Here is a 57,671-nt window from a genome sequence, read left to right as displayed (position 1 = left end):
AAAATGAGCAAGGAGTTTTTGAGCGGTACAACTATGGAAGTTCTGTGGAGGAGTTTGCCACCAAAGTGGCAGTGGAAGAGTATGAACTCCTCAAACACGAGTGTTTAGAGCGTATCAAAAGGGGTGAGGATTCGCCCATTGCGTTTTACATGTACGAAAATCGAATGGATTTGCCAACCTTAGCGAGTGCGGTGGGCATGTTTCAATTTCGGGTGAAGCGTCATCTTAAGATGGGCGTTTTTAAACGCATGAGTGATGGGCTTTTAAAACGCTACGCCGATGCTTTTTCGATTTCACTGAGTGCATTAAAGGAGTTTCATTGACCCAAATTCCTTTTAAACATGCCCAATTTGCCCACTGTGAAAGTGGTGTGATGGCAACGCTTTTTTCGGCGTATGGATTTCCTTTAAGTGAGCCGATGGCGTTTGGACTAGCCCATGCTTTAAGTTTTGTCTATTTGCCTTTTGTCAAGGTCAATAATCTGCCTTTAATTGCCTATCGAAGCTTGCCCAAAAGTATTATTAAAACGCTTTCCAAATTTTTACATGTAACGATGAAAACCCACACCTTTAAGAATGAAGAGCAGGCAAATGAAGCCTTGAAAAATTTGGTGCAAGAGGGAAAAATCGTGGGGCTTCAAACCTCGGTCTATTATCTGCCGTACTTTCCCAAAGATATGCGTTTTCATTTTAACGCCCATAATCTTTTGGTCTATGGCATGGAAGATGAGAAGTATCTGATTTCTGATCCTGTGTTTGAAGAAGCTGTTGTGTGTACACAGGAGGGCTTAAGTAAGGCTCGTTTTGCTAAAGGTGTTTTTGCGCCTAAAGGCTTTATGTATTATCCTGAAAATATACCCAAACAGGTGGATATGCCTGCTCTTTTAAAAAACGCCATCGTGAAAAACGCTAAAGCGATGCTGACACCTTTCCCCTTTGCGGGTGTTAAGGGGATGCGAAAATTGGCGCAAAAGATTGTAAGTCTGCAAGAAGAGACGAACCAGCGCTATGTGAAAAATTACCTCACGCACATTGTACGCATGCAAGAAGAGATTGGCACAGGAGGCGGTGGATTTCGGTTTGTGTATGCAGCGTTTTTGAAAGAGGCAAAAGCGTATGGCTTGAACGAAGCTCTTTTAGAGGAGGCTTCAGCCTTGATGGTAAACTCAGGCAATGCCTTGCGAGAGTTTGCGCTTTACTGTGTTGAGGGAAGCAAAAAGATAGAGAGTCTTAATACCCAAAAAATCGCCGCTAAACTCATTGAGGCTTCCACGTACGAAGAGAAGGCATTTAGGCTTTTAAAAGAGCTGAAATAAGCTTTACATGTAAAAGGAAAACACATGAATATAAAAAAGATAAATAGGGTAGGTTTTTCACCTACTGGTACAACCAAAACGGTCTTAGAGAGTATTGCTTCTGGGATGGATAGTAAAGCATCAACGTTTATAGATATGACGCTTCCCACGCACGATGAAGCGATCTGTTTTGGCTCTGAGGACGTTGTGATTATAGGCGCACCTGTGTATGCGGGGCGTTTACCTGTTCATGCGGTGGAGCGATTTAGAAAGCTTAAGGGTGAGCATACGCCAGTGGTTATCGTGGTGGTTTATGGTAACCGTGAATTTGAGGATGCGCTTTTGGAGCTGAAACATTTGGTCATTGAACAGGGGTTTGTTCCTGTCTCAGGTGCAGCGTTTATAGGAGAGCACTCCTTTTCAACGGTGGAATTTCCAGTCGCACAGGGAAGACCTGATAGTTCTGATATAGCCTGTGCAAAGGCATTTGGAGAAGCAGTAGCGCGTAAAATTGCTACGTTAGAGAGTTTGGTGGGTGTGGAGATTGACGTGCCTGGAAATTTTCCTTATAAAAACGGGATGCCAGCCAATAGCGTTGCGCCTGTGAGTATGGCGCCTTGTACCTTGTGCGGAGTGTGTGCGAGTGTCTGTCCGACTGGAGCGATTGAGGTGGGAGATGACGTGGTGACAGAAGCCTCACTTTGTATTCGTTGTTGTGCGTGTGTGAGATCGTGTCCTCATGAGGTAAGGGTTATTGAAGATGAGGCGTGGAAAGCCATTGGGGTGAGGTTGCATACGAATTGTGCTACCCCTAAAATGCCACAGCTTTTTTGTTAAATTGCGTTATCATATTTGTTATAAAGGGTTTTAAATGTCTACACATCCTACGTTTTTAGAGCAATTTCGCTCATTTTACCTTCAAAATAAACTGAGTGACCTTGATGTTGCCATTGACTATTTTAGTGTGTTTGGGGGTACGCAGTGGAATGTAGATACCACAAAACCACTTTTTGAGTTGATTTGCCAGAAAATCTTAAAGAATTACACCTATATTCATGCCGATATGACCAAGCTGACGCACAGCAATAAACTAAGTCACGCCCTTTTAAGTGCGTGCGCCACAGGAGATGGACGTCTTTTTTCTTCTTACAAACGGGCACGTTTAAGCAGAGAAGAGGGCAATGAAGCCTTGCATGCGCTTTTACGCAGTGGTTTGGTGGAGCGTGAGTATTCGCTAGAGCGTCCTTTACGAGAAGAGGATGATAACTCTGAGAAACTTCGTTTTCAAACACCGTTTATGCGCTTTTGGTTTGCCTTTGTTTCGCCCTATTATAAGACGATTAAAGAGAATGATTTTAGAGAGGTTGAAAAAGCGTTTGGTAACCGTGAACAAGGCTTGAGTGATACGGTTTTTCAAAACCTTGCACGGAGCTTTTTGCAACACGTTTTTCAGGACGATAAGATTGTCGAGATAGGCGGTTATTGGGATAAAAATTCAGAGATTGATATTTTAGCCAAGAGCCAATCTGGAAAGCTCATTGCCGCAAGTTGTCGCTATACGAACAGTAAAGTGAAAAAGAGTGAACTTGCTAAACTCAAAGAGCAGTGTGCTTTGGCTGAACTTGAGCCTGATATGTATATTATTTTTGGCAAAAGCGGATTTAGCTCGGAACTTAAAGCACTTAAAAGTGAGAGTCTGAAACTTTTTACACTGAAGAGTTTAAAACCTTTAGTGGAAGAGATTAACGAAAAAGAGTTGCTTCCTTGTGTAGGAAAAAAATATTAAGAGGCACGATAGGTGTTACATGTAAAGATATACTCTTTACATGTAAACGTATGGATTTAAGGGTAAAGTTGCCCAACAAGCTCTTTAATTTTAGTCTCACCGTTAATAAATTTGCCCATATTAGCACTTCCACTCAGCGAATCATACGTAGCCTCACCACTTAAAACCCCATTTTTATAGACTTTAATGTTAGCGTACGCCATGTACAGTGCCATATCCCAACGCCAATTTGCGGTGTAGGTTGAGGTAATAGGACAAACATTCACGTTATCTGGGGATTGCTTGAGGATAGGCTTATACCCTTTTTCAATCAGTGCTTGTTGATAGACGGGTAAAAAGTTATTGAGTACCGCTGGATTTTGGATGATACACACCTCTTTGCTCTCTAGCATCCCCACAGGTTTAATCTCCTGTTTAATGGAACATCCTGTTAATAAAAGCAGACTCAGTACACTTGTGATAAGCCATGTTGTTTTCATATCTATTCCTTTTAATAGAGTGGTTTTATTTTTTAAAAATCGTATCAAAATTCTCATTTTTATTTTGAGAACACTCTTTTCTTTGTATCTCATTTTTCTCTTTTTGTGTTTCTATGTGTGCGTATTTTTCATCGTCCATTATTTCCTGAGGGACACTTAACTCATGGATACTGTATGAGCCGCTAAAGCCACTTATTTTTTGAGCATTGGGTGCAAAAATGAATGATTTGGGTGAAAAAATGCCATCTTCACAATGAAAGTGCCCTGAGATACAACTGCATTTTTGGAGGAGTTTGTAACCTGTTGCGAGTCTATTTTGGCTGTATAAAATAGGTGTATTTTTATCGATTTCCCCTTCGATACTACTTTGTGGTGTACTCGAGTGAATCAAAATAGCTTCTACTTTTGTCTGAAGAGGATTGTTAATTTTCCATGTACTCGCACGGTGTGATTCTAGGAGTAATACCACAGGTTTATCTGATTTTTTAAGCGTAATGTTAATGCTATTGTCTTTGTTTTTACTCTCATAGGCGCCAACATACCAAAATGTTAACGCTTTATTCTCAAAAAGATTGAGACGTTCTTTGAGTTCTTGTTGTGTGTATTTTGTGATTTCGGGTAAAATTTTGATGGCTAAGCTCGTGGTGTGCCAGCCGTTGAGATATTCAACTTCTACTTTATGTGAACCTTTGGTGAAGGTATAAGGAATTTCAGCATTACTTTGACCTTCATATACAATATAACCATCGATAATCAGGCGTAATTTAGAATTACTAAAAGAGATATAAAAGACTTTTTTCTCATCAATTTTGGATTCAATATTGCCAACCCAGTAACCACCAAAATGTCCCGAATCAATGTTATGAAAATCTTTATAGGGGTAATTGACATTAATCTCGCTAACGGTTTCAGACGCAACAATTCTTTTGGGATTCGTTGTGTCAATGTAGTATGCCCTAAAGGCGTTTTTTGGAATATCACGTGAGATATTCAGTTGGTCTGCCCACGTGCTTTGTGCTTTTTTAAGACCACCATGTTTGACAAACTCTTGAATATCTTTATCGATTTTTTGTTTTTCTTTGGTAGCAAATTCGATGTAGCGTTTATAGGATTCTAGTGCAGCATCTCTCATTTTTGGGATAGTGTGTTTTTCAAACTCTTTTTGATAAAAATTGCCAAGTAATTTATGAAACAGTGCACTCTCAGGGTACATTTTCATAAGGGGTTCAAGGTATCTAGGGGTGTGATAATCCCCTGTTTTTGAGAGATAGAGGGCGTATTGCTCCAAGTAGTGCAGATGAACTTTTTCGTCCATGCACGAAGGTTTTGTATTAAGGATTCGTCGAAACTCTGTGTTGTTTAAAAGAATTAAAGCATTTTTGGTATCATCAAATTTCTCATAGATGAGTTTAGATTCTTGCGAAATTTTTTCTACTTCTTTGCAAACATCCGCATCAGAAATAGCGTACAAAGAGAGTGTCGCAACCAAAAGCATAAGCCCAACAGAAAATAGTTTCATATCAACTCCTTTAATTATGAGGTTTAATCAGTGTTATAACCATACATTTTCCACATTCATCGCTTTTTACATGTAAAGATGTTTCTTTCTCTTTTAAACGCTTCAGTTGTTCCCAAAATGAGGTGAGAGTGAGTGTGGTAGAGTAGTGTTCTTCTGCTTTTTCTATGCTCTCAAAGCTCTCAATACGCTCAATTTTAGCAAGGGCATTTGTAGGGTTTTGATTGGCGTAAATCCAACAGCTTTTATCCAAACAGACCTCTTCGCCACAAGGTCGGTGCTGGGGGTTTAAAAACTCCAAAGAGGTTTCAACGTGCCCAATTAAAGCATCTTTCACATCAGCGTAGATCACATCAAAATAGGCTAGCTCAAGGGCTTTTTCAAAACTCTGGTGGTGTGCGCTTAGTACCATATGTTTCCCTTTTGCCTTGAGTGCTTGAGCGATGTAAAAACTGGCATTGGTATTGATGCCTAAAAAATCAAAGGGCATAATGATGCCATCACCTTTGCTTACCTGCTCTAAAACGCTCACCAAGCTCTCCACCGCACCATGTTCAGTCGCAACGTAAATTCCTATGTTGGAAGAGAAGCTTTTGTTTTGAAGGCATGAAAGTGCGCCATAAACGGCTAAAAGATTAAATTTATTGGCACGTCTGAGATTGATTTTGCACAGAGCTAAGAGGTGTTGTTTGTAAAGGCTCAGCTCTTGCGTGGGTTCTAAAAGTTCATAAGTATGGTGAATATACATCCTCTCTCCTAGTCTCGAGCCAAAATAAGCGAGGTGGTATTGCCTCCGAAGGCGACAAAATTGAAAAGTATGCTAAGCGGTTTATCTTTACATGTAAAAGGAGTGCGAAGCGGTTCAAACCTCACGCCTTCTGCGGGTGTTTCAAAGCCATACGCAGGAGGGATAAATCCCTCTTTCGCACAGAGCAAACTCAGTGCAATTTCATTGCTTCCACTAGCTCCTAGGGTATGCCCTAGAAGGGGTTTAAGGGCGGTAATGGGTTTTTGGATGGCGTATTTTTCAAAGAGAAGATGTAAGGCGTTGGCTTCAGAGGTGTTGTTGTTTTCGCTTCCTGTGGCATGTGCTTTAATAATGTCAATGGCATGCAGGTCAAGTTTCGCATTTTCTAAAGCTCCATTCATTGTTTCAAAGATAGGTACTCCTGAGGGATTGCTGGTGGTTTCGCTGTATATGTCACATTGGTTTTTGGAGCCTTTGTAGTAAAAATCGTGTGCAGTTCGGGGTTGATTTTCTAAAAGGAGCGCAGAACAACTTTCCCCTAAGATAATCCCATCACTTCGTTCATCAAAGGGGCGGTAAAGATTGTTTTTTGAAAGAAGCATCAAAGAGGAGAAGCCATTGTAGGTGGTGCGATTGAAGAGTTCGATTCCCACAACCAGCGCTTTTTGAATCACTCCACGCTCAATCATTTTGGAAGCGTAGGCAAGGGCATTGACGCTAGACGTACAGGCGGTGGAAAAGAGAAGTGCTTTGTGTTTTGAGCCTAGGCGTTTTTCAAGATAAGTTCCCAAATAGCCATAGCCTAGATGGTTAAAAGGAGTGGTTTTGGTGTGCTCTAAAAAATGAGCGTAATGCGCTTCATTCAACGAAATGCCCATCGCCGTTGAACCAATAAAAATAGCCACCTCACGGCACTCCTCTTCGCTTAATCCTGTTTGATTTATCACCTGTTGAACAATCGTATCCAGAGTCGTGTAGAGTTTTTCTTCTTCGGAATCAAAGTTTTCTTGAAAATGATAGTAAGGCTTTTCTGCTAAATGTTCCTTGACATACGTTTCGTATGCTAAAGGGGTTAATGTGCGTAAGCTATCGCCTAGTGCCTGTGCATCATTTCCAAAATGACACCAGAGAGATGAGGCGGTAATATACGCCTTGTGTAAACTCATCGTGCCTCAATAAAGTGTGTTAAAGTGGTGATACTACTCATAATGGAGCGAATTTTTTTACTATCGGTAATCTCAACACCGTACTTCTCTTTGAGTGCCATAGAGATTTGCAGCGCATCCATCGAATCGAGTTGTAAAGGTGCATCTGAGCCAAAAAGAGGTGCGTCATCGTCGATATCCTCAGGGCTAAATTCCTCTTTGTCGCACTCTTTTAGGATGAGGGCTTTGAGTTCGTATTTGAGTACATCAAAATGAGCGTTGGGCATTTAATTTCTCCTATATTTCAACATAAAGTAAGCGGTGATTAAAAAGAAAAGCGCACATAAAAGCAGTTTTCCCATCGCAGGATAGATATCGCTAAAATGCCCACCATTGACAATAATTTCTAAAAAACTATCCAGTGCCCATGACATCGGGGAGAGAGAGGAGAGCTCTTGCATCATTTTTGGCATAACAATTTTAGGCACCATGATGCCTCCAAGAGCTGCTAAAATAATGTTCGATGTGCCTCCAAGGATCGTTGCCATTTCACTGCTGTTACTCAGCGTTGCGATAAAAAGAGCAAAGGAGATAGCGGCTATGGAAACCACCGCAGAGATGAGAAGGAGCATAAAAAAACTTCCTTGAATCACAAGGGAATCTCCTCCCAAAAGCGGTAAAAGGTAGATACCTACAAGAATCATCAGCAGTACTTGCAGTTGGTTCATGACAAAATAGGGGATAAATTTTCCGACAATCACCCCACTAAGAGGGATATTCATACTGCGTATTTTATCAATCGTTCCAAAATTTTTCTCGTTAATAAAAGTGTTTGAGATAGGAATCAAAATAAAAAACATCGAAAAAATCAGCCATGAGGGAACGCTGTGTTGTACAGAAGTAATTTGGGTGGGTTTGTTGTCTTTGAGCAGATAGGTATGCGTGATTTTTTTCTCAAAATCCGTTTTAGTAAGGGCGTTAATGTTAAGAATGACTGAAAAATTTTCTATGACAAGTTCCGCCATTTTGAGGCTTAACAACTGTTTTAAAAAAGCGACCTGCTGATAGGCAATGTCAGAGCGAGAGGTGATTTGCATGGAAGCCTCTTCGTTTTTGACACTATTTTCAATGAAATTAGGAGAGAGTGAGAGTACAAAATCGTAGGTTTTATGGGATAAGGCTTCTTCAAGTCCCACGTTTTCTTCCAGACGGTTAAAGGTAAAAAAACGGTTGTCATTGAGTTTGTCCATAAAAAAACCTAACGCCGATGCGTTACTCTCACTTTGCACGCCAACGCTGAGCTTGACATCGTATTTGTTGGCATAGGTGTTTTGCAGAGCCAAAGACATGATAATAATAAACAGGGTTGGCATCACAAAAAGCACAATCAATGCATGATGGTTGCGTAAAATAAGTAAAAACTCTTTTTTTAAAGTATGGCGTAGCATTAGTCCCTCAACTCTTTTTTTGTTAATGATAAAAAGAGGTTTTCTAAACTGCTTTTAGGCAGTGTAATCTCTTTTACATGTAACGATTTTTCTTTGATTTCGCAAAACGTATCGACCAATGCGTCATAATCTTCGTAAAGATTAATCTCTTTTTGACTCTCATCGCTTAAATGCAATGTGGCGATGTGGTCACTCTTTATCAGCTCCTCTTTGCTTTGATGGAGCATGATTTTGCCATGGTCTAAAATGGCGATATCATCGCAAAGGTATTCTATCTCATCCATGTAGTGTGAGGTATAAATAACGGTGGTTCCCTCGCTTTGGTTGAGCTTTTTTATCACGTTTAAAATGTAGTGGCGAGATTGGGGGTCAATGCCCACGGTTGGCTCATCAAGGTAGAGAATTTTGGGATTATTTAAAAGCCCAATGGCAATATTTAGCCGTCTTTTAAGTCCTCCTGAAAAACTCTCTGCACGTTTGTAACGGTACTTTTCCAGCGCAGTCATCTCTAAAGCATAGTGAATTTGACGGGTCAAATCTTTGTGTTTAAGCCCATGCAGTGCGCCAAAAAACTCTAAGTTTTCGTAGGCACTCAGGCTGGGGTAAAAGGCGTAGGATTGGGGGACGAGGCTACAAAGTGACTTAATCTCTTTTTGGTTTTTATCCCAATCGTGTCCTAAAATGGTAATCTTTCCTGCGTCTTTGGGAATGAGAAAATTTAAAATGGAAACAAGCGTTGTTTTTCCCGCACCATTTGGACCTAAAAGCCCAAAAATAGAGCCTTGCTTGATGTCTAAATCCAAATGGTCTAAGACAACATTTTTATCGTAGCGTTTTAACAAGTGGGTAATCTGAATCGCCATAAACTCTCTTTTGCGGTGTAGTATTTATAGTGTAATTAATTTTTAATTATAGATTGCTTTGAATGTTCCAAATCATGAGGATTCATGGGGTTTAGCTCAGTTATTTTTAATCAATCACTCAATACAATAAGCTTAATTTTTTTTAAAGGATGGGCATGAAAAAGTTTACAATGGTTTTGGTGGCGACGCTTGCGACGCTTTTCTTTGTAGGATGTACCGCAGCTCCTGTGTACAATGTAAATAACAATACAGTATCTGTAAATCGTACAAGTAAAGCAACAATCAAAGATGTTGAAAAGGCAATTATTCAAGCAGGTGGTAGTTTGGGTTGGGTGATGAAAAAGACAGCTGAGGGAAAAATTCAAGGTGTGTTAACTTTGCGTAAACACGTAGCAACGGTTTTGGTAACGTATAATGCGAATGAGTATAGCATCACTTACTTAGATAGCTCAAATCTCGATTATAATCCAGCAGAAAACACCATTCATAAAAATTACAACGGATGGGTTCAAAATCTTAACAAATCGATTCAAGTACAGCTAAGTATGTTGTAATCCAAAGAGGTTCTAGCGTGATGCTAGAGCCTCTTTTTTTTAAAGAATAGGCATCATTTTTTTGCCCATCAGCGAGGTTTCTATTTTTTCTACCCTGTAAAGTTTAAGAGGAATGTTAAGACTCCCTAAATTCTCTTTGAGTGTGTGTTGAATATCTCTTAGGTTTACCTCTTTTGTACTTTCAATAAACAACTCCACCACTTCGTCTTTGAGCTCGTTCTCCATATGTTTGACATTGGCAAGGACTTTTTTCACTCCTTCCATGCGCTCTAAAATCTCTTCAATGTGCGTGGTTGCGTAGCGTTTACCCGCAATTTTGACAATGGTATTGCTTCGTCCTAAGAGTTGAAATTTTCCATTTTCAATGAGCGCATAATCAAAACTCTGAACCTGCCCTCCTGTTTCAATAAGCCCCTCTTGCCATAGCTGGTGTGAAATAAAAGGAGACTTTACATGTAAAAGCTCTTTGGCGTTTAAAGAGACTTCCACCCCATGAAAAGGTGTCCAAAACGTGTCATCTTGTTTTTTAAAAGCGATGCTTCCTGTCTCGGTTGAGCCAAAAAGTTGGATGAGTGTGGTGTTAAAGGTGTCACAAAAGGCTTTGGCAATCTTGCTACTTAAAGGACCTGTGGAGCTAATAAAAATGGTCTGGCTCAAATCTTTAGGCTCATTGAGGCGTAAAAGGGATTTGATGTAAAGCGGTGTGGTGACAATAAGCGTGTTCTCTTTGGCTAAAGAGAGTAAATCGTGCGGTAAAAAATGCTCTTTAAACAAAAGCGGTTTATTTAGTTTTAAAGGCAGAAGCAAAGCGGCTAAAAAGCCATAAATATGAATAAACGGAACGGTAGCTACGACATTTTCAACACTAAAATTTCCAAATTCTCTTAGCAAAGCTTCCATGTCCGTCTCAATATTTTCTTTGGTTTTAAAGGCTCCTGTGGGAGAACCTGTACTGCCTGAGGTAAAAAACATAGCGGCAAAATCAATTAAGCTCAGTACGGAGGTATCAAACGAAGCTACTTTTTGTGCAAGAGCGGTGTTATCTTGGTCATAAAGAATCGGCTTTGCCCCTGAGAGATAGGCTTTTAAAATAGCAATCGCACTCTTCTCTTTACTCTGTGAGTCAATGGGAATAATGGAGCCTCTAAGGCTCTCATCAAAGAGTGTTTCACTCTCGTAAACGCTTTGGGTTTGGTCATCATGGATTATGGTAATTTTCACTGTTTTTCTCTTCCTATCAATAAAAATAAAATGGCAATCGTTGCGAGGGTTGAAACCATGCCAATATCATGAAGTGCTCCAATATGACTAAAGATGAGAACCCCAAATCCTGCAAAGGTGTCAATAATGGAGAAGAAAATCGCACTTCTTGTCCCATCTTGCGGATTCGTTTCATGACGCATGTAAATGCCATAATCAATTCCAAAGAGCATCATAATGAAGAGCATAAAAAGGTGTGCAATCGAGATATCCGTAAAGGTACAGAGACTTAAAATGAGTGCGCTAGGCAATAAAACAAAACTCGCACTTAGGCTTAGGGTGTGGTAGCAAAGAAGCAAAAGTGTTAAGGCGACAAATCCTAAAGCCAAACCTCCACCTAGGAGTAGTTGATGTTTGATAGTCTGTAAAGCGTTGAAAAAAATCTCTTTGGCATCAATAATCAGCGCAAAATCAAAGGCTTTAAGTAAAGCTCTCTGCTCCGTGTGAATCATACCATGGGTGTAAAATACGCCATCATGCTCAATGACGTCAAAACCCAAGGCGTTGAGCGATTCAAGGCTTTGTTGTGGATAGGGTGGATAGAGCATTTGGGGGGTATAGGCGTTGTAAAAAAATGCTTTACGAAATCCAAGGGAAGTGGCTTTGGTTTCAATTTCGAGGCGTTTTTCTTCTAGTTTTAAAGCGCTTAACTCTTTTTTTCGTACGAAAAAGCTCTCTTCATCCAGCGATGAGGCAAGAGGAATAAAGGCATGTGGAAGTTTTTTTGAGAGCTCTTTGCTTCGCTCAATCAACCCTTCAATCGAAGGCGCTTGAAGTAAAATGGGAGTGAGGCTCTCTTTGCCAATCGCTCCTTTAAAAAAGGCTTCTTCTTGCATTAAAGCGGTGTTTTGGTAGTCAAGATTTTTAAGCGACGTATCAAAACGCACAAAAGGAATCGTCCCTAAAATAATGAGCAATGAGAGGAGCGAAATCAGACGATAGGGCAGAGGAATCGAAAAGGTAAAACGCACAGGAGAAGGGATTTTTTTAAATCCAATGCGAGGAAATAAAAAGACAAATTGAAGGTAAGAAAAGAGCAAGGATGCCATAGCAAAGAAACAGACTTGCTGAATGAGCGGAAAATCGACCCATGAAAAAATTAAAAAACCGCCAAAGGTGGTTAAAAAACCATAAAATACCGAACGGTTAAATGGTTGTGTGCTCTCATAATGTCCATAAAAATAGTAATGAAACATGTAGTCAATCGCCAGTGTTCCAATGGCGTTACCAAAGGCTAAAACAAAGATGGAGACCTCTTGCCACATTAGGTTTGTGAGCATTAATGCCAGTAGCGCAGAGCTGATGAGTGTGAGGATGGTATTAAGAAGCAGGGCAATATTTTTAATAATAAAAAGATACAAGAGCAAGAGCAATGTGGTGGAGAGAAAGATAAGAAACGTGACATCGCTTTCAATTTTTTTTGCATTTTCCACAAAATAGAAAAAAGGGCTAAAGAGGCGTACATTTTCTATGTTATCGAGATTTTTGTGCAAAAAGGTATAGAGCGTTTGATAGGATTCAAGGGTAGGGTGTGTTTCACTGAGGCTAAAAATACTCAAGTAGCCATAATCTTCCAATGCAGCATGCCCCTCTTTAAGGGTGAGTGGAAGTTCTTTTTTAGGGCTTTGAAAATAGCCTAAAGGGTCTTGCGTGTCGATGCTAAGATAATAGGGTGAGTGCAAAAGATCTTCATATAAACGCTTAAGCCTTGCGTCAATACGCTCGTTGGGTGTTTGAAGAGTGCTTAGATAATAGGCGTAGGTTTTGGTGTACTCTAGCAACTTTGGATTGGGTGCAATGGCGCTTTCGTGTTTGAACATCCCTGATTGCACCAGTGTTTGCTCAATGCTTTTAATGGTGGCAAGTGCATCTTGATCGAATCCTTTGATGGCGATGAAAATATGGTTGGCTTGTTTAAAATCTCCATAGCGTTCAAACGTCTGTTTCTCTTTTCCATCCGGTACAAAGGAGAGTAGATTGGTGGAGAGTGTGAGTTTGGGGTAGAAGAGAAAGAAAAGCGTTCCAATCAGCCCGAAAAGAAAGAAATTAAGGGATTTAGTTGCTAACTTCAATGTCAATCCTATCGCCGTTTTTCATAGCTACATGTAAAGAGTGAAGTGTGTCTCCCACATAGTGAATTTCGACTTTTTCTAACACTTCTGCGGCAACACCTTTGGGGATCAGTATGCCATTTTGGGTCTCAAAAAACATCTCAAGTGCGGGAGTATTTTGCGTATGCACCGCTTGAATAATCATAAAAAAATAGTGCAAGGATGGCATCTGCTGGGTATCAATCATCTGATAGCCATTTTCATCTTGAATGGAGAGTTTATCTTCAAAATAGGTCAACACTTTGGTGTTGGGCTTTGTATACTCAATGACAATATTCTCTTCGCCAAAGGTAATAAATCCCTCAAGAGTTAGCGTTTTATCGAGGGCATAGAGGTAACGGGTCTCTTTAAACGTAGAAGCGCCTAAAAGCAGGTTAAGCGCTAATGCACACAGCAGAAAAACTCGCATAAACTTAGCCTCGTTTTAAAAAGACAAAGTGACGGTGTAGAAACTGCACAATGCCCCCAAAAATAAAAACCATATACCAGCCAAACGAGGAGTAGATAATCCAATAAGCATCATTTTTAAGCAACAACATCGTTACATGTAAAAGAATATTCACAAACGCTAAGCCAATCCAAAAGAGGGTGGAGCGGTTAATGTACGCCTCTTCATTGCTACTTAAAGAGCGTTTATGCAGTTTTTTTGCAAAGTGTAAGATAATAGAATCGTTGTCAAAATAGCTTGCAATCAGGAAAAAAAGAAAGGCTAAAGAGATGAGCAAAGGGAGAAATTTGAGGGCTAAAAAGTCATCTAAAATCAAAGCACTAATCGCAACGACAATATAAAAAAAGGGAAAAATAAGCGTTTTGAGTTTCCGCTCTTTTAAGAGCAACAGCCAAAGCACTCCAAAGATCCAAAGTCCTAAAGCAACGGCTCTGACGTTGAAATAACCCAGTAAAATGACCATGATGGGAGCGTATAAAAAAGAGAAAAGAATGTGCATTATCTCACCATCCCACCGCTGATATTAATCACTTCGCCATTGACGTAAGTGGCTTTGTCGCCTAAGAAAAAGACCACTTCAGCCACTTCTTCGGGACGTCCAAGGCGTTTGCAGGGAATGATTTGGGTAATGGATTTATCCACATGTTCAATCATCTCTGATTCAATCACCCCTGGGGCTACCGCATTGACACGAATGTTATAGCGTCCAACTTCGATGCACAAAGCTTTAGTAAAGGCGTTAATGCCCCCTTTGCTCGCAGAGTAGTTCACCTGTCCGCCATTGCCCACCAGTCCTGAGACAGAAGAGACATTGACAATGGAGCCCTCTTTGGCTTTCATCATCTGCGGTAAAATCGCTTTGGTGACATAAAAAAGGCTGTTCAGATTGGCGTTTATCACATCGCTCCACTCGCTCTCCTCCATAAAAAAGAAGAGTTTATCACGGGTGATGCCTGCATTATTGACTAAGACGTTTACATGTAACGATTCAAAAGCCCTTTTGACGGCTTCTTGATTGGTTAAATCGCATTGGATGATTTCGCCCTGCTCAATGCTCTCTAACAGGCTTTGAGCCTTCTCTTTTTGGGTGTTGTAGTGAATGTAGACAAAATAGCCCTCGTTAGCAAAGTAGCGCACCATGGCTTCGCCAAGGCTTCCTGTAGCACCTGTGATTAAAACTTTTTTCATGCGAAAATGCCTCGGTGAAGCTTTTTTTGAACCTGAGCAATATCCACATCCATACGTCTATCTTCCATAAGTGCGGGTATTTTTTTGCGAAGGGCGGTGTAGTTTTTAAGCAAGAAGGGTGAAACACTCTCTTTGCCTCGAATATCCACCGCTTGCGCTAAGCCAATGAAAGCAATGCTCAGCATTAACTCCAAAGGCTCCATCATCTTTTTAAAATCCAGTGCTGCCGTTGTGCCCATGCTCACTTTATCTTGATTGAGCGATTCGGTAGGGCGTGAGTGAATGGAGGCTGCGGTGGTGTTTTTAATGACATCAGCACTCAAAGAACTGAGCGTAATTTGCATCGCTTTAAAGCCGTGAAAATAGGGCTCTTTTGAGAGTTTAAGGTTTTCGCCAATGCCACGATTAAACTTATGATCCACCAAAAGGGCAAACTCTTTATCGAGTAAATCAGCAAGGTTAGCGGCACAAATTTTCAGTGTGTCCATCGCATGGGCGACGTAACCACCGTAAAAATTGCCTGAGGTGTAGATTTTTTCATTCACGCCATCAATGAGCGGGTTGTCATTGACTGAGTTAATCTCCTCCTCTACCCACTTTTTAGAAATTTCTAAATTATCACGAATGACCCCTAAAACTTGAGGCGCACAACGCATGGAGTAGGTATCTTGAATGTTCAGCTCATTGTCCTCAAAAAACTTATCGTACCTGTCATCTCTTCCATGGGTAAGCTTTGAGCCTTCAATTTTAGAGCGAATGTGAGAAGCACTCTGGATTTGTCCACTAAAAGGTTTGGCTTCATGCACAAAGCTGTCCAGTGGCGTGGTATCGCCCAAAAGTACCTCAAACATGCCTGCTACAAAAGACTCCATGCTAGAAAGTACCACTTCAAAACGCTCCAGTGCACTAAGAGCAATCGCACTCATAATGGTCGTGCCATTCATAATCGCAAGGGCTTCTTTAGGCTTAAAAATATAAGGGGTAATGCCTAGTTTTTCATACACCTCTTTGGTGCTTTGAATTTTCCCCTCAAACCACACCTCTCTCTCGCCTGCAATAACTGCGGCAATGTAGGAAAGGGGTGTTAAATCTCCACTAGCCCCTACTGAACCTAAAGAGGGAATGATCGGGATTATCTCTTTTTCAAGCAGCATTTCCATACGTTTAAGAAGCTCATACGAGATACCTGATTTGCCTTTTGCAAGGGAGATAAGACGGCAGATAAGCGCATATCGAGAGGTTTTAAGTGTTAAAAATGCGCCCACCCCACAGCCGTGAAAACGGTAGAGATTTTGTTGCAAAATGGAACTTTGCTCGTATGTAAGGTAGTTTTTACCACTCGCACCATACCCTGTGGTCACGCCGTAAATAGGCTTTCCCTCTTTAATTTGATTCATTAAAAAGGTGTGCCCTTTGGTAAATTCTCTTTCAAATTTTGGGTGTGCGCAGACGTCTATTTGCGTTGCGCATTGTATTTCTTTTAGGGTGATGTAACGGTTTTCTACGATAAGTTTCATGCTTTTTTCTCTTTCCAAAAATGATAAAAATTAAACCACTGCTTCGGGTAGCGTTTCACGATATTCGCTAAGAAATCAGCGTAGCGTTGCATAGAGGTTTCAATTTCTTCGGCTTGATGATGGTCTTTATTCATGGTTAAATTCATACATTCAATACGATACGTGCGGGCTTTTTCATAAATGACGACAAGGGCAATTAAAGGTTTTTGTGTTTTGTAGGCAATGGCAAAAGGGTTTTGATTGAAAAGGGCAGGCTTGCCAAAAAAGAGAATCTCTTTGGCATGTTTAGGCTCTGTCGCACGGTCTGCCATCATGGCAACACTCTCATTTCTAAGCAGGGCAGAGGCGATTTCAAGTGAAACGCTGGACGCTCCTTTGGAGAGGTCTATGATGTGCAAATGAGTGTTTTTCATCTCTAGTGATTCTTCAATCGCTTTAATCTCTTCTAAAAGCGCTTCTTGCATAATGACATTCATCTTAAAGCCACTCAAACAGTTCCCAGCCGCTGCCCAACCGCCAAAATGCGATAAAAGCAAAATGGAGCCTTGCTGGACATTGCTTAAGAGAAGCTCTGGATTTTCCATAATAAACGTGTAGCTTTGTGGCTCGACTTTGGAGATAAAGCGATCACACATGGTAATGGCAAAATGACGCAGATGTTCATAATAGACCCAAAGTGTAAAAGGTTCTTCAATGTGTGCGTAATACTCTTTGAGCGCTTCTTTGACATTGTGTGCGACCAAAAAATAAAAGAAAGTGACAGGGTACATCAGATAATAAATAAAGGTGTAACCAAAAGTTTTATAGAAGTTAAATACGAGTTTAATACTCCAGCCACTCCCTCTTTGTTTTGTACTCATCGGTACCTTTTTTTCAAGTAAAATTTGCGAGGTAAGAGTTTGACATGTACCATGACAATGGCGGCGGTATCCCAAAACTTTTTAAAGTGACTCACACGCTCTTCAGGCTTAGGGTAGTAACACTCCACCACCACCTCTTTAATGAGCCGTTTTTTCCATGCGTGTTTGACTAACACTTCCATCTCCCAATCAAAACGTTTGGTCTCAATCACCAAATCTAAAATAGACGTGGGGTAGAGACGAAAGCCTGAGAGTGAATCGGTGATGTGCTGTTCGGTATCCCAACATGCCCAAAAATTGCTAAACCATCTGCCAAATTTTGAACCATTGGGCACATGGTTAATCTCAAAATTGCGTGCTCCGATGATAATTTGATGCTCACCATCGCAGGCGTCTACGATTTTGGCAATTTCACTTGCTAGGTGCTGTCCATCGCCATCAAGGCTAATAAAATACTCAAACCCTTGTTGTTGCGCCTCTTTAGCCCCTGTAATAATGGCAGCCCCTTTGCCTTGATTGGTTTCATGGCGTAAAAGGGTGAGGTTTTCATGCGGTTTGATTCGTGAAGCCACAGGTGTGCTTGAGCCATCATCGACAATAATGAGTTTGTACCCATGCGTGAGGACATCTTCTGCGACCTTTTGAATGGTCAGAGGGTTATTGTACGTTGGCACCACGACAATGACATTAGGCTGTTTCATAGATCAACTCCGCAACTTTTTCTTCCATCACTTTGACAACAATTTTTAACCGCTTCTCTTTGGCTTCACTGTGAAAATGCAGTAGGCTTTCAGGCAAAATGGGTTTAAGAAACTTCGCTTTTTGAATACGTTTAATCTTTACATGTAAAAGCTTGGCACTCATATCGAGCAAAACAAATCCAGGGAGTAAAGGGTTGTTTGGAAAATGTGCTTGAAAAATGGGATGATGTGCATCACTTAAGGCAACGCTTATATGGTTGGGCTCCAGTGTTATGGGCGTATAAAGATTTGTTAAAATCGTATTATCCTTCACGTTAGTTTCAACATAAGATGGTATATTATAAAAAGATAGCTAAATAAAGGCAAAAAATGAATCGTTTTTTTGAAGAGAATGACACCTGCTCCGCTTTAGAAGCACAGTATAACGCCCAGCGCATTGCTTTTGCACCCATTATTTTTCAAACCGCCCGCTCCATGAGAGATTTGGGGGTTTTAAAGGCACTGTATGAGCATAAAGAGGGAATGAGCGTAGATGCGCTGGCAAAAGAGACAGGATTAAGTCGTTATGGGCTTATCACGCTTTTAGAGACAGCGCTGAGTGCGGACATTGTGAAGCAAGAAGATGAACGCTATTTCATCACAAAAACGGGCTATTTTTTACTCAATGACCCCATGACGATTGCGAATATGAACTACAACCACCACGTCAATTATCAGGGGCTTTTTTGGTTGGATAAGGCCATTCTTAGTGGTAAACCTGAGGGGTTAAAAGTATTTGGCTCATGGGAGAGTATCTACCCAGCCCTTAGCTCTTTGCCAGAAGATGCTCAGCAGAGTTGGTTTAGGTTTGATCACTTTTACTCCGATAGCGCTTTTCCTGAAGCGGTACAAAAACTCTTAGCCCTCAAGCCCAAACGCATTTTGGATGTGGGTGGCAATACGGGCAAATTTTCCATGCTCTTAGCCAAAAGCAATCAAGCGTTACATGTCAGCATTATGGATTTGCCCGAACAGCTCGCATTAGCAAAAGTGAACATCCAAAAAGAGGGCTTAGAGAAGCACATATCTCTGCTTCCTGCCAACGTTCTCTCCTCTGAGCATCATTTTCCCAAAGGCTTTGATATTATCTGGATGAGTCAGTTTTTAGACTGCTTTAGCGAAGAGATGATTGTGATGATTTTGAGCAAAGCCAAAGAGGCGATGGATGAAAATACACGGCTTTGTATTATGGAGCCATTTTGGGATAGACAGCGTTTTGAGACCTCTGCGTATTGTATTATCAACACATCGCCTTATTTTACGGCGATGGCAAATGGATACAGCAAGATGTACCACTCGAAGGATTTTATCGCCTTAATTGAGCGTGCGGGACTTACGATAGAAGCGATTGATGACCATTTGGGTGTGTGTCAAAGTCTTTTGTATATTAGACATCTTGCATAACCTATTTAAAAGATGTCTATTAAACGCTCTTAAGTGAGATGGTAAAGTGGTTCATTCCCTCTTTGTGAGTGTAGGCTAATTTCATTCCATGCAAACGAATGACATGCCATGTTATAAACAAGCCAAATCCAAGTCCTCGAGAGCTTTTTTGTTTTTTACCCTCTAAAAAGTAAGGCTCAGCGTAACGCTCAAGCGCAAACTCAAGTTTAGGGGCACGGTTGGAGATGGTGATGGTGTTTTGGTCGTTTTCAAGGTAAACTTTGCCATCACTGGCGTAGTTTATGCCATTGTCCAGCAGGTTTTTTAAGGCAACTCCAAAAAGTTCAAAATCAACAGAAATTTCAATGGGTGAGAGCTTACATGTAATGTGCTCTTTTTTGTCCTCTAAAATATCTAAAGCAAAATCGACGACATCTTCGATGTGATACTCTTTGATTTCTAGTTTTAGCTCATCTGCACTTAACTTTTCAATGCGTGAAAACTCCTCCAAAAGCGCTTCTTGACGCTTAAACACATTTTGTAAAATCTTTGCATAGGTGGCATCTTCTATCATTTCAGAGGCAAGTTTTCCTTTGGTGATAGGTGTTTTTAACTCATGCATGATGTTGCGCAAAAAGAGTTGCCTTGAATCCCTGAGTGATTTTATTTTATTGACTGCAAGGTCAAATTCATTGGCAAGAGTGGCAATTTCATCTTTTTTATGGCTTTTACATGTAACGTCATAATTGCCATTGGCAAAGTGTTTGATTTGTTCCCGCAGGGTTTTAAGGGGCATAATACTTCGCAAAATACCAATGTAGAGAAAAATAACAAAGGCAAAAGTGAGTAGGGGAAAGAGCAATCGTGGAAAAAGCTCTTTTTGATAAGGGAGTTGCACAACAAGAGGGTGCATATCTTTTTTGTGTAACATGGCAAACATATGTATGCCATAGGGAATGACGTCTATACGAAAGCGCATCTTCTCTTCCATATGGCGCATGGGAAGAGGGCGTGGGGGTTTTGGAAGTGTGAGGAGTTTTTCAATAAGGGCTTTATCGTTGATGATTGAAAAGCCTAATTCTTCTAGTTTACTTTGGTCTAATTGTCTTGTGTGAGGATCCATGGCGGAGCGAAGAGCAATGTGCGCATAATCGTTCATTTGTCTTAGGGTACTCTCTCTTTCGTGCATAAAAAGGGAGAAAAAAATGGCACCAATCCCTAAAAGCGCTAACGCAAAAATAAGTGAAATGCGAGTGATAATGGAGTGGTACCATTTCATGCTTGTAACCTATACCCAATGCCTCGTATAGAATGAATCAGTTTAGGCTCTTTAGAACTCTCCCCTAGTTTGGTGCGAATACGGCTAATCAACACATCCAAGCTTCGACTCTCATTCTCTTCATTGAGACTAAGAGCACTCCCTAAAAGTTCAGCCCTAGAAACGACGCAATTATTCTTTTTAATCAGATGGGCGAGGACATCGAACTCTGCTGGGGTGAGAGTAAGGGGTGTGCCTTGAAAAAAAATGGTATGACTCTCTTCTTTAAGTTGCAGTGCCATAGGCGTTTCTTCATGAGGATTGTTGCTTTTTTTATAACGCCTTAGCACACTCATAATCCGAGCATACAGCTCTTTAGGCTCATAAGGTTTGGGCAAATAATCATCCGCTCCCAACTCGAGTCCAACTATTTTATCTTCCAAATCACTGCGTGCTGAAGAGATGATAATGGGAATATCACTTTTTGAGCGTATCTCTTTGCAGATTTCAAGCCCATCCATACCTGGCAAGGAGAGATCAAGAATAAGGAGGTCATACTTTTTAAGATTTAAAGCACTGATGCCAAGATAAGGATCTTCGTAGTTGGTGACGTAGATGTTGTAACGTTTGAGAAAATTACTTAGAATTTCAGCTAACTCTGTATCATCTTCAATCATTAAAAGATTAGGTTGCATGGAGGATTCCTTGATAGTAGACATGGGGTATATCATACGCTACTTCTTTGAATGGTTTGTTAATCATGCAAAATCTTAGGAAGCGTGTTTAATATAAATACCGCAAAAAAGCCTCTCTTCTGATTCGTCTTGCATAAAACAGTGGAGGGTAAATGGTGTTGGATGGTTGTGTTCGTTTGTCAGTGAAATGGTATGAGAGCAAAGCCCTTCATAACGACACAATCGTTCAATCTCTTCGAGTGCTTCTGCGGTTGCTTCATTAAAAAGAAAAGGGTCTGTTTTGTTTTTCCACGCTTTAAAACCGATAAATTTTTGAAAGGCAGGATTGAGGTAGAGGTACTCGCCTTGGCTGTTTTTGATAAATCCTAAAAAGGGGAGATTTTCGATAAATCCGCTAAAGCGGAGCGAGGTTTTTTTCTCTTTGAGTTCTTCTGCTTTTTGATGTGTGACATCACGAAGGGTTCCTATCATGCGAATGGCTTCGTTGTGTGCGCCAACGATGGCTTTTCCTCTGACCATCACCCAACGCAGAGGTTCGCTGTTACGCACACGGTGTTCAATGCAAAAAAAGGTACTTTTACCATCTAAATGGGCACGCAAGGCCTCATTGACCCTTGCCATATCTTTGGTATCGACTAAATTAAGCCATGCATTGAGGGTATCAATCTCTTCATGGGGTTCATATCCCATAATTTTTTTCCATTTGGTCGAGTAAAAGAGGGTATCGCTTTTGGTATCCCAATCCCACAGCGCTTCATCGCAACTCTCTAAAGCAAGTTCACATTGCTCTTTTTGTTTCAGTAGCAGTGTTTTACGTGTATGTAAAGCGTGTACATCGTGTAGGGCACAGATAAAAATTTCTGTGTTGTATCGGTTAAAAAAGTTAGAACTATGAATCAGTGTTGCTTTTTGAATGGCATTGTCGTACATTAAGTCTAAAAGGGTTGTGCCATTGCGAGGCAGAGTATCGAGGGTTTCAAACGTAGGTTTTAAAAGTTCTCCAAAGGCTATTTTAAAGGCTTTGTTGTAGTGCCATTGTTGTTCTTTTTTAAAAGCAATGGGCAATGCAATCGCAAAAAAAATCTCTTCTTCCGTAGAGCGTTCACCTCTTTCATGAGGAGCATTGTTCTGAAGTTTTTGAAGACGAAAGGCGAGTACTATGAGAAGGAAAAGTAAGATGACGATTAGGGCTACAAGGGGAGCATAAACCATACGAACCTCTTTATGGCGGAAGTGTATCCTTAGGAATATGAGGATGGAATATTGTACACTCGTTTACTTAAAAGGTTCCATAGAGACCCATAAAAGGTGTCTCTATGGGAAAAAAGGTTACTTAAGCAGCTCTTTTTCACGTACCATAAAAGGAACGCCTTTGATGCCTGCACCAAAGTATTTTTGTTTGAGCGCTTCAATACGTCCAATCTCTTGGTCGTTGATTTTCTGCTCATAGCTGACGGTTTCGTCAAAGTATTTTTTCAAAATAGCAATTTTCTCTGCGTCACTTTTTGCTTTGTTGGTTTCGCTATAAATCAGCACCGATTTTTCCAACGAACTGCGTGCGTGCACAGGGGTGAAGATAAGTTTGATGTTATTGGTAGTGAGGCGTTGCTCAATTTGCATCAATTCTTGTCTGCAGTAAGGACACTCAGGATCAGTAAAGACAACCAATGTCTCTTTCTTAGGGTCATTGCCTAAAGAGACGATGTTCTTTTTATCCTCTTTTTTGTAGAGCGTTGAGAGATTTTTTTGAAGCTCTGCCATCTCCATCATCTCTTTGATGCTTCCACCTTGTTTAATGCTAATGACATCAGGGAAGATGAGGTCATCTTTGGTAAAAATGCTCAATTTTTGAGAGCGTGTGCCATCGCTTAGGTTAAGCGTTACAAAATCCATACCTTCGATATTCTCTACTTTTTTACGGGAGATGACTTCGATGGTAATGTTGGGAACTTGAATTGTTGATTTAAAGTGTTCAACAATTTGTGCGTCTGTTGCTGCAAAAAGTGTGCTAGAAAGCAAAGCAACAAACCATAAAATCTGTTTTTTCATTCATTTTCCTTATGATTTTACAGAATCTAATCTGCATGAAATGAGAGGTATTGTACAATAAAAAAAGTAACAAATTGTTAATCCAAAGGTTTTAAATGCATGAGAACATCGATAAAAAGGTACTTATAGAAGAGATTGAGGGGCTGGTTGAATCTGACCCAAATGCGCCTATTTCCTCTTTTTCTATGCTCGATTTTTTAGAAATACCAGAGCTTCTCTCGATGAAAGAAAGCCTTCTAAAATCCAAAGCGAACCGCTCCCAAGAGAACGAAAAATGGTTCGATGAACTCTGTAAAAAGTAGTTAGAATTGTTTACATGTAAAGATTATGCGATAGGATGTGTAACGATTTTATAGCCTTCACCTTTAATGGTTTCGATAAGATTAAAAGGAATTTTTCCTCTGAGTTGTCTCACAAGAGAACGCATACGCTCTTCACTCACTACTTCATCATGATAAACGTACGATGAAATTTCATTAAACGAGACACTATGTGGGCATTTTAAAAAGAGGTGTTTGAGCAGAAGTGCCTCTTTTTTACCGAGTAAAATATCATGTTCATGATAGACAAATTTTGTATTTTGAAAGTCAAAATAGACCTCTTTGGTAATGAAAAAGTTGTTGTCATTCCAAATATCGCACAATTTATAGATGCTAAAGGCAATCTCTTCAGGTAAAAAATCTTTCACAATGATACTGTCGTACCCCAAATAGTAAAGTGGTTTAAATAAAGAAGGGTGAGGATTGGGCTCTAGCACTAATAAAACGGGCGCAATGCCTCCAGTATCACGAATAAATTTCAAGGTATTGGGGCTAAGCGGGTCTTTGAGATTGAGAATAAAAAGTGCGTAGTTTCCTAGACATTTTTCATTGAGAAAATCTGCTTCACTTTTGAGTTTTTTGACACTCATTTTTAGACGTAAACTGTTCAGATAAGTGTCAATTTTATCTGCGAGTTCACCATCGGGTTCAAGCAGGATAATTTTCATTGCACGTCCTTATTTTCGGTATCTTGCGTATCTATATCTTTATAGATTTTAGCTCAAAAGAGCTTAGTTTTTAATTTGATAAAAAATATTTATATATAAAAATTAAGAAATATTTTATAAGAATCTTTCAAATGGCTTAAATAGCGGGAGAGGAAGCTTTACATGTAAAGCTTCCTCTAGAAGTAAAAAGTTAACAATGAGAGGTTAAATGGTCTCTCCAGCAATTAAGCCAAAGGTTAAACAATCGGTTACCGCAACTGTACCCAATCGGCTTGCGCCATGAGTTCCACCTGTTACCTCTCCGGCTGCGAAAAGTCCGAGGATTGGTTTACCTGTATTTCCTGAAATTACACGTGCTTTAGTGTCAATTTTTAAGCCACCCATGGTATGGTGAGGTTTTGGCATCAAACGAATCGCATAAAAAGGTCCTTTCATATCAATCGGTGCTGCTTTAAGGTTTTTAAGCGTTTGTTTTTTAAATTCATCCTCTTTACCTGCTAGAGCATCTTCGTTGTATTTTTTCACCGTTGCTTTGAGCGCATCGGCTGGAATTTTGTAGTTCGCCGCCAAAGCATCAAGGGTGTCAAATTTTTTCATAACGCCAGATTGGAGTCCTTTTTCGACTTGAGGATAGATTTGCTCACCAAAGGTATTATAGGTACCAAAGTTAACAGGATACATTTTGGGTGCTTCTCTTAGGATAACATACTCAGCATCCGCTCTGGTTTTTCTATCCGCCATTTCGTTCATAAAACGCTTACCGTTTCGTACATCTACAGCGATACCAAGATTAAATAGTCCTTGTTGTGTGAGCAGTGGTGCGACACCAAAACCTCTTTCATCTGGACTAGCCCATGGTCCTTGTTGAATCCAGTCAATGTGTATAGGAAGAGCTCCAATTTGGAAGGCTTTTAGCAGAGCGCCTGCGGTTGCGCCATCGTGGTTGGTTGCATCCATATCTTCCATAATTCTTGGATCTTGCATTTTTCGATAGACTTTATCCATGGAAAAACCACCACTGGCTAAAATGACACCTTTTTTCGCACGGAAAACTTTTTTCTCACCTGAAGTGTTTTCCATATCGTCGCTGATAAGTTTTTTATCAAAACGGTAGTTAATACGTGCTGTGACACCTAAAACAGACGTCCCATCGTTACTCATAACAAAATCATCCATTTTGGTTCGTGTCATGATTTTACATCCAGGGAGTTTTTCCACAAAAGCTACCATGGGTTGAATGATACCTGAGCCACTCATATTTTCTGTTACTAAAGTACGTGCCACAGAGTGTCCACCAAACCACGCAGGTTTAACATCTTGAAACTTTGCCCCACATTTAAGCGCAAATTCTAAGGCATCGTTGGAGCGTTTCACGATCGTTTCTAACATCTCCACATGGTTAATCCCCAAACCTGCTTTTAAACAATCCGCAATAAATTTTTCCCCAGAATCCTCAATACCATGTTTCTTCTGGTATTTGTTCATAGGTACAGCCATACCACCACCGTTGATAACAGAGTTTCCACCTACACGTCCCATTTTTTCCAAAATAAGCACTTTGTAGCCTCTCTCCGCAGCTTTAGCCGCAGCGGCAAGTCCAGCAAATCCCGTACCGATAACGATTACATCGTACTCTTCATCAAACTTTACATCTTTTTCCATGGGTGCTGCCGCCATTGCTTGACTTGCAGTAAGCATCGCAGCTCCCGCACCTATCATGCCTAACTTAAGAGCGTCACGTCTGGACATCGTCTCTTGACTCATTCTAACTCCTTTTTTAAAGTGATATTTTATAAGTTCTAGCTGAATTATACTAATTAAATATAATGTTTAATGTAAGAAATAAGATGAAAGCAAATTTAAAAAGAAGAATAACGGATGGCAAAATTTAGCCAACTTTTAGTTAGGAAGTAAGAGTTGGTACCCTTTTCCATTCACTGTTTTAATGCACTCAAGAGGGAGTTTATCTCGGAGTTGCTTGACAAGCGCTCGAATACGCTCTTGCGAGATAATTTCATTGTGATACACAAACGAGATAATCTCATCCCATGTGGCTATATGCGGTGATTTTAAAAAAAGACATTTTAAAAGCAGAGACTCTTTGCGACCTAAAAGAATAGAATCTTCTTTGTTGCTTATAAAGATACCTTGTTTGCAATCAAAATACATACCATTGCGTAAAAAGAAGACATCGTTATTCCAAATCTCACAGAGTTTATAGATACGAAACACCATCTCCTCAACATAAAAGGGTTTAATAATCACATCGTTATAGCCAAGATAATAAAGCGTTTTAAGCATTAAAGGTTCTTCCATTGGCTCTAATAGCAGTAAAATAGGGGCATACCCTCCATGTTCTCGAATAAAATCCATCACCCGAGGGTCGGCTGGATTTTTGAGATTGAGCACAAACAAAGCGTATTCTTCCATGTGAGGGGCTTCATCAAACAGTTCTTGTTTATCGTAGGCTTTGCGAATGGTGATTTTTAAACGGCAGTTGTTGAGGCAGGTGTCTATGCTCTCTTGCAGGGCTTTATCAGATTCAAGTATAAATATCTTCATCGCACATCCCATTAAAATTTCTTTACATGTAAAGCCAAAAAGTTTTACATGTAAAGAAACAGAGGGCTTGAGTCTAAAGACTCAAACCCTAAAAAGGCGATTAGAAATTATACTTGAGGTAAAAACGTCCATAAAGGAAGTCATCATCACTGCTCGATGTGACACCAGTAGCGCTTGTTGGGTTATCATAGATACCATAACCTGCCCATAGACGTGCGGAGAAACCTTTAAGAGCGCCACTAAAGGCATACTTAAGGTCAATATTAATCTCATCGGCACCATCAAGGTTCATTCTATTTGTAGCACCGTGTCCGCTGTTTAAATATCCCTCATCACTTTGCTCATAGTGGGCGTATTTTAGTGCAGAACTTAGACCTGGTACTCCAAAACCATAGATGGCTTCAATGGAGTAGGCATCCACGCCCGCAAAAATGGCATTGTTGGTCAGCATATCGGTATAAGCAACAGCGTCTGGTACATGACCAAGTGTGCCTGGGAAGTTAGCTTCATCATCCATCGTGGTATACGCCACATTGAGCTTAATACCAGAGAGTTCAGTGCCTACTTTAAAGCCATAGAGTCGTGCATTATCGCCACCTGCATCTGGTACGGCTGACACAGGAGCTGCTTTGACACCTGTGTCATAATCCGCACCTGCATAGGTCATGGCTAACGAGAGAGGAAAACTGATAGGCAGTTTGTATTCGGCTTGTAAATAGTACTCATCATATCCACCTTCTCCCATGAAAACAGGAGCGTCATAAATCATTTCATTTTCATTGGTTTTAAGGTACTGCCCATCAATTTTCAAGTTTTTAATGCTTTTATTGACAAAGAAAAGAGAGTAGATGCCATCTTTAAAATGGTCATCTTTTTGAGTTGGCGTATTTCGTGCATCACTGCCATAACGCATTTGCCAGTCTTGAATGTACATCAATTTAACCATCGTATCAGGAATTTCATTGACCGTAATAACCGCCGCATCAAAAGAGTCTTCCAGTGCAAAGGCAGTACTGGTCATAATAAGAGGAGTTTTGATTTTTTGACGACCAATCATAATGTTTGATTTGGAGTAGGTATACTGAATGTACGCTTCTGAGAGAAGGGTAGTGCTTACAGAGTTACGCTCATCATCTTCACTAGCAATTTGGGCTGCACCCGTGCTTGTGTTATCATTTTCATGGAAACCTAGATCATGTGCGGATTGAAATGCCATTCCTAGTTTAAAGCCATACAAACTATCGGTGACGTATTTAAGTTCTGCGGCCACTGAGCCAACATTGACATTATTCACTGGATTGGTTTGAACTTCTGCGTCGCTCTCTGAGCCTGCGGTGTAGACAAAACGCAATTCACCAGTGGCTTTACCGTTTTTAAACGCATCGGCGAGCGTATCTGCAGCATTTGCCATCGTGCCAAGTGTGATGAGTGCCGCAAGGGATAATTTAACGAGTTTCATATTTCTTCCTTGTTTCATTTCACTTTGTGTGAACAAAGTAAAGTAAACCTGCCCGTTGCTTTCCGTGAAACGAAAGAGGCAACGGGCGACTTTTTGCCCGTTACTTCAAAGTTTCATTGAGTTTTTTCTCAACTTCTTCTTTTTTCTTATCTAATTTACCGTTGTAATACGGATACTCAGGTTTGTAGTAGTTCAACATAGATTTAAGTCCATGGTGTCCCACTTCAACGTGGCATGACGCACATCCAATTTTTTTATCCGTATCTTTAAGGCTATCGTAATGCGCATGCATTTTTAAACCTTTAGCACTGATATTGGTATTGGTCTTATAGTTGGTATGACATCCAATACAACCACCATCTTCTACAAAATGCTCTTTTTTAGCACGGTTGGCATGCCAATCAATCGCATCAGGATTGCCAAAAAAGTGAATTGCGCCCTCAACCACACCATTTCTAGCTTTGGTTGCAATATATGCAAGAACATTGTCATGAGGTAAGTGGCAGGTAACACACGTGACTTTAATACCTGTTTTACCAGCACCTCCATGGACGTCGTTGTGATAGGCCGCCACCATCGGTGCCATCTCATGACAAACGATACAAAATTTATCATCACTGGTTCGATGAAGTCCCTCATACATCGCTAATGAGAAGAAAAGACCAATAACAACACCCACTGCACCAAAGAGAAAAAGTTTACTCTTGATAAACAAAAGAAGTTTTTGCATCATGGTGTCTCCCTCATCCAAAGTTTCACATCATTGCTGTGACAGCTTAAACACATATTGTCTGATTTTTGGTGCTCAAAGTGGCACTCATCGCAATAGAGTTTTGGACCATCATGAATCGAGTTGTGTGGATTGACATGTAATGCATCCATAAATTTAAGTCTCTCTGCCAAATACTGTTTGGTTTTATGACAAGATAGACATCCCTCATCCCCAATCGCTTTAAAGTTTTCAGGGTTATCCCCTTGCCCCTCATGACAGTCCGTACATCTCAAAGAGAGTTTGGCATGATGAGCTTTGATAGGAAACTTCTCTTTCATCTCAGCGCTGATTGGAATCTCTTTGGCAGGAGAGGGCGTTGTCGCCTCACTGCCAATCAGAGAAATAGCACTAAGAAGAAGAAAAACTCCTATAGAAAAAAGAGTTTTTTTGTTACACATGATTAAATCGTTTCTCCTGCAATCATTCCAAAGACAAGACAATCAGAAATAGCATAGCTACCCAATCGGCTTGCGCCATGAGTTCCACCTGTTACCTCTCCGGCTGCGAAAAGTCCGGGGATTGGTTTACCTGTATTTCCTGAAATTACACGTGCTTTGGTGTCAATTTTTAAACCACCCATGGTATGGTGAGGTTTTGGCATCAAACGAATCGCATAAAAAGGTCCTTTCATATCAATCGGTGCTGCTTTAAGGTCTTTAAGTGTTTGTTTTTTAAACTGATCTTCTTTACCCGCTAACGCTGTTTCATTGTAAACTTTAATGGTCTCTTTGAGCGCATCAGCTGGAATTTTGTAGTTCGCCGCCAAAGCATCAAGGGTGTCAAATTTTTTCATAACGCCAGATTGGAGTCCTTTTTCAACTGCTGCGTAAATCTGTTCTTCGAATGTATTGTAGGTACCAATCGCAACTGGGAAGGCTTTGGGTGCTTCTCTTAGGATAACATACTCAGCATCCGCTCTGGTTTTACGATCTGCCATTTCATTCATAAAACGCTTACCGTTTCGTACATCCACAGCAACACCATGAACAAAAAGACCTTGTTGTGTGAGCAGTGGTGCGACACCAAAACCTCTTTCATCTGGACTAGCCCATGGTCCTTGTTGAATCCAGTCAATGTGTATAGGAAGAGCTCCAATTTGGAAGGCTTTTAGCAGAGCGCCTGCGGTTGCGCCATCGTGGTTGGTTGCATCTTGATCATAAGCGATTCTTGGATCTTGCATTTTGCGGTAGATTTTATCCATAGAAAAACCACCACTGGCTAAAATGACACCTTTTTTCGCACGGAAAACTTTTTTCTCACCTGAAGTGTTTTCCATATCGTCGCTGATAAGTTTTTTATCAAAACGGTAGTTAATACGTGCTGTGACGCCTAAAACAGACGTACCATCATTGCTCATAACAAAATCATCAAATTTTGCACGAGTAAGAAGTTTACAACCAGGTAATTTCTCAACAAAAGCTGCCATCGGCTGAATAATGGCTGAACCACTCATGTTTTCAGTCACAATCGTTCTGTTCACAGAATGACCACCAAACCATGTTGGTTTTTTGCCTGTTTGATATTTCGCACCACATTTAACCGTAAAATCAAACGTCTCTAAGGCACGAGCAAAAATAGTCTCTAACATCTCTACGTGGTTGATACCCAAACCTGCTTTCAGTGCATCGTTAATGAAAAGCTCTTTAGAGTCTTTAATGCCAAAGGCTGCTTGATCTGGGTTCATTGGCACGGCAAACGCACCACCGTTAATAACAGAGTTTCCTCCCACACGTCCCATTTTTTCTAAAATAAGCACTTTTAAGCCTCGCTCAGCCGCTTTAGCTGCAGCGGCAAGTCCAGCAAAACCAGAGCCGATCACAATAACATCGTACTCCTCATCAAACTTAACATCTTTCTCCATAGGTGCCGCCGCCATTGCTTGACTCGCAGTAAGCATCGCAGCTCCCGCACCTAGAACACCAAATTTTAGAGCGTCACGTCTGGACATCGTCTCTTGACTCATGGTAAATCTCCTCTTGATTAAAAGTTTATTTTTTACTTCCAGCTTAATTTTAACAACTAGCTGTGATATTTAATGTGAGATATGAGCAAAAATGTATTTTTGAATTTTTGATGTTACTTTTTATAAAAATGGGATAATTCTTTAGAAAACAATAGGCGATAAATCCCTAAAAATGGCTAGTTTATAGTTCAAAGAAGTATAAATAAAAGAAAAAAGTACTTTTTACATATAAAGATTTTTTTAAGTAAATAATGAAATAGACCGCCAATATCATGAAAAGGAACGCAGAATGCTTAACGGTTAAAAAAATGAAGGATAGTCTATGCGTCTATGGTTTAGTTATGCCAAATACGCCCCTGAAGTGATTGCTTTAATGGCAACGTGTTTTATTTTAATACGTTAACCTAGGGTAAAAGAGAGTTTTAAAAGAGGCAGAGCCTTTGCCTCTTTTAAAGAAATACGCGTTTGGTTCCCTCTTTTTTGATATCATCAAAATTATCGAGATAATCAAGGTACGCTACCAAATATTTTCGGCTCATATCACACTGCTCTTTCAAAATCTTAATATCAATGCCCTCGTTTTTGCGCATAATGTCTCTCATCTTTTGTACCATCTCACTGAGCGCTGTACTGGTGACAAAGAGGTTATGTTCTAAACGGATGACTTTTTTAGCCCGTGTGAGGCTCTTAAGGGCATCATCACCCATTTTACGGTCAATGTCCAAATCATCATAGATATTGTATGGCGCATCGGGTGTAAACCCTGCTTTGCTCAAAATGTCATAAACCGTATCTTCGATGAGTGTTTCGATATTGTCAATCTGAATTTGGGCGTTTTTATAGACACCGTTCACCAAATCAAGCGTTCCCTCATTGCAGAGTTTTTGAAGGACACTCTCTATAAGAAGAGCACTCGCCCATTTGAGTTTTAAGGAGAGTGATGTGGCGGAGAGTAGGGCATAGCGATTTTTAGTGTAGATGGCTTTAATCACTTTTTCTAACTCATGTTGCATCTCTAAAGGGTAGAGAACCAACCCTTTTTCATCCACAAAAATGCCTTCCATACTTCGAGCAATGGCGATTGCCTCATCATGGTTGAGTCCAAAGCGTTGGTTAGAGGAGATTAGTCCAAAGCCGTGTTTATGCATGGAAACCAAAATGGTAAAAGCCTCTTTAAAATTTTTGGTATCTAAGGCTTTGAGCAATTCAAGTTTGACTTTTTTCTTCATCGGGTCATTAATAGGATTGAGCACTCGCCCTCCACCAATGGTTCGACCACTCGCACAGATAATAAAAGGCTCATCATGCACTAAAAAAAGTTTGTTCTGAAATTGTAATTTGGCATAACCATAGGGGGCACTCTCTTCGGTTTCGTAAAACAAAATACGTGCCTCAACTTGTTTGGTTCCGACAAATAAAATCACCTTACTGTTGTGTTTGAGATGATACCCTCCAATGCCTTCCAACCAGACATCAGCAACATCAAAGCCTCGGATATACCCTTTTTTACACAGCAAAGCTCCTTTTTCAAACGCCGTTTTTTGGGCACTTTGCAGGTTGATAGCGGTTCTTTGGGAGGAGTGGGCGGTCTCTACGTCGTGTTCATGGACTTGAAGATTACGGATGAGAAACTCTTTTTCAATCTCTGGGGCGTAGATTTTTTCACCCACTTTAATGCTGCCATCTAAAACCGTTCCTGTGACAACGGTTCCAGCCCCTGCGATAGAGAAGCTTCTATCCACATAGTAGCGAAAGAGTCCGTTGCTTTTTTTCGTCAGAGTAGGCAGTGCAAAAAGGGCATTTTTGAGCGTTTGAATGGTATTTGGCTCGTAAATACTTACCGGAATAATTTCCACCAAATGGAGATTTTTAAGGTTTTTAAAATGCTCAGTAATCTCATAGTTGCGAAGCGCAATCACCTCTTCTGAAGCAAGGTCTTTTTTCGTGAGCGCGATGATGATATTTTTTACATGTAAGAGGTTTAAAATCTCTAAATGCTCTTTGGTTTGTGGCATAATGCCTTCATTCGCATCAATGACCACTAAACTTGCATCAAAACCAAAAGCTCCTGCAATCATATTTTTTAAGAGTTTTTCGTGTCCTGGAACGTCGATAAACGCAACATTTTTCGTTTCATTTTGCATGGAGGAAAAGCTAAGATTGATGGTAATGCCTCGGCGTTTTTCCTCTTCGAGGGTATCGCCTTCAAAGCCTGTAAGTGCTGTAATAAGTGCCGTTTTCCCATGATCAACATGTCCTGCGGTTCCAATAATAATATAATCCATTTAGTATCCTATAATGCGTTGTATGATGCTAATAAGCGTGGCTTCATTGTGGGGGAGAATGGTTCGAAAATCGAGTAAAAATTTATCCTCCTCGATGCGTCCAATAACGAAATTTTCACGAAATTTACGCTCTAAAAGGGTGGCTTTACCTTTTACATGTAACGCAATGGTTGGAAATTTTCGATTGGGAAGTGTGCCTCCGCCCATGTACGTTTCACTCTTTACAAGCTCACAGTAAGGTTCCCCAATTACCTCTTTTACATGTAAGGCTCTTTGGGTAAGTTCTTCGATACTTCGAAAGAGTAGCCAAAGGGTTGGAATCTCCTCCCACTCCTCTTTAAGGTAGGCTTTAATGCTCTCTTCTAAGAGGCTTAGGGTGATTTTATCGACCCGTAACATGCGTAAGAGCTGGTTTTTTTTAAGCTGTGCGATTAAATCAGCCCGTCCTGCGATAATGCCTGCTTGAACGCTTCCAAAGAGTTTATCGCCACTAAAACTGATGAGTGAGGGATTGCATGTAAGAATCTCGTGTAAAGAGTGTTCACGGTTACCTAAATTGTAAGGGAGTTTGGGAAGATACCCACTGCCTAAATCGTAATAGTCTAAAAGGGAGTGTTGCGTAGCGAGTCTTTTAATCTCTTCGTAGCAGAGCGCTTCACTAAAGCCTTCAATGGAAAAATTAGACTGGTGTACTTTCATCAGCATCACCGTATTTTCGCTGATGGCGTTTTCATAATCACTTTTTTTAGTTTTGTTGGTTGCGCCTACTTCAACGAGCGTTGCTCCACTTTGTTTCATCACCTCAGGAATGCGAAAGCTTCCTCCGATTTCAACCAATTCGCCTCGTGAAACGATCACTTCTTTGGCTTTGGCAAAGGTGTTTAAGATAAGAAAAACGGCGGAAGCGTTGTTATTGACTACCAATACATCTTCCACGCCTAAGAGGGCTTTGAGATGATGGCTGACATGTTCATAACGCTCCCCTCGACACCCTTCTTCGAGGTTGTACTCAAGATTTGAGTAGTTGCAAATGACGGTGCTTGCACGCTCTAGTAAGGTTTTAGAGATAAGACTTCTGCCCATATTGGTGTGTAAAATAACGCCAGTGGCGTTGATAAGAGGTTTTAGCGATGGGGTAAAAAGTGCGTCATACGCCTTTTTAATCTCTAACATCAGTGCTTCTTCATCCACATATTCAAGCTCTTTGCAAAGCAGTGCTTGACGCAGTGTTTCAATCTTTTCACGGGCGATTTTCATAACCCATGTTGCGTTGGCGTCTTGAAAAAGCGGATGGGCAAGGCACTTGTCAATTTTAGGAAGGGTGCGTAAAGGGTTCATACATCCTCCGGAAGCGGTAGTTGTGTCTCATTAAAAAGGTATTTTTTGTTTTGGATTTTGGTGAGAATCCCTTGATCGCTTAATTGTTTAAAGAGCTTAATGACCGTTGGTTTGCTCACATCGACTTGTTCCATAATTTCACTGTAAGAGTAGTTGAGCATATTGTCATTGTCCAAATTTTTGATGATGAAACGGATGATTTCGACCTGTTTGCTATCGGTCACAGCGGAGATGGTTTTGATGATATTGTAAGAGCGTTCAATCTCTTTGGCTTGAATGCGAGGAAGTAAAACGTCGTGCAATGAGTTTAAAAGCTCTTTGATATTCACAGGTTTAATCAAATAATTATCAACATGCAACTTAATCGCATCAAGCAAATACTCTGTATCGCTAAAAGCTGTTGTAACGATGGAAGGAATTTCTAATTCAAGTTCTAGTTTTACCTTGCGTAAAAAATCAAGACCATTGCCATTGCGCAGGTGAATATCTGAGATGATGACATCTACCTTTTCATGCGTAATAATCTTCAAAGCCTCGTCAATGGTTTGGGCAGGATAGATGGTTTTGACAAAGTCTTCTAGGATAGAGCTGGTATGCTTGAGCAAATCCGCTTCATCTTCAAGGTAGAGTACAGTAAAACTTCCCAATAATTCAAAGTTGCGCTTGTTCATCGTTGTCCTCTTCAGTCATCTGAATATTTTTTGGAATCGTAATGGTAAACATCGCACATGACCAGAGTTTGGCTGTGCCTAATTTATGGCGAATGTTTTTACATGTAATCTTTCCATGCATATGTTTTTCAACCATCTGTTTGGACATAAAAAGTCCAATGCCCGTCCCCACACTTTGATGTTTGGTGGTAAAGTAAGGATCAAAGACTTTAGGAATAATATCACTTTTTATGCCCCCACCGTTATCAATAACATTAATATAAATCGCTTGTTCGTTCTCTTTGGCAATAATATGAATAATACGTTGGGGTAATTCTGCTTTGGAGGCTAAAATATCTTTAGAGTTCCCAATCAGGTTAAGTAGGACGTGAATCAGCTCATTTTTAAAGCCAAACACACGCAAATCTTCTTTGAGGAAAAAGTGCAAATCAATCGCTTCTCTCTCTAATTGGTATTTGGAGAGGTCAATCGACTTTTGAATGACCTCTTTGAGGCTAAACTCTTTTTTGCTCTTATTGGGATTGAAAAAGGTGCGAAAATCCTCTAAGGTATCGGACATATTTTGGGAGAGCATTTGCGCATCCGCCACACGGCTGGTCACAAACTCTTCGGTCAGTTTTTTGGCTAAAAATTTACTTTCAAAACTTTGAATAATCATCATCAAAGAGCCCAGAGGTTGTCTCCATTGGTGGGCGATGTTTTGAAGCATCTCTCCAAGACTGGCAAGACGGGCTTGTTGGAACATGATGTTGTCTTTTTTACGACTGTTCTCCACCTCTTTTTTTACCCGCAAAGCAAGGGAGTCGTTAAGCTCTTGAAGCTCTTTGGTTTTAAGCGAGACATTTTCCTCTAAGTAGGCATTGAGATTTTTAAAATGGTTAATGATAGTAAAAAGAACCATTGAGATGAAAAAGAAAATCAGTCCAATAAGAAAAATAAGCATAAACGTACTGGTTTGAAAGAGTTTGTCGTTAATCTGCTTCTCGGTAATGGATTGTTTTAAATGGGTGGTAATTAAACTCGAGAGATAAATATTTAAAGAGTTGGTCTCTAACATAATCTCATCCACAATCCACGCTTCTTGCGCTAAAGTGTTGTTGCGTAAAAAATCCAAAAGTGTGTTGGTTTTGACATCCAATTCGTGCATTTTAAGATTTATTTTCTCAATAATTCCCTGCTGAAAGAGGGTTTTTTCAGGCAGTTTAGGGGCGACTAAAAAGAGATTGAGCCAGCGACTTGCAAAATAGGGCAGTCCGCCAATGGGATGATGGATGGCATCTTGATAGCTGTGCCACTGTTTATGGGTAATTTGTTGTGCGAGTTGAATGACCTCTATGGCGTCGGCATTGCTGATTTGTTTCTCTTTGATGTCGTGCAACGTTTCATTGATATTTACGCAGTAAAGGTCTTTGAGCTCTTCTAAATCCACTTGCGGTTGAGTGTGCTTTTGAAACAACGTTTCATAGTCATATTTGAGTGCAAAAATGGAAACAAACATTAAAAAACCAATGGTCATAATTCCACTTAAAATAATGACAATTAAAATTTTCGTTTTATTGGAAAACTTAATGGTTTCTAGTTTTTGGTTAATGAGAGTTAGCAGTTGCATATTAGTACTCATACTTTTGGATAATTTCAAATTTGCCATCATGATACTGCGCAAGATAGACTTGGTTGAGGAGTTGCGCATTGCGATAGTGCAAAGGAATATTGTCAAGGGTGTAGGTATTTAAGTGTTTAAGGTTTTCAAGAAACTTCTCCCGTGTGATGGTTCCATGAATGTTCTGAAGTGCTTTCACAACGCTTTTTGCCGCTAAAAACCCCTCAAAAGAGACGAGGGAGGGTTTGGCTTCAGGATAATAAAATGAGAGTAGTTTACGGTATTCAATTCCCTCTTTTGAGTAAAAATCATCACATGAAGGTACGGTTTGTGAGAAAAGAAGATTTTCCCCATTGCCTTTTAATTCGTGCATTAAAGCGTTGGCATTGACAAAAGAGATAGGTGAAAAAATAGGCTGATACGAAAAAGTGCTTTTCACTTTTTCAATAAACCGTGCGGTAGGTTTATACGCACCCACAAGGATAATGGCCTCAGGTTTAGCACCTTCAATCTCATGGACGGCATGACGAATGGAGAGGGTATTGCGTTTGTAGGTTCCCTCTGCGCTTAGTTGAAGATTGCGTTTGGCAAGGGCTTGTGCCAAAGCAACGTAACCCTCTTCACCATAATCATCATTTTGATAAAAAATCGCAAACTTTGTTACTTTCTTTTGGGTATTTAAATATTCAACCAAGGCGTCCATCTCTTGTGCGTAGGAGCTTCTAAAATTCACAATGTTGCTTAGCTCTTCATTGCGTAGAAACGAAGCACCTGTATAGGGTGCGATAAAGGGAATGTTACTGTATGTAATCAGTGGTAAAACACGTTTAACCGTAGGTGTGCCCACAAAACCAAAAAGAGCAAAAGCACCATCTTTTTCAATCAATTTGATGGTGTTTTGTAGGGTGTTTTCGGGTTCGTATTTGTCATCATAATGGACAAGCTGGATTTTTTTGTCTTGCACACCACCTCTAGCGTTAATATGGCTAAAATAGGTATTAGCACCAATGACCATGTCTTTGCCAAGATCAGCGTTAATGCCACTGAGAGGAAGAGACGTTCCTAAGACAATAGCACTTTTTTCATGCAGAGGAAAATTCCTAAAAAGTAACCCACTGATAAAGATACCAAGGCTGATGATACCAAGAAGAAGAAAATTTTTGTTGACCAAAACACCATACCTTATGAAAGAGATATCTTCAATTATAGCGGAAGAAGATTAACGAAAGCTAAGGAGCAAAGGGGCTATATATCGTTATATACAATTATAATATAACGAGTCTTTTTGTATTATTAAGAACCGTTTAATCCAAATGATTTTACAATTCGGTCAATTATAATTTACCACTTAATGGACAAACTTATGCAAAAAGAGTACGCATTTTACGATACCGTTGGTATTGATTTTCCCCTTGATGAGACAATAGAATGGGTGAAAACCCCCTGTAAAGGTGATTTTCTTGTTGCGAATTATCCTGAAGCCGAGGCTCTTATTTATGCGCCTGAAATCAATTTTTATGTGGCGCAATCAGAAGATAGCATTGCTCACAAAATCACGAATGTTGCGAAACTCTATGCGATACGCTCTGTTGGGTTTGATTTTGCGCAAGATGTGGATTATAGCCAAGAAGTGGGAAAGAAGTTACTGATCGTAACAGATGAATCAGAGCATGAAGCACTCAAGAGCGATTTAAGTGAAGAAATGTTTACCGTCATGTTACTTTCTCCTTCAATGATTTTAGACCTCAATGGGCATATAGGTGCTTTACATGTAACGCTTAAAAAAGAGGACGAACTCTTAGAATTAGAGTGTGATCAAGTGCTTTGGTGGAATGCTCCGAAGTTTGCCATGAAGCAAAGTGGTGTGTATGACCCCGCTGTGATAGGATTAGAAGAAGCGTTAAAAACCCTTCGTGAGCGAACGGGTGAGTATCACTATAAAAACTACATCAGTTATGATCCTTCCATTTGCCAGTATCATGAACGCCGTGAGGAGATTTGTGGGAAGTGTGCGGAGGTGTGCCCCACGGTTGCCATTTTAAAAGAGGACGAGACCAAGCATTTGGTTTTCTCACACATTGATTGTCACGGCTGTGGTGGCTGTGTGAGTGTGTGTCCTAGTGGTGCGCTTGATTATACGCAGATGCCACGCCTTGCGTTTACCCATTTGAGTGATTATTTTAGAGAATCGATTGCCTTGATTATTCCGAATAAGATGGATTTAGGCGTGATTGATATTCCGCTTCGTGAGGGTGTGCTTCCTTTGATGATTGAAGGGGAGAAATATTTACATGAGGCGCATTTGCTGAATTTACTTCAAACCAGTGGTAATCCCATTGTTTTTTATACCGATTTTATCTCTAAAGGTACAGGCGATGTTATTCGTATCTTAAATGAGATTTTTGAGAAAAAGTACCATAAAAAAGCCATTTATGTGTGTGAAACCACCGAAGAGTTAGCCTCTGTTTTTGAAACCTTGCAGAGTATTCCTGAGTGCTGTTATGGTATTAATGAGGCAGGGCTTCGTAAACGTGAAATTTTTTCCGCACGTTTAGCCCATGTGGTGGGTGAAGAGGATTTGGGTGTGGTGAAGACGGGTGAGCATGTGCATTATGGTGACATGAGTATTGATACCGATAAATGTACGCTCTGTTTAAGTTGCGTGGGAGCCTGTAATGTCAGGGCTTTAACCGCACATCCTGAGGATAACAGTCTTCGTTTTAACGCTTCGATTTGTACCAACTGTGGCTATTGTGAAGTGACCTGTCCTGAAAAAGATTGTTTACATGTAATCAAAGATGAAATCCATCTCAAGCCAAGCTGGTTTTCACAGCGCATTATGGCGCACGATGAGCTTTTCGCCTGTGTGGAGTGTGGGAAAGAGTTTGCTACACGCAAATCGGTTGAAAAAATTGTTGCCATTATGACCCCACTTTTTATGGGAGATGATGTGAAGCTTAGAACGCTTTATTGTTGTGCGGATTGTAAACCTAAAGTGATGTTTAGAGCGCATATGGAAACCGAGATGAAAGAGGTTAAAAATGGATAAAAAAGCAATCAATCAAGCCCGTTCACTGTACTACATTTTTTTTGCGAAAATGTTAGATTTTTCTTCCAGTGATGAAGGGTACAAAGATGTAGAAACGCTGCTTCCAATTTTTCTATCCAATCCTTTGGATGAGGGCAGTTATGAAGCGTTAGGGGCAATTCAAGAGAAGATTAAAACAGAGGGTTTTAGCGCATTAAGAGCGGAGTATGATGAAGTTTTTGTCTCACCTGAGAGCTCTTTTATCCCTTTGAGTGCTTCGTATTATGATGAGGGAAGAGATGATGGTCAAAAGCGAGTGAAAGCTGCTGGTTTAGTGCTTCGTTCTAAATTTAGACGTAACAAGCCTTTGTGTAATGACTCTGAAGATCAAATGGTTTTTGCGTTTCGACTTATGTCAACGCTTATTGAATCAGGGATTGAAGGAGATGAAGAGAGTTTAAACTTAGCTCATACCTTTTTTGCTGAGATTTTAAATGAGTGTATTGATGATTTTGCAGAGCTTCTCTTTACGCATGAAAAGAGTGTTTTCTATAAAAATACCGCCATTGTTTTAAAAGCCTTTAGTGATTTTGAACGTCTCTATTTAGATGTTGCTCCTTCGCAAAAAGTTGCGAGTGCCCATCGTGTGAGTGCGGTCATTCAAACGGACAGAAAACCTTTGAGTCAGCGAATTAGACGTAATTTGGATGAAATTGTTTTATAAATAAATATGCTTTTTTTGCATATTTAAGACTCTTTTTGTCTTCAAATATGCAAATTTAGCATAATGCTATTAAAGCGTTATGAAAGAGGAAAAAACTTCTTTTTTCATAACTCTTTTAAGGGTGAAAAACTGATTCCTCATCATAGGAAAAGGAGGCATAGAACTATGCACGAAAACAGAAGGGACTTTTTAAAGAAAGCCCTTGGAACATCAGCGGTTATTGCAACGGCTGGGGCAAGTGTGGCTTTAGCGAGTGCTAAGAGTGACACAAAAGGAAACAACGGTGTTGTTTATGGAAAATCTCCCAAAAAAGAGATTTTGTATAAAGAGACAAAAGAGTGGGAACTCTACTATAAGAGAACCAACTAGATTTCTCGCAAAATTCTATTTGCAGGGAACAGAAGCACTAAGGGTGCGTGGGCATTGCGCCGAAGAAAACCCAGTGTTAACGTAGTTTTTAGAGCTTTGCTTTAAAAACGTATCAAGAGTTCAAAGAACTCTATAAAACTTAGGAGACAGTGTATGAGTAAAAGCGAAACCCAACTACTCTCCTCTAGCAAAGTCGGAAGACGTTCATTTTTAAAAATGGCGGCTTTGGGAAGTGCTAGTTTTGGAGCGGGGAATCTTCTTGCAAAAGAAGAGAAGATTAGAGTGGCGAGTGCGGAAGAGATTAAAAACCCATTTCCAGGCTCAAAAACAGTAAAAACCATCTGTTCGATTTGTTCAGCAGGTTGTGGTATTAAAGCTGAAGTACAAAATGGTGTATGGGTAAGACAAGAACCCGCACATGACCATCCAATCAGTGAGGGAAGCCACTGCTGTAAAGGTACGGATCAAATTGATTTAACCAAATCAAAACAACGTATCAAATACCCAATGAAAAAAGAGAATGGTAAATGGCATCGTTTAACATGGGATCAAGCGATTGAGGAAATTTCTTCTAAAATGTTAAAAATTAGAGAAGAAAATGGTCCAGATACCGCAATGTTCCTAGGTTCAGCAAAATTCAATAACCAGCAAGCGTTTTACTTTAGAAAGTTTGCTGCGTTTTGGGGCTCAAATAATATCGATCACGTAGCTAGAATCTGACACAGTGCTTCCGTTGCCGGTGCGGCAAATACATGGGGTTACGGTGCTATGACAAATCACTTTGGTGATATTGTTGCACATTCTAAGTTAATCATGATGGTCGGAGCAAACTCCGCTGTTGCTAATCCAATTGGATTTAAACACTTCTTGCAAGCCAAAGATAGAGGCGCGAAGTTGATCGTAGTCGATCCTATCTTTACACGCAGTGCTGCAAAAGCAGATATTTATGTACGTATTCGTCCTGGTACCGATATTGCGTTTGCCTATGGACTTTTACATGTAATCTTCAAAAACGGTTGGGAAGATCAAGATTTTATTGATCATAGAACCTATGCGATGGATCAAATCAGAGCCGAAGCTGCAAAATGGACACCTGAAGAGGCGTCTAATGTTTCAGGTGCTTCTGTTGCACAAATCCTAGAAATAGCAGAATTGTATGCAAAAACTAAACCAGCTGCTATTGCATGGTCTTTAGGAATTACACAACACTCTGTGGGTAGTTCAAACACCCGTATTCTTCCAATTTTAGCGCTTGTGACAGGTAATGCTGGAAAAGCAGGTGGTGGTTGTCAAATTATTCGTGGACACGATAACGTTCAAGGTGCAACCGATATGGCAAACCTTGCAGACTCTCTTCCAGGCTATTATGGTTTGGATAAAGCCGCATGGCAATACTATGCAAAAACATGGGGTGTGAGTTTAGAGTATCTTCAAAGCCGTTTCCATCCAGAACTCGATGCGAAGGGTGAGCATAAATGGATGCATGCTAAAGGTTTCTCTCTTGCTAAATGGTGGCAAGGTGTTCTTCAAGAAGAAAAAACAACTTCTTCTGCGCCTATTCGTGTGCTTTGGGTACAAGGAACAGGTATTACGTCTATGTCTCAACAAGTGAAAATCAAAGAGGCGATTGATAAACTCGATATGCTTGTTGTTGCTGAGCCGTTTGTGAATGAAGCAGCGATTATTACCGATAGAAAAGATGGTATTTATATTCTTCCTGTGGCAACACAGTTTGAGTGTGAAGGAACCCTTTCCGCAACCAATCGTTCTGCGCAATGGCGTTCACAAGTCGTTGAACCACTGTATGAGAGTAAAGCAGATCATGAAGTGATGTTTGCTTTTGCGAAAAAATTTGGTTTTTATGATGAGTATGTCAAGGGCATGAAAATGCATGTGGAAAAAGGCGAAGTCGTTAAATATAAAGATGATTTTGTTTGGCCAGATGATGCGGTTCGTGAGATTGCTCGTACGGTTAAGAGTATTGGTCTTTCGGGCTGGACACCAGAGCGTCTACGCAAACACCAAGCAAATTGGCATCTTTTTGATCCATTAACCCTCAAAGGGCGTGGTGAGATGGAAGGCGAATACTACGGACTTCCATGGCCATGTTGGGATGAAAAACATCCAGGTTCTCCTGTTCTTTACGATGTATCCAAACCTGTCAATGAAGGCGGTATGGGCTTTAGAAATCGTTTTGGAATGGAGCACAATGGTGTGAGCCAAATTGCCGATGAGACCGTGACACTTCCAGGTCAAAAAATCAAAGGTGGCTACCCACAACTCACTAAAGCTAACATCGAAAAAGTGCTTGGCATTACGCTCTCTGAAGAAGAGAAAGCACAAATGGGACCAAGCTGGGCGATGGATTTTAGTGGTATTATCCAAAAATATGCTCGTGAGTATGGCGTGTGTGTTTATGGTAATGCAAGAGCACGTACGATTGTTTGGGAATTTCCAGATCCAGTACCCGTACACCGTGAGCCTATTCATTCACCACGTTGGGATTTGGTTCAAAAATACCCTGCATTGCCTGATCAAGACAATAACTTTAGGGTAGCAACAAGGTTTATCTCTGAGCAAACCAAACAAGATTGGTCCAAAGAGTTCCCAACTATTATGACCTCTATGCGTCTAGTCAACCTCTCAGGTGCTGGAATGCTAGAGCGAACCAGTAAGTACCTCTCAAGCATCACTCCAGAGATGTTTGCCAATATTCACCCAGACTTAGCCTCTAAGTATGGTATTGAAGATAAAGGTATGATGTGGATTCATGCACCGCAGGGTACAAAGATTAAAGTTAGAGTACACTACAATAGAAGTGTAACCCCTGATCGTATTTGTATGCCGTACAACTTTGCGGGTGTTATGCAGGGTGTGGATTTGAGTGCGAACTATCCAGAAGGCACACGTCCTTACACGATTGGTGAAAGTTCAAATACCATTGTTAACTATGGATTTGACCCGATTACCCAAATTTCTGAGTTCAATGCGGGTCTATGCCGTGTTGAGAAAGCGTAAGGAGAGCCCTATGGAAAATATCAACAGTCGTCTAAAATTTTATTGTGATGCAGAGAGATGTATTGAGTGTTTTGCTTGTGTGGTTGCTTGTCAAAATGCGCATGAACTCCCTGTGGGCATTGCACGACGTAAGGTCGTAACGCTTAATGATGGTGTGGAGGGCAAAGAGACCTCTATCTCGATTGCGTGTATGCACTGCTCTGACGCTCCATGTTCACAAGTGTGTCCAGTGGATTGTTTTTATATTCGTGAAGATGGTATTGTGCTTCATGATAAAGAAAAATGTATTGGATGTGGATACTGCTTATACGCATGTCCTTTTGGTGCGCCTCAGTTTCCAAAAGATGGTGTCTTTGGCGCTAAAGGTGCCATGGATAAATGTACCATGTGTGCAGGTGGTCCACTTGAAACCAACTCTGAAATAGAGCGTCATACCTATGGTCAAAATCGTATCTCTGAGGGAAAAGTTCCTGTGTGTGCGGCGATGTGTTCGACCAATGCTTTGATGATTGGAACCTCTGAGAAAGTTTCTGAACTTTATCGTACACGTGTTCTAGCTCGTGGAGAGAGTAAAGAGGCAAATAACTCTTATCTTTGGAATGTTGCCTATAATAAACAAAGCAGAAAAGGGCTTACACAATGAAAAAGTACCTTGTGCTCTTAAGCAGCTTGTTACTTTCGATGACCTCTTTATATGCCATAAGCACAGGAACGTATGATGACCCTTTGTATGGAACAGCTATGCTCAATGCTATTCCAAAATACTTTGCGTTTGGAGAGGTTTTTACCTACCTCCAACGTGAGTGGTTTTGGAAAGGGTTTTTGATTGCGCTCTTTTTAGTTCCGGTTGCAGGTTCGATTCACTATATGATTATTGGACCTAAAGTGTTTTCGCATGATGGCAAGAAAATCTTTGCATTTAGCTTGTTGATGCGAGTCATGCACAACCTTGCGGCACTCTCCTTTTTGGTGTTAGTGCCCACAGGATTTATTATGGCGTTTGGAGACTTCTTCGGAGGTGGAACCTTTGTTCGTGTGTGTAAGAACCTTCACGGGATTGCCACACCTGTTTTTGCGATTACCGTCCTTCCTATGATCATTGCATGGATTCGAGATATGATTTTCAACATGGATGATGTCAAGTGGATGATGATCGTAGGCGGATATCTTTCCAAAGAGAAAAAGCCAATTCCTGCGGGTAAGTTTAACGCAGGTCAAAAGGCATGGTTTTGGATTGCAATGCCTGGTGGTATTTTAATGATTTTAACAGGAGCGTTGATGTTCTTCTTAAACATTAACCTCTCTCCTGTGGCAACACTTTTTGGGGTCAGTCAAATTGATTTACTCCGTATCTCGGCGATTATCCACAATGTATTGGGTATGGTCGTAGCGACGTTTTTTATGGTACATGTTTACATGGCAGCGATTGCGATTAAAGGCGCAATTCACTCTATGATTACAGGCTATAAAGAAGAAGAAGAGGTTGCCATCCTTCACAGTTCTTGGTATAGAAAACTCAAAGAAGAAGGTAAGGTTTAAGCGTTTTAGATAAGCCCGACGGTTGTTGGGCTTATCTTCTTTTATCACTAATTAAGAATATATGTTAAGTTGCTTTCCACAACACAACCCCTTTTTCGGCTTGTGTTTTCACGATAACTTGATCGTTTTGCATGTGCTTGATGAGGATAGATTCGATGATGGTATCATTAGGGGTGAGCTCTTTTCGACCAAGCTGTTCGTAAGCATACTCCTTGGCTTCTTCAAACGAGTATTCCTCTTCTTTGAGTGTATGCGCTTTGACTGAAGCTTCTACAAGTTTGTTGGTGCGGTATTTTTCCCAGCCGACGTAAATGCCAAGTTGTTTACTCGCACCCAGTATTTTTTCAATTTTTTGTACGTTATTAATCGCAGGAGTCATGGAAGCGATGACAATGTCATATTGTGTTGTCAGCGCCAAAGTACCCCAATCGCTTTGATGGGTTTGGACATGGTGCGACACGCCTGTTTGGATAGCATCTTCATTGAGCGCTTTTAGCATACCCTCTGAAACATCAATGGCCGTGACACCAGTTTAAGATAGGATGGATATCTTTGCTTATTGATGCGTCATTAAAACGTGGATAACGCTTCGCCATGTTGTCCCAAAAAGCCAACTTTTGTTCCATGAAAATCCTTCAAAATTCATTATATATTTAAAACTATAATGAATTTTGAAGGGAAGTACAAGAGGAGTGTGTCTAAATTTGAACCATTGTGTGATATTGGCTTGGTTTTGCAAAGGAACGATTGAGCGTGGGGAGGCTAAAGGTGCTTTCATAAAAGAGGCGGTAAAAGACTTTAGCCTCTTCTAAAACATCGAAATGGTAAAGCGTTGGATGGAGCATGTTGGCGATGTGCATCAAGCCCAAAATCCAACGGGGGCTTCCAAAATCAAAACAGGGTGCAAGGTGTGTGTAGATACGTTTTTGTTTGAGTGCTTCGACGACGATGCCTTGTTTTTCACAATACATGTAAAACTCATCGAGCGGGCAGTCTAAAAATGATGAGATAAAGATAATATCAGGGTTGAGTGCGTTGAGCATTTCGACAGATATCTTTTTTCCAGGTCTTCCCTGCAAATCCAGCCCTTTATTGACACTGATACCACCTGCCATTTCAACCAACTGATTTTCAAGGCGTTCTTCTTCGAGTGCAAATAAGGGTTTTCCCATCACATAATAGACCCGTGGTTTAACGTCAATTTTGGGTAATTCTTGGGTGATTATGGCAATCTTTTCTCTCATGTAAGCAAGGAGCTTTTGAGCCAGAGTTTCTTTGTGGGTGAGGTTTGCAAGATACTTTATTGTGTTGGCATAATCGTCAAAGTTTTGAATGTTTACATGTAAGCGTCGTAGTCCATCATTTTGCAAGAGTTTTTCCCAACATGCGGTGACATCTTTTTGCTTCTTTACGCCTAGTGTCGCAAGTGTTCCCTCTACGATTTCCAACGCTCTTGTGAGTGGATAGCCGCCTTCAAAACCATCTTCATTGAAGATTTTTTCGGCAGGCTCTCCTTTGATGGGAAGAATGTGATGGCAGTTTGGGCAGGTGTGTTTGTGATAGTTTGGGTGAATGGCTCTTAGCTTTGCGCCCATAGGACCGTAAAAATCTCGCTCAAAAATCAATGCGCCACATTTAGGGCAGTGAGTATTTAAAGACTCCGTTCCAGGGGAGTTGAAAAGATAGACGTAATCAAGATGCGATAAGAGTTTTTTGTAAAGGGTTTCAGATGCTAAGATGGAAGGCTCTAGGGTGATGCTCGCATCTTCAATAGGGATAAATCGCATAATTTGGAGGGGAATCTCTTTGGAGATGTTTGCCAATGTTTGGGCAATTTTTAAAAGCTCTTCTTCGTTGTCTGTTTTATGAATGCACGCCACTTCAACGTGCACACCTTGATGGTGAAAAAGCTCGATATTGCGTAATACAGGCTTGTAGCTGGACGCACCGCAACTACGGTAAACATCATTGCACAAGCCTTTAAGCCCAATATTGACAAAATCCAAATAAGGGGAAAGTAAGGCTAGGGATTTTTGCGTAAAATAACCATTGGTAGAGCACCCTGTCAAAAGTCCATGTTTTTTAGCCAGTGTGCAAATCTCTAAAAAGGTGTAAAACGAGGCGAGAGGGTCATTCATAAGAAAAACAATGCCATCACACGCTTGCTCTAAGGCTTTGTTGATAATTTGCATCGGCGAAAGCTTTTTAAGCGCTGGGCTTTGTACATTCATCTCCTTAGCAACCACGGTTGAGATGCACCCCAAACAGTCAAAATTACACCCAGTGGTGCTGATTTGCAAAAATTTGGCACGAGGGTGAAAGTGCAGCACAGGCATGGTTTCTGCTGAAATGGGTGCTACAACAAGGTATGCGTTTGGAAAACGCTCTATCATGGCATGGTCTTGGCATTCATAGCGACCACACATCCCAATGCCTTTTTCTTCGACATGGCATCGTCGTTCACAAATCGGGCAAATCATAAAATATCCTTTTGTTGCTATAACTTAAAATAGGTTTTTAAATCTTCGTTACTGAGTTCAACACCAAAAAAGAGCTGATAAAATGCTTTGACTTTGTCTTCAATTTTATAGGGATAGCGTGTGGGATAGAGTTTGCTCGCAATCCAATGTGCCCCAAGAATACGCATAAAAGAAGGTGGTCTATCTGTCCAATTAAAGGGGGATTTTGGGACTAAGTATACTTTTTTATTTTGAACGGCTTTGAGCACTGCCCATTTTTTCTCACGAAAGACGGTTTTATAAAACGTTGGATTTTGAACGATGATAACTTCTGGGTCATATAAAATAATCTGTTCAAAACTTACTTCTTGTAATCCTACAACACTGTTTTGCACGCATTTATGCACTAAGTTACCTCCAGCTAGGGCTAAAGGTTCAGAGTGAAAAGAGCGGTCACATTCTGTTTGAAGCCCAAAATCACCTTCAGCGTAATAGACTTTGGTACGCTCTTTTTCAGGGATACTTGCTACAAAAGTTTTGAGCTCATCTAAATAGGTTTGCGCCATGTTAGCTAGTGCATTGGCACGCTCTTCTTTTTGCATAACTCTTCCAAGGTAGCGAAAAACCTCAGGGTAGTTTTGCGAATCGTCAATATTTACTTTCAGAGCAGGAATAGAAATGCGTGCTAAATCTTTAGCTGTTTTTTCATTGAGTAGTGGCGTATCCCATGTGATAATTACATCAGGCTTTGCGGCTAAAATTGCTTCTAAATTGGGAATATTGTTGCCATGCCAACCTCCTAAAATAGGAAGTTCCATGAAATGTTTACTTAAAAATTTTTCACCATTGTTGTTGTCTTTATTTGTTTGTGGAGAATTAACACCAATCAGTGGGGTGTCATCAATGACATAAATCATAAAACTAATGGGTGGAGCTGAGCCATAAATGCGAGTGATATGCTCAGGAAGTACAATAGGCTTGTTGCTAACATCTAAAAATGTTCGCGACTCATTTGCAAAAAGTGAGGTTACGAACAGTAGAAAAAAAATGAACACATGCATAAAACGCCTCCGTATGGAAAATGTCTTTGCATTGTATAAATAAATATATAATGAAAATCTTAAAGTTCTTTCTAAAATTAAAAGTTTAGAAATTTATCAAGGCGTATTGGCTTTAAATACCTAAAATAACGTTAGATGCTTTAAAGAAAATATATGTTTCTTCATTGATTTTTAACCCTAAAGGTTCGAATGCTTCATTTGAAATCGTCGCTGTAATCGTACTTTTACTTTCTAGTTCTAAGGTGATTTCCGTGCTAGAGGTATCGCTGAGAATTTGAATGATTTTGCCCTGTAAGAGGTTTTCACACGCAATGGTAGGTTTCGTTTTTGAGAGAAAAATTGAACTGGCTTTGATAATAGCAATAGCGCTATCGCCAAGGTGGAGTCCTAATTCTTGATAACTGTTTTTGGTAATGCTAGCATAAATTTTATTGGCTGCCTTTATGGTAAGTTCTATTTGTACATTAACAGGAGATTCTCTTATGGCGCTAATTGTGCCGATAAGTTGGTTACGAGCGCTAAGTTTTAATGAAAGACGATTCAGTGTTTGAACAATGGTTGCTAAATTATCACTGCTTCCAAAAAGATCTAAAAATTGTTGATGTTTCACTTGAAGGTTATGAAAAGCGGCTATTACCTCTTCACCTTTGGCTGTTAAATGTGTCCCACCACCTCCTTTTCCACCACTGATTTTTTCGACAAGGGGTGTTTCGGAGAGGTTATTCATCGCATCGACGGAGTCCCAAGCAGCTTTATAACTCATCTTCATTGCTTTAGCGGCAGCATGGATAGATCCATGTTCACGAATGCGCTCTAGTAGTTCAATACGTCCTTTACCAAGGTAGTTTTTGTTGCTTTTTTTCATCCAAAGTCGTGCTTCTAACATGGGTATCACCTTCTTACGATCTTTATGTTCTCTAAAGTATAACCAAATCATAAATCAATCGTCAATTTTTACAATGATTTATATTAGAACACGCATCCTAAAATGATTTTAAAGAACTTATGGAAAGAGCCAATGTCTCTTTGTTTGAGCATCATTCTTGATGTAAGTCATAGCGCATGTAAAAAAGAGAAGCTAAAATTTTCGTTATATTTATAATTATATTACGATATAATGCAATGTCTCTTAATTCTTATTGTTCGTTTTATTGGTCGTTATTTATATAAAGTAAATAACGACTGTTAGAGAGTTGTAAAGGCATAGAAAATGTTTTTAATCAAGGAGAAAAGATGCTGAGTGAAAAGCTTTTATCGTTTGCCCTTCTAGGGATTGACCCTGTCCTTTGGGTATTGGTTGTTATGAGTATGATTGCTGTTGGGGTGATGATTGAGCGTTTTTTAGTGTTTAGCGCAATTCAAACGAAGTATCAAACGATGGATTATTATACGTTGCGACTCAGTCTTGAATCGCGTTTGGGCATATTAGCGACCTTTGGTAACAACGCACCATTTATTGGGCTTTTTGGAACGGTGTTGGGTATTATTCAAGCGTTTCATGCGATAGGCTCTAATAACGCTTTTGATGTTCAACCTATTATGCAAGGTATCTCTGAAGCGCTGATTGCCACGGCAACGGGGCTTTTTGTTGCTATTCCTTGTGTTATTGCGTATAACTATTTTACCAGACGTGTCAAGGTTTTCTTAACTCAAAAAGAGGCACAGCTCAATGAAGCGTGAACCTTCTTATGAAAGTGATATTGCTGAGATTAATATGACTCCTTTTGTGGACATCGTCTTAGTTATTTTAGTCATTTTTATGGTGACAGCTACGTTTGTTACCCAAGGCAAAATTCCGCTTACGCTCCCCCATGCATCCAATGCTCAAAACCAAAAAGATGAGAAAAAGCCTATGGTTTTATCACTCACAGAAGTGGGAGAACTCTATTGTGATGATGTGGCGCTTTCCATAGAAGCGTTAGACACAAAAATAGCGTGCATGAACACTCAAGAGCCTCATATCGTACTGAGAAGTGATGCAAAAACGCCGTTTGAGCATGTGGTCAAGGTCATCGACATTTGTAAAAAGCATCGCATTAGCACGTTTGTGATTCAGACAACGAAGGGGGGAGTGTGAAAACATCCCATTTCGTTGTTGCCTCTTTTGGGACACTTTTGGTGCATGTTTTGATTGGGTGTGCACTTTTTATAGGAAGTGACATGCTGCCTAAGCCTCCTATAAGAGAGTTAATTATCACAGAGGTGAGTTTTTTAGAGGAGCTAAAACCTGAGATGATTCATCAGGAGATTTTGCAAGAGCTTCCACGTAAAATAAAGCCTATTGTTGAGCAAAAGCTTGAAAAAAAAGTGCCAAAAGTATCGGCAAAAACGTTTCCCATTCAAAAGCCCATCCAAGAGCTTGTTGTAGAAAAAACGATACATTCCAATGTGCCTATCAAGGAGCAAGCAGAGGTATTGCCAGTTACGCCAAAGGCGCAAGAAGCACCGATGAGAACAACGCTCTCAAAGCGCAAGGATGACCTGCTTTTGGTCTATCTCGCTAAAGTAAGAGATAAAATTCAAGAGAGCCTTCGTTATCCTTCTGCGGCAAAAAAGATGGGTATAGAGGGTGAGACCGTGGTGCAATTTTTAATTCATACCAATGGAATGGTCGATGCTACATCGATTAAGATCGCAAAGTCTAGTGGCAAAGTACTTTTGGATCGCAATGCGATTGATGCTGTGCTTGAAGCAGTGCCTTTTGAGTTTCCTCCCCATGAGGAGATCGAGATTAAAGTCCCTGTTGTTTTTAAACTCACTTCATAAGAAGTTTTCAATGTGTCATGCTAGTTTCTTGTTAGGCTGTTGTTGGTTTATAGCGTACAACAGGGTGTGTAAATAGCCCGAATAGAAAAATCTTGCTCTTCTTGCACCTTGTTGTGTTACTACGTGGAGAGTGTAGAGAGTCTTGGTGAAAATAGAAAAATATTGGATAGCAAATGAAAAATTCACTTTTTTTTAGTTTAATGGTAGTCAGTCTTGCTACAAGCGTGCTTATCTCTTTAGCATTGGGACGTTATGAGATTGAATTAGGGACGCTTTGGCAGTTTTTGGCATGGAAGTTTTTTAACATAGGTGAGACACCCCATGAGGTGGTATTGCTTACTAACATTGTTTTTGATATTCGCTTGCCACGTATTTTAGCCGTTCTTCTTGTAGGGGCTGCGCTTTCAGTTTCTGGTGGAGCGTTTCAAGCGATGTTTGTCAATCCATTGGTCTCTCCTGGCATATTGGGTGTTTTAGCGGGCGCCTCGTTTGGGGCAGCCCTTGGCATCATGATTTCTGATAGTTGGTTAGGGGTACAACTCTTTGCGTTTTTATTTGGTTTTGTAGCCGTTTTAGTCGCTCTTGTCGTAGCAAAAATATATGGAAAGAATAGCTCACAAATGATTTTATTGGTTTTGGGTGGCGTTATTTCTAGTTCTTTATTCTCAGCGCTTCTCTCCGTTACCAAGTTTGTTGCTGACCCGTACAATAAGCTTCCAACGATTGTTTACTGGCTGATGGGCTCTTTTAGTGCTGTCGATATGAACACACTCAGCAGTGTAGCGCTGCCTCTACTTTTTAGTACCATCATGCTTTCGTTGATGGGTAAATACCTCAACATTTTAAGTCTTGGTGATGATGATGCAAAAGCACTGGGTGTGCGAGTGGCATGGGTACGCAATAGCGCTATTTTACTTGCTACTTTGCTGAGTACACTCACGGTTGTGGTTGCTGGTATGATAGGTTGGGTAGGTCTTATTATACCGCATATCGCGCGCTTTTTGGTGGGTGCGGATAATCGTGTGCTCCTTCCGATGTGTGCGCTTTTGGGTGCTCTATTTTTAGTCATCGTAGATACATTGTGTCGCATCTCTATGAACATTGAAATTCCCATAGGGATTGCGACATCTTTGATTGGAATACCGATTTTTGTGCTGGCACTTCGCAATGCTAAAAAAGGATTTGTATGAGTTTTTATGAGGCACGTAATCTTCATTTTGCCTACAACGATAAAGTGGTTTTACAAGGGGTTGATTTATGCATACAAGAGGGTTCAATCGTCTCTTTACTTGGATCAAATGGGGTTGGTAAAAGTACCTTAATGAAACTTTTTTTAGGGTTACTCAATCCAACGTGTGGCGAGGTAATGCTCAAAGGAAAGCCTTTAAAAAACTATTCGATTAAAGAACGTGCTTTACACATTAGTTATGTGCCTCAAAGTACACAAGTTGCGTTTGCGTTTTGTGCTTTAGATATTGTGCTCATGGGACGCATTGCTTTTGAATCGTGCTTTAAAAGAGCCTCAAAAATAGACATTTCCCTTGCGCATGCAGCGATGGAGCGGTTGGGTATTTTGCATTTGGAAAAATGCACTTTTCAAACGCTGAGTGGTGGTGAAAAACAGTTGGTCTTAATAGCACGCTCTTTGGCGCAAGGGGCAAAAATCTTGGTGATGGATGAGCCTGTGTCGGGTTTAGACTATGGCAATCAGTTGCGTCTTTTGGAAACAATCATACTCCTCTCCAAGGAGGGGTATACCTTTTTAAAATCTACCCATTTCCCTGAACATGCTTTGATGTTGGGTGGGTATACCTATGCTTTAAAAAAAGGGAGGATTTTAGCGCATGGTGATACACATGAAACGATAACACAAGAGCTAATCAACGAGCTTTACAACACAAACATTGCGCTTAAACAGACCGTATGTGGGTATTCTGTTTGCATTCCATCGTTTGTGCATATTAAGTAACGGAAGGAGGAAATTATCTCTTTAGGGTAAGGGCAGATTTATCGTTATATAAAATAAAATATATTGTTTTGGTACATATCATTTAAAAAGGAGAAAAAATACAAGGTTGGCTTAGTGCTTTTATGGATCATTGTATTTGTTTTGATGAGTGAAACGTTTGAGATAGAGAAAATTGAGGTGTCTATGATAAAGATATCCTGCAAGCTAAACACTACAATCAATTCTTATAGCTTTTAAAATAGGTTACATGTAAAACAGGGCAGTGTCATTTTAAGTGCTATATATTTTTTAGAGATTGACTACATTAAAAAGGAGTTTTTATGGAATTACTATACAAGACAATACTCATTGTGCATCTCTTTTGTGCAATGTTATTTATGGGTTGGGGCTTTGCAAAACTGTTTGTTATAGCACCTATTAAAGGTACGATTGGTAAGGATAATTTTGACAATTTACAAAAAGAGTTGTCCAAAAGAGTCTGGAAAATTTATCCCGCTAACATGATGGTACTGATCTTGACAGGTACGATTTTAAGTATGCAGTATCTTACGTTTGAAAATGGCATTTTTCCTACGACGTTTCAAACAATGCTGATTATAAAAGTCTTGCTTGCGTATGGCATTGGAGTCAAAGTGGTGTTTTCGATTACAAAGCGCCTTCTCTTTAAGATAAAAAATGCAGAAGATCCAAACCCCGTTGAAAGTTCTGCTTATTATTACATTTTCACGGTGGGTGTAGCGATTGTTTTGTTAGCTAAATTGATGTTTTTGATTTAAGTTTTGAAAAAATTTACATAAAGGTTCAAGATGAAGCAAAAAGTTATTTTGATGAGTTTAATGGCTACATTGAGTATTCTTTACAGCCAAGATACGTATACGTTAGAGAAAGTGACTGTATCAAATGAGAGTGACGGGGGTGCTATTTTTGAAACAGATAATAAAGATAATATCAATTCGCAGGGGTTTACCAAGGAAGCAATAGAGCTTTATAGTGGACCTGTTGGTATGTCTGCTTTGAAAGTTGTTGGCATGTCGCCATCTGTGGATTATCAACCTGCGGAAATATTTGGTTCGAATGAAACATCTTTTCATGATCCATTAAGAATCAGGGGTAAAAATCAATCAGGACCAGGGGGTGTGTATATGCTAGAATCCTTGCCCATTAGTGGTAATCCTGGTGGCGGTAAAACCATGTTTGATATGGAAAATTTTTCTGGTATTGATCTTTATAAAGGGTACGCACCTGTTGATAAAAGTCTTGGATTTTCAAATCTTATAGGTAAAGTTGATTTAACCGTCGCTAGACCTAAAAAAGAGATGGAAACGCAATTTGCTCAAACCGTTGGTTCAGACAAGACCTTAAGAAGTTTTTTGCGATTTGATACGGGGAAAATGGATGATGTAGCAATTTTTGGGTCTTTTTCTAAAACAAGTGGCGATAAATGGAAAGGCGAAGGTGATTTAGACAGGAAAAATATGATGTTAGGTGCGGTTTATACACCTAATGATAATTTTAAAACAGAAATGTTTGTCATCCACAATGAAGATAACCACCATAATTATTATGGATTGAGCTATGCAGAAGCGAAAGATTTGGATACCTATGCTAAAAAAGATTGGAATCGTGTCTCTAGCGTGGGAAGCTCAAATTATTATGATTGGAATAAACAATCTTTTAAAGACACCGTTTTAACTGCGAACGTTGAGTATCGTTTTGTCAATGATTCTGTTATGCGCTTTAAACCCTATTATTCAAAGGATAAAGGAAACTATTGGTTTGCAAATGATGCTAAAACAAGAGAGATCGAATGGTTAATTGACCATGATAGGTATGGAGGTGTTTTGGAGTATGAAGTTCCTTTAAACGATGAGTTAAGTATGAAAATGGGATATTGGAGAGGCAGACAAGAACCTCCAGGACCACCATCAAGTCGAAGACTGTATACGATTAACGCATCAGGTCAATTACAATATGCTGGATGGAATATTTTAGCTAAGAATCAATACCATGAGTTTAATTCACCTTTTATAGAGTTTTGTGGAGAGAGAGATAGGTTGAGTTATTCTTTAGGTATTCGATACCTTGATTTTAAATTGGCAGGGTTGAAAAATTATACCTTTGGTACTAATGCTACGACCAGTTCTGATTATGATACGGCGATAGCTCAAGGAACCGTTGATGAATGGGGAAGTGTTGATGCCAAAACATTTACAGAGTGGTTGCCCAGTGTGTATGTAGGTTATCAACTGACGCATAACATTGATATCTATTTTGATTATGCTAGAAGTTACGGATATGATGTCAATCTATTTCCAACGTATGTCACAAATCGTGCTAAGTTTGTCGCAAAAAATGTAACGCTACAACAATTATGGGATCAACAAAAATTAGAATTGTCTGATAATTTTGATATTGGGATGAAATATAAATCTAATGGAATTGTTTATAATCCAAATCTATTTTTTACTAAAGTAACAGGAAAACAGGCAAATGTGTATGACTCTCACTATGGCATAGCGTATCCTACCAATAGCATAGATGCGATGAGTTATGGCGCAGAATTTGCTATGAGTGGTCCTTTAGGTGAGTCTGTTGATGTTCTCGCAAGCCTTTTTTATAACCAATACTACTACACAGAAGATTTTCAGACGAGTGCAATAAGTATAAGTTCTATTAAGGGGGATCAAATTCCTGATGCGCCGATGTACGGTGTTAAAGGAGCGTTGACGTATAAAATAGAAAATTTTAAATTTACTCCTATCGTTAAATACACAGGAAGCAGATATGGAAATGTTGATCATACACAAAAAATTCCTTCGTTTACAACGGTTGATTTTGACATTGATTATAGGTTGCCCAAAATCAAAGGGTTTAAGTCGGCTGATGTCAAGTTGAGCTTTATCAATGTGTTTAACAAACGTTATATTGCTTCTATTATTACACCAGATAATGCTCTTGCTGCGGATACAACACAGCCTACCTATATTGTAGGAGCACCTTTTAGTGCCTATCTAAGTGTTGGGTTAACGTTTTAGAGCACTGCAAATCGTACCCACACGTACTCTGCTACAAATGTTTTGACTTCTTACATGTAAAAATGTAGCGTACTATTAACTTTAGTGCGCTACAATCTCCTTTATTGACGTTAAATAGGAGAAAAAGTGGAACCTGTTTTTAAAACTACGATCACAAAAATCAAAGGAAAAGAGAAATTCGAGCGAGAGGACACGTTGGTGCGTGAAATCAAGCTAGAACTGATTGTCAATGGCAATCGTGTGGGTGCGGTCATGGCAACACCTGTGGATCAAGAAGCCCTTGCGATTGGCTATTTGATGAGTGAAAATATCATTGAAAAACTCAGCGATGTCACCTCCCTTAAACTTTTAAATGATGGTATGCGTGTGGAGATTGAAGCAAAAGTGAATGAAGAGAGTATTCATAAATTAAACGCTGAGGGCGTGGTGATTAGTGGATGCGGTAAGAGCATGACTGCGAACATCGACCCTGAAGCGATTGCTGCAAAAGTCATTCAAAGCCCTTTTAAACTCAGTAGCCGAAAACTAAGCACCGAAATGAGTCAATTTTATACCGAGTGTCCTTTGTATGAGCAAACAGGCTGTGTGCATACGGCAAAACTCTTTACGGATGAGCATACTTATTTTATTGGTGAAGATATTGCCCAACACAATACGATTGATAAAGTCGTGGGCAAAGCAGTACTTGCAGGTGCGGATGTCAAAAATGCTTTTTTAATGGTG

The 57,671-nt window shown here is 40.1% G+C and carries 57 protein-coding genes (2 of these 57 only partly in view); 21 read left to right on the top strand and 36 right to left on the bottom strand.

All coding sequences use genetic code 11. The features are described 5' to 3' along the window. The 4 genes in view from SDEL_RS10680 to SDEL_RS10665 are tightly spaced (at most 34 nt apart) and all read left to right on the top strand, a layout consistent with a single transcriptional unit that may run on beyond the window. Positions 1-323, top strand: partial view of a DarG family dialkylresorcinol biosynthesis protein gene (locus SDEL_RS10680; RefSeq protein WP_012857874.1) — the 3' portion only. 64 nt of this gene lie to the left of the window's left edge; the window shows 323 of its 387 coding nt (coding positions 65-387); its start codon lies beyond the left edge, outside the window; the stop codon is at positions 321-323. Continuing rightward, entirely contained in the window at positions 320-1,315 is a 996-nt protein-coding gene (darH, locus tag SDEL_RS10675; protein WP_012857873.1) for a BtrH-related acyltransferase DarH, read from the top strand. The genes SDEL_RS10680 and darH overlap by 4 nt, the downstream gene beginning before the upstream one ends. A gap of 24 nt (positions 1,316-1,339) precedes the next feature. Next, positions 1,340-2,131: a 4Fe-4S binding protein gene (locus tag SDEL_RS10670; RefSeq protein ID WP_012857872.1), complete on the top strand. Its 792-nt coding sequence runs from the start codon at positions 1,340-1,342 to the stop codon at positions 2,129-2,131. Between the two features lie 34 nt (positions 2,132-2,165). Next, entirely contained in the window at positions 2,166-3,080 is a 915-nt protein-coding gene (locus SDEL_RS10665) for a DUF234 domain-containing protein (protein ID WP_012857871.1), read from the top strand. A 56-nt stretch (positions 3,081-3,136) separates the two neighbouring features. Here the strand turns inward: SDEL_RS10665 and SDEL_RS10660 are convergent, their stop codons facing one another. Genes SDEL_RS10660 through SDEL_RS10630 form a run of 7 tightly spaced genes read right to left on the bottom strand, consistent with a single transcriptional unit; the run spans position 3,137 to position 9,279 of the window. Next, on the bottom strand, positions 3,137-3,559 hold the full coding sequence (locus SDEL_RS10660) for an Sbal_3080 family lipoprotein (protein ID WP_012857870.1): 423 nt from the start codon (positions 3,557-3,559) through the stop codon (positions 3,137-3,139). A 25-nt stretch (positions 3,560-3,584) separates the two neighbouring features. Next, positions 3,585-5,078: a hypothetical protein gene (locus tag SDEL_RS10655; RefSeq protein ID WP_012857869.1), complete on the bottom strand. Its 1,494-nt coding sequence runs from the start codon at positions 5,076-5,078 to the stop codon at positions 3,585-3,587. A 10-nt stretch (positions 5,079-5,088) separates the two neighbouring features. After that, entirely contained in the window at positions 5,089-5,823 is a 735-nt protein-coding gene (locus tag SDEL_RS10650) for a hypothetical protein (RefSeq protein WP_012857868.1), read from the bottom strand. Between the two features lie 8 nt (positions 5,824-5,831). Continuing rightward, positions 5,832-6,989, bottom strand: a complete 1,158-nt coding sequence (locus SDEL_RS10645) for a beta-ketoacyl synthase N-terminal-like domain-containing protein (protein WP_012857867.1) — start codon at positions 6,987-6,989, stop codon at positions 5,832-5,834. After that, positions 6,986-7,255, bottom strand: a complete 270-nt coding sequence (locus SDEL_RS10640) for a phosphopantetheine-binding protein (RefSeq protein ID WP_012857866.1) — start codon at positions 7,253-7,255, stop codon at positions 6,986-6,988. The genes SDEL_RS10645 and SDEL_RS10640 overlap by 4 nt, the downstream gene beginning before the upstream one ends. Beyond that, positions 7,256-8,416 (bottom strand): ABC transporter permease, encoded by a 1,161-nt coding sequence (locus SDEL_RS10635; protein WP_012857865.1) that lies wholly within the window; start codon positions 8,414-8,416, stop codon positions 7,256-7,258. Next, on the bottom strand, positions 8,416-9,279 hold the full coding sequence (locus SDEL_RS10630) for an ABC transporter ATP-binding protein (RefSeq protein ID WP_012857864.1): 864 nt from the start codon (positions 9,277-9,279) through the stop codon (positions 8,416-8,418). The genes SDEL_RS10635 and SDEL_RS10630 overlap by 1 nt, the downstream gene beginning before the upstream one ends. A gap of 155 nt (positions 9,280-9,434) precedes the next feature. Here SDEL_RS10630 and SDEL_RS10625 point away from each other — a divergent pair, with 155 nt between their 5' ends. Further along, positions 9,435-9,833: a hypothetical protein gene (locus SDEL_RS10625; RefSeq protein ID WP_012857863.1), complete on the top strand. Its 399-nt coding sequence runs from the start codon at positions 9,435-9,437 to the stop codon at positions 9,831-9,833. Positions 9,834-9,872: 39 nt separating this feature from the next. Here the strand turns inward: SDEL_RS10625 and SDEL_RS10620 are convergent, their stop codons facing one another. The 9 genes from SDEL_RS10620 to SDEL_RS10580 are packed head-to-tail and all read right to left on the bottom strand — an operon-like array spanning position 9,873 to position 18,231. Then, positions 9,873-11,054 (bottom strand): AMP-binding protein, encoded by a 1,182-nt coding sequence (locus SDEL_RS10620; protein WP_012857862.1) that lies wholly within the window; start codon positions 11,052-11,054, stop codon positions 9,873-9,875. Beyond that, the gene (locus SDEL_RS10615; protein WP_012857861.1) at positions 11,051-13,165 is read right to left on the bottom strand and encodes an MMPL family transporter; all 2,115 of its coding nucleotides are present in this window, start codon (positions 13,163-13,165) and stop codon (positions 11,051-11,053) included. Before SDEL_RS10615 ends, SDEL_RS10620 begins: the two co-directional genes overlap by 4 nt. Beyond that, positions 13,149-13,613 (bottom strand): hypothetical protein, encoded by a 465-nt coding sequence (locus SDEL_RS10610; RefSeq protein WP_012857860.1) that lies wholly within the window; start codon positions 13,611-13,613, stop codon positions 13,149-13,151. The genes SDEL_RS10615 and SDEL_RS10610 overlap by 17 nt, the downstream gene beginning before the upstream one ends. A gap of 4 nt (positions 13,614-13,617) precedes the next feature. Beyond that, a complete protein-coding gene (locus tag SDEL_RS10605; RefSeq protein WP_012857859.1) occupies positions 13,618-14,151 on the bottom strand; it encodes a hypothetical protein in 534 nt (177 codons plus the stop codon). Next, complete coding sequence (locus SDEL_RS10600; RefSeq protein WP_012857858.1) at positions 14,151-14,840, bottom strand: SDR family oxidoreductase; 690 nt, start codon at positions 14,838-14,840, stop codon at positions 14,151-14,153. The genes SDEL_RS10605 and SDEL_RS10600 overlap by 1 nt, the downstream gene beginning before the upstream one ends. Continuing rightward, positions 14,837-16,357, bottom strand: coding sequence for an HAL/PAL/TAL family ammonia-lyase (locus SDEL_RS10595; protein ID WP_012857857.1), 1,521 nt, complete (start codon positions 16,355-16,357; stop codon positions 14,837-14,839). The genes SDEL_RS10600 and SDEL_RS10595 overlap by 4 nt, the downstream gene beginning before the upstream one ends. Then, the gene (locus SDEL_RS10590) at positions 16,354-17,217 is read right to left on the bottom strand and encodes a lysophospholipid acyltransferase family protein (RefSeq protein ID WP_012857856.1); all 864 of its coding nucleotides are present in this window, start codon (positions 17,215-17,217) and stop codon (positions 16,354-16,356) included. Before SDEL_RS10590 ends, SDEL_RS10595 begins: the two co-directional genes overlap by 4 nt. Beyond that, complete coding sequence (locus SDEL_RS10585; RefSeq protein WP_012857855.1) at positions 17,214-17,918, bottom strand: glycosyltransferase family 2 protein; 705 nt, start codon at positions 17,916-17,918, stop codon at positions 17,214-17,216. The genes SDEL_RS10590 and SDEL_RS10585 overlap by 4 nt, the downstream gene beginning before the upstream one ends. Further along, positions 17,905-18,231: an ApeI family dehydratase gene (locus SDEL_RS10580; protein WP_012857854.1), complete on the bottom strand. Its 327-nt coding sequence runs from the start codon at positions 18,229-18,231 to the stop codon at positions 17,905-17,907. The genes SDEL_RS10585 and SDEL_RS10580 overlap by 14 nt, the downstream gene beginning before the upstream one ends. Positions 18,232-18,287: 56 nt before the next feature. On the opposite strand from SDEL_RS10580, the gene SDEL_RS10575 reads away from it, so the two are divergent. After that, a complete protein-coding gene (locus SDEL_RS10575; RefSeq protein ID WP_012857853.1) occupies positions 18,288-19,361 on the top strand; it encodes a class I SAM-dependent methyltransferase in 1,074 nt (357 codons plus the stop codon). A gap of 19 nt (positions 19,362-19,380) precedes the next feature. On the opposite strand, the gene SDEL_RS10570 is transcribed toward SDEL_RS10575, so the two are convergent. The 4 genes from SDEL_RS10570 to SDEL_RS10555 all read right to left on the bottom strand — a co-directional run bounded on the left by SDEL_RS10570 (position 19,381) and on the right by SDEL_RS10555 (position 23,342). Continuing rightward, positions 19,381-20,619 (bottom strand): ArsS family sensor histidine kinase, encoded by a 1,239-nt coding sequence (locus SDEL_RS10570; RefSeq protein ID WP_012857852.1) that lies wholly within the window; start codon positions 20,617-20,619, stop codon positions 19,381-19,383. Then, positions 20,616-21,293, bottom strand: coding sequence for a response regulator transcription factor (locus SDEL_RS10565; protein WP_012857851.1), 678 nt, complete (start codon positions 21,291-21,293; stop codon positions 20,616-20,618). Before SDEL_RS10565 ends, SDEL_RS10570 begins: the two co-directional genes overlap by 4 nt. A 75-nt stretch (positions 21,294-21,368) precedes the next feature. Then, positions 21,369-22,505 (bottom strand): PAS domain-containing protein, encoded by a 1,137-nt coding sequence (locus SDEL_RS10560; protein ID WP_012857850.1) that lies wholly within the window; start codon positions 22,503-22,505, stop codon positions 21,369-21,371. Between the two features lie 117 nt (positions 22,506-22,622). Next, positions 22,623-23,342: a thioredoxin domain-containing protein gene (locus SDEL_RS10555; protein ID WP_012857849.1), complete on the bottom strand. Its 720-nt coding sequence runs from the start codon at positions 23,340-23,342 to the stop codon at positions 22,623-22,625. Between the two features lie 95 nt (positions 23,343-23,437). On the opposite strand from SDEL_RS10555, the gene SDEL_RS10550 reads away from it, so the two are divergent. Further along, positions 23,438-23,644 carry a hypothetical protein gene (locus SDEL_RS10550; protein WP_012857848.1) on the top strand — a complete coding sequence of 69 codons (207 nt, stop codon included), beginning with the start codon at positions 23,438-23,440 and terminating at the stop codon, positions 23,642-23,644. A 23-nt stretch (positions 23,645-23,667) separates the two neighbouring features. On the opposite strand, the gene SDEL_RS10545 is transcribed toward SDEL_RS10550, so the two are convergent. From SDEL_RS10545 to SDEL_RS10490, 12 genes are all read right to left on the bottom strand, one after another. After that, positions 23,668-24,330, bottom strand: a complete 663-nt coding sequence (locus SDEL_RS10545; protein ID WP_012857847.1) for a winged helix-turn-helix domain-containing protein — start codon at positions 24,328-24,330, stop codon at positions 23,668-23,670. Positions 24,331-24,534: 204 nt separating this feature from the next. Continuing rightward, positions 24,535-26,094 (bottom strand): flavocytochrome c, encoded by a 1,560-nt coding sequence (locus SDEL_RS10540; RefSeq protein WP_012857846.1) that lies wholly within the window; start codon positions 26,092-26,094, stop codon positions 24,535-24,537. Positions 26,095-26,229: 135 nt separating this feature from the next. After that, positions 26,230-26,892, bottom strand: a complete 663-nt coding sequence (locus SDEL_RS10535; protein WP_012857845.1) for a response regulator transcription factor — start codon at positions 26,890-26,892, stop codon at positions 26,230-26,232. A gap of 100 nt (positions 26,893-26,992) precedes the next feature. Beyond that, positions 26,993-28,351 (bottom strand): OprD family outer membrane porin, encoded by a 1,359-nt coding sequence (locus tag SDEL_RS10530; protein WP_012857844.1) that lies wholly within the window; start codon positions 28,349-28,351, stop codon positions 26,993-26,995. Positions 28,352-28,451: 100 nt separating this feature from the next. Then, entirely contained in the window at positions 28,452-29,084 is a 633-nt protein-coding gene (locus SDEL_RS10525; RefSeq protein ID WP_012857843.1) for a cytochrome c3 family protein, read from the bottom strand. Continuing rightward, positions 29,081-29,521 (bottom strand): cytochrome c3 family protein, encoded by a 441-nt coding sequence (locus tag SDEL_RS10520; RefSeq protein ID WP_012857842.1) that lies wholly within the window; start codon positions 29,519-29,521, stop codon positions 29,081-29,083. Before SDEL_RS10520 ends, SDEL_RS10525 begins: the two co-directional genes overlap by 4 nt. 2 nt (positions 29,522-29,523) lie before the next feature. After that, positions 29,524-31,086 carry a flavocytochrome c gene (locus SDEL_RS10515; protein WP_012857841.1) on the bottom strand — a complete coding sequence of 521 codons (1,563 nt, stop codon included), beginning with the start codon at positions 31,084-31,086 and terminating at the stop codon, positions 29,524-29,526. A 449-nt stretch (positions 31,087-31,535) separates the two neighbouring features. Continuing rightward, positions 31,536-33,371 carry a selenocysteine-specific translation elongation factor gene (gene selB / locus SDEL_RS10510; RefSeq protein ID WP_012857840.1) on the bottom strand — a complete coding sequence of 612 codons (1,836 nt, stop codon included), beginning with the start codon at positions 33,369-33,371 and terminating at the stop codon, positions 31,536-31,538. Further along, on the bottom strand, positions 33,372-34,709 hold the full coding sequence (selA, locus tag SDEL_RS10505; RefSeq protein ID WP_012857839.1) for an L-seryl-tRNA(Sec) selenium transferase: 1,338 nt from the start codon (positions 34,707-34,709) through the stop codon (positions 33,372-33,374). Beyond that, complete coding sequence (locus tag SDEL_RS10500) at positions 34,706-35,380, bottom strand: response regulator (protein ID WP_012857838.1); 675 nt, start codon at positions 35,378-35,380, stop codon at positions 34,706-34,708. Before SDEL_RS10500 ends, selA begins: the two co-directional genes overlap by 4 nt. Continuing rightward, positions 35,361-36,989: a sensor histidine kinase gene (locus tag SDEL_RS10495; protein WP_012857837.1), complete on the bottom strand. Its 1,629-nt coding sequence runs from the start codon at positions 36,987-36,989 to the stop codon at positions 35,361-35,363. The genes SDEL_RS10500 and SDEL_RS10495 overlap by 20 nt, the downstream gene beginning before the upstream one ends. A 1-nt stretch (position 36,990) precedes the next feature. Next, a complete protein-coding gene (locus SDEL_RS10490) occupies positions 36,991-38,151 on the bottom strand; it encodes an ABC transporter substrate-binding protein (protein ID WP_012857836.1) in 1,161 nt (386 codons plus the stop codon). A 192-nt stretch (positions 38,152-38,343) separates the two neighbouring features. Between SDEL_RS10490 and SDEL_RS10485 the strand changes: the two genes are divergently transcribed. The 6 genes from SDEL_RS10485 (at position 38,344) to SDEL_RS10455 (ending at position 45,658) form a co-directional block, all read left to right on the top strand. Continuing rightward, positions 38,344-40,029, top strand: a complete 1,686-nt coding sequence (locus SDEL_RS10485; RefSeq protein WP_012857835.1) for a 4Fe-4S binding protein — start codon at positions 38,344-38,346, stop codon at positions 40,027-40,029. Next, positions 40,022-40,732: a TorD/DmsD family molecular chaperone gene (locus tag SDEL_RS10480; protein WP_012857834.1), complete on the top strand. Its 711-nt coding sequence runs from the start codon at positions 40,022-40,024 to the stop codon at positions 40,730-40,732. Before SDEL_RS10485 ends, SDEL_RS10480 begins: the two co-directional genes overlap by 8 nt. Positions 40,733-40,897: 165 nt before the next feature. Further along, a complete protein-coding gene (locus SDEL_RS10475) occupies positions 40,898-41,101 on the top strand; it encodes a twin-arginine translocation signal domain-containing protein (protein ID WP_012857833.1) in 204 nt (67 codons plus the stop codon). Positions 41,102-41,254: 153 nt separating this feature from the next. Next, on the top strand, positions 41,255-44,119 hold the full coding sequence (locus SDEL_RS10465; protein ID WP_083762486.1) for a formate dehydrogenase subunit alpha: 2,865 nt from the start codon (positions 41,255-41,257) through the stop codon (positions 44,117-44,119). A gap of 10 nt (positions 44,120-44,129) precedes the next feature. Further along, positions 44,130-44,762, top strand: coding sequence for a formate dehydrogenase FDH3 subunit beta (gene fdh3B / locus SDEL_RS10460; protein ID WP_012857830.1), 633 nt, complete (start codon positions 44,130-44,132; stop codon positions 44,760-44,762). Beyond that, positions 44,759-45,658 (top strand): formate dehydrogenase subunit gamma, encoded by a 900-nt coding sequence (locus tag SDEL_RS10455; protein WP_012857829.1) that lies wholly within the window; start codon positions 44,759-44,761, stop codon positions 45,656-45,658. The genes fdh3B and SDEL_RS10455 overlap by 4 nt, the downstream gene beginning before the upstream one ends. A gap of 64 nt (positions 45,659-45,722) precedes the next feature. On the opposite strand, the gene SDEL_RS10450 is transcribed toward SDEL_RS10455, so the two are convergent. The 4 genes from SDEL_RS10450 to SDEL_RS10435 form a co-directional block, all read right to left on the bottom strand. Continuing rightward, entirely contained in the window at positions 45,723-46,157 is a 435-nt protein-coding gene (locus tag SDEL_RS10450) for a hypothetical protein (protein WP_012857828.1), read from the bottom strand. A gap of 199 nt (positions 46,158-46,356) precedes the next feature. Further along, entirely contained in the window at positions 46,357-48,138 is a 1,782-nt protein-coding gene (locus SDEL_RS10445; protein ID WP_012857827.1) for a radical SAM protein, read from the bottom strand. 17 nt (positions 48,139-48,155) lie between these two features. Continuing rightward, positions 48,156-49,178: an ABC transporter substrate-binding protein gene (locus tag SDEL_RS10440; protein ID WP_012857826.1), complete on the bottom strand. Its 1,023-nt coding sequence runs from the start codon at positions 49,176-49,178 to the stop codon at positions 48,156-48,158. A gap of 112 nt (positions 49,179-49,290) precedes the next feature. Then, positions 49,291-50,064 (bottom strand): TOBE domain-containing protein, encoded by a 774-nt coding sequence (locus tag SDEL_RS10435; protein WP_012857825.1) that lies wholly within the window; start codon positions 50,062-50,064, stop codon positions 49,291-49,293. A 347-nt stretch (positions 50,065-50,411) separates the two neighbouring features. On the opposite strand from SDEL_RS10435, the gene SDEL_RS10430 reads away from it, so the two are divergent. The 8 genes from SDEL_RS10430 to fdhD form a co-directional block, all read left to right on the top strand. Continuing rightward, the gene (locus SDEL_RS10430) at positions 50,412-50,858 is read left to right on the top strand and encodes a MotA/TolQ/ExbB proton channel family protein (protein ID WP_012857824.1); all 447 of its coding nucleotides are present in this window, start codon (positions 50,412-50,414) and stop codon (positions 50,856-50,858) included. Further along, positions 50,848-51,255 carry an ExbD/TolR family protein gene (locus SDEL_RS10425; RefSeq protein ID WP_012857823.1) on the top strand — a complete coding sequence of 136 codons (408 nt, stop codon included), beginning with the start codon at positions 50,848-50,850 and terminating at the stop codon, positions 51,253-51,255. Before SDEL_RS10430 ends, SDEL_RS10425 begins: the two co-directional genes overlap by 11 nt. Beyond that, positions 51,252-51,944, top strand: a complete 693-nt coding sequence (locus SDEL_RS10420; RefSeq protein WP_041666371.1) for an energy transducer TonB — start codon at positions 51,252-51,254, stop codon at positions 51,942-51,944. The genes SDEL_RS10425 and SDEL_RS10420 overlap by 4 nt, the downstream gene beginning before the upstream one ends. A gap of 173 nt (positions 51,945-52,117) precedes the next feature. Beyond that, on the top strand, positions 52,118-53,134 hold the full coding sequence (locus SDEL_RS10415; RefSeq protein WP_012857821.1) for a FecCD family ABC transporter permease: 1,017 nt from the start codon (positions 52,118-52,120) through the stop codon (positions 53,132-53,134). After that, the gene (locus tag SDEL_RS10410; protein ID WP_012857820.1) at positions 53,131-53,913 is read left to right on the top strand and encodes an ABC transporter ATP-binding protein; all 783 of its coding nucleotides are present in this window, start codon (positions 53,131-53,133) and stop codon (positions 53,911-53,913) included. Before SDEL_RS10415 ends, SDEL_RS10410 begins: the two co-directional genes overlap by 4 nt. A gap of 320 nt (positions 53,914-54,233) precedes the next feature. Next, positions 54,234-54,689 (top strand): hypothetical protein, encoded by a 456-nt coding sequence (locus SDEL_RS10405; protein WP_012857819.1) that lies wholly within the window; start codon positions 54,234-54,236, stop codon positions 54,687-54,689. Between the two features lie 30 nt (positions 54,690-54,719). Beyond that, complete coding sequence (locus SDEL_RS10400) at positions 54,720-56,948, top strand: TonB-dependent receptor (protein WP_012857818.1); 2,229 nt, start codon at positions 54,720-54,722, stop codon at positions 56,946-56,948. A 126-nt stretch (positions 56,949-57,074) separates the two neighbouring features. Then, positions 57,075-57,671 carry the 5' portion of a formate dehydrogenase accessory sulfurtransferase FdhD gene (gene fdhD / locus SDEL_RS10395; RefSeq protein ID WP_012857817.1) on the top strand. It continues 192 nt past the right edge of the window, so 597 of the gene's 789 nt are visible here — the first part of the coding sequence; the start codon lies at positions 57,075-57,077; its stop codon lies off the right edge, out of view.

It is taken from the genome of Sulfurospirillum deleyianum DSM 6946 (assembly GCF_000024885.1).
GTDB lineage: Bacteria > Campylobacterota > Campylobacteria > Campylobacterales > Sulfurospirillaceae > Sulfurospirillum > Sulfurospirillum deleyianum.
This window is presented reverse-complemented; position numbering and strand designations above follow the sequence as displayed.

What these genes read in the sequence shown, in the direction of transcription:
- SDEL_RS10670 (WP_012857872.1), top strand. Translation starts at nt 1,340, where the DNA reads ATGAATATAAAAAAGATAAATAGGGTAGGTTTTTCACCTACTGGTACA.
- SDEL_RS10665 (WP_012857871.1), top strand. Translation starts at nt 2,166, where the DNA reads ATGTCTACACATCCTACGTTTTTAGAGCAATTTCGCTCATTTTACCTT.
- SDEL_RS10660 (WP_012857870.1), bottom strand. Translation starts at nt 3,559, where the DNA reads ATGAAAACAACATGGCTTATCACAAGTGTACTGAGTCTGCTTTTATTA.
- SDEL_RS10655 (WP_012857869.1), bottom strand. Translation starts at nt 5,078, where the DNA reads ATGAAACTATTTTCTGTTGGGCTTATGCTTTTGGTTGCGACACTCTCT.
- SDEL_RS10650 (WP_012857868.1), bottom strand. Translation starts at nt 5,823, where the DNA reads ATGTATATTCACCATACTTATGAACTTTTAGAACCCACGCAAGAGCTG.
- SDEL_RS10645 (WP_012857867.1), bottom strand. Translation starts at nt 6,989, where the DNA reads ATGAGTTTACACAAGGCGTATATTACCGCCTCATCTCTCTGGTGTCAT.
- SDEL_RS10640 (WP_012857866.1), bottom strand. Translation starts at nt 7,255, where the DNA reads ATGCCCAACGCTCATTTTGATGTACTCAAATACGAACTCAAAGCCCTC.
- SDEL_RS10635 (WP_012857865.1), bottom strand. Translation starts at nt 8,416, where the DNA reads ATGCTACGCCATACTTTAAAAAAAGAGTTTTTACTTATTTTACGCAAC.
- SDEL_RS10630 (WP_012857864.1), bottom strand. Translation starts at nt 9,279, where the DNA reads ATGGCGATTCAGATTACCCACTTGTTAAAACGCTACGATAAAAATGTT.
- SDEL_RS10625 (WP_012857863.1), top strand. Translation starts at nt 9,435, where the DNA reads ATGAAAAAGTTTACAATGGTTTTGGTGGCGACGCTTGCGACGCTTTTC.
- SDEL_RS10610 (WP_012857860.1), bottom strand. Translation starts at nt 13,613, where the DNA reads ATGCGAGTTTTTCTGCTGTGTGCATTAGCGCTTAACCTGCTTTTAGGC.
- SDEL_RS10605 (WP_012857859.1), bottom strand. Translation starts at nt 14,151, where the DNA reads ATGCACATTCTTTTCTCTTTTTTATACGCTCCCATCATGGTCATTTTA.
- SDEL_RS10600 (WP_012857858.1), bottom strand. Translation starts at nt 14,840, where the DNA reads ATGAAAAAAGTTTTAATCACAGGTGCTACAGGAAGCCTTGGCGAAGCC.
- SDEL_RS10595 (WP_012857857.1), bottom strand. Translation starts at nt 16,357, where the DNA reads ATGAAACTTATCGTAGAAAACCGTTACATCACCCTAAAAGAAATACAA.
- SDEL_RS10590 (WP_012857856.1), bottom strand. Translation starts at nt 17,217, where the DNA reads ATGAGTACAAAACAAAGAGGGAGTGGCTGGAGTATTAAACTCGTATTT.
- SDEL_RS10585 (WP_012857855.1), bottom strand. Translation starts at nt 17,918, where the DNA reads ATGAAACAGCCTAATGTCATTGTCGTGGTGCCAACGTACAATAACCCT.
- SDEL_RS10575 (WP_012857853.1), top strand. Translation starts at nt 18,288, where the DNA reads ATGAATCGTTTTTTTGAAGAGAATGACACCTGCTCCGCTTTAGAAGCA.
- SDEL_RS10570 (WP_012857852.1), bottom strand. Translation starts at nt 20,619, where the DNA reads ATGAAATGGTACCACTCCATTATCACTCGCATTTCACTTATTTTTGCG.
- SDEL_RS10565 (WP_012857851.1), bottom strand. Translation starts at nt 21,293, where the DNA reads ATGCAACCTAATCTTTTAATGATTGAAGATGATACAGAGTTAGCTGAA.
- SDEL_RS10560 (WP_012857850.1), bottom strand. Translation starts at nt 22,505, where the DNA reads ATGGTTTATGCTCCCCTTGTAGCCCTAATCGTCATCTTACTTTTCCTT.
- SDEL_RS10555 (WP_012857849.1), bottom strand. Translation starts at nt 23,342, where the DNA reads ATGAAAAAACAGATTTTATGGTTTGTTGCTTTGCTTTCTAGCACACTT.
- SDEL_RS10550 (WP_012857848.1), top strand. Translation starts at nt 23,438, where the DNA reads ATGCATGAGAACATCGATAAAAAGGTACTTATAGAAGAGATTGAGGGG.
- SDEL_RS10545 (WP_012857847.1), bottom strand. Translation starts at nt 24,330, where the DNA reads ATGAAAATTATCCTGCTTGAACCCGATGGTGAACTCGCAGATAAAATT.
- SDEL_RS10540 (WP_012857846.1), bottom strand. Translation starts at nt 26,094, where the DNA reads ATGAGTCAAGAGACGATGTCCAGACGTGACGCTCTTAAGTTAGGCATG.
- SDEL_RS10535 (WP_012857845.1), bottom strand. Translation starts at nt 26,892, where the DNA reads ATGAAGATATTTATACTTGAATCTGATAAAGCCCTGCAAGAGAGCATA.
- SDEL_RS10530 (WP_012857844.1), bottom strand. Translation starts at nt 28,351, where the DNA reads ATGAAACTCGTTAAATTATCCCTTGCGGCACTCATCACACTTGGCACG.
- SDEL_RS10525 (WP_012857843.1), bottom strand. Translation starts at nt 29,084, where the DNA reads ATGATGCAAAAACTTCTTTTGTTTATCAAGAGTAAACTTTTTCTCTTT.
- SDEL_RS10520 (WP_012857842.1), bottom strand. Translation starts at nt 29,521, where the DNA reads ATGTGTAACAAAAAAACTCTTTTTTCTATAGGAGTTTTTCTTCTTCTT.
- SDEL_RS10515 (WP_012857841.1), bottom strand. Translation starts at nt 31,086, where the DNA reads ATGAGTCAAGAGACGATGTCCAGACGTGACGCTCTAAAATTTGGTGTT.
- selB (WP_012857840.1), bottom strand. Translation starts at nt 33,371, where the DNA reads ATGGATTATATTATTATTGGAACCGCAGGACATGTTGATCATGGGAAA.
- selA (WP_012857839.1), bottom strand. Translation starts at nt 34,709, where the DNA reads ATGAACCCTTTACGCACCCTTCCTAAAATTGACAAGTGCCTTGCCCAT.
- SDEL_RS10500 (WP_012857838.1), bottom strand. Translation starts at nt 35,380, where the DNA reads ATGAACAAGCGCAACTTTGAATTATTGGGAAGTTTTACTGTACTCTAC.
- SDEL_RS10495 (WP_012857837.1), bottom strand. Translation starts at nt 36,989, where the DNA reads ATGCAACTGCTAACTCTCATTAACCAAAAACTAGAAACCATTAAGTTT.
- SDEL_RS10485 (WP_012857835.1), top strand. Translation starts at nt 38,344, where the DNA reads ATGCAAAAAGAGTACGCATTTTACGATACCGTTGGTATTGATTTTCCC.
- SDEL_RS10480 (WP_012857834.1), top strand. Translation starts at nt 40,022, where the DNA reads ATGGATAAAAAAGCAATCAATCAAGCCCGTTCACTGTACTACATTTTT.
- SDEL_RS10475 (WP_012857833.1), top strand. Translation starts at nt 40,898, where the DNA reads ATGCACGAAAACAGAAGGGACTTTTTAAAGAAAGCCCTTGGAACATCA.
- fdh3B (WP_012857830.1), top strand. Translation starts at nt 44,130, where the DNA reads ATGGAAAATATCAACAGTCGTCTAAAATTTTATTGTGATGCAGAGAGA.
- SDEL_RS10455 (WP_012857829.1), top strand. Translation starts at nt 44,759, where the DNA reads ATGAAAAAGTACCTTGTGCTCTTAAGCAGCTTGTTACTTTCGATGACC.
- SDEL_RS10450 (WP_012857828.1), bottom strand. Translation starts at nt 46,157, where the DNA reads ATGCTAAAAGCGCTCAATGAAGATGCTATCCAAACAGGCGTGTCGCAC.
- SDEL_RS10445 (WP_012857827.1), bottom strand. Translation starts at nt 48,138, where the DNA reads ATGATTTGCCCGATTTGTGAACGACGATGCCATGTCGAAGAAAAAGGC.
- SDEL_RS10440 (WP_012857826.1), bottom strand. Translation starts at nt 49,178, where the DNA reads ATGCATGTGTTCATTTTTTTTCTACTGTTCGTAACCTCACTTTTTGCA.
- SDEL_RS10435 (WP_012857825.1), bottom strand. Translation starts at nt 50,064, where the DNA reads ATGTTAGAAGCACGACTTTGGATGAAAAAAAGCAACAAAAACTACCTT.
- SDEL_RS10430 (WP_012857824.1), top strand. Translation starts at nt 50,412, where the DNA reads ATGCTGAGTGAAAAGCTTTTATCGTTTGCCCTTCTAGGGATTGACCCT.
- SDEL_RS10425 (WP_012857823.1), top strand. Translation starts at nt 50,848, where the DNA reads ATGAAGCGTGAACCTTCTTATGAAAGTGATATTGCTGAGATTAATATG.
- SDEL_RS10415 (WP_012857821.1), top strand. Translation starts at nt 52,118, where the DNA reads ATGAAAAATTCACTTTTTTTTAGTTTAATGGTAGTCAGTCTTGCTACA.
- SDEL_RS10410 (WP_012857820.1), top strand. Translation starts at nt 53,131, where the DNA reads ATGAGTTTTTATGAGGCACGTAATCTTCATTTTGCCTACAACGATAAA.
- SDEL_RS10405 (WP_012857819.1), top strand. Translation starts at nt 54,234, where the DNA reads ATGGAATTACTATACAAGACAATACTCATTGTGCATCTCTTTTGTGCA.
- SDEL_RS10400 (WP_012857818.1), top strand. Translation starts at nt 54,720, where the DNA reads ATGAAGCAAAAAGTTATTTTGATGAGTTTAATGGCTACATTGAGTATT.